45 protein-coding genes and 2 pseudogenes (1 of these 47 running past the window's edge) are annotated in these 57,671 nt (G+C 69.4%); 25 read left to right on the top strand and 22 right to left on the bottom strand.

Annotation, left to right across the window (positions count from 1 at the left end):
• Both ACWEH3_RS10950 and ACWEH3_RS10945 read left to right on the top strand, forming a co-directional pair.
• Positions 1-10,270, top strand: partial view of a type I polyketide synthase gene (locus ACWEH3_RS10950; RefSeq protein ID WP_450018500.1) — the 3' portion only. 569 nt of this gene lie to the left of the window's left edge; the window shows 10,270 of its 10,839 coding nt (coding positions 570-10,839); the start codon falls outside the window, past its left edge; the stop codon is at positions 10,268-10,270.
• Positions 10,271-10,279: 9 nt separating this feature from the next.
• Positions 10,280-10,813: a PaaI family thioesterase gene (locus tag ACWEH3_RS10945; RefSeq protein ID WP_450018502.1), complete on the top strand. Its 534-nt coding sequence runs from the start codon at positions 10,280-10,282 to the stop codon at positions 10,811-10,813.
• 40 nt (positions 10,814-10,853) lie between these two features.
• Here ACWEH3_RS10945 and ACWEH3_RS10940 read toward each other — a convergent pair whose 3' ends face one another.
• Both ACWEH3_RS10940 and ACWEH3_RS10935 read right to left on the bottom strand, forming a co-directional pair.
• Positions 10,854-12,884 carry an FAD-dependent oxidoreductase gene (locus tag ACWEH3_RS10940; protein ID WP_450018504.1) on the bottom strand — a complete coding sequence of 677 codons (2,031 nt, stop codon included), beginning with the start codon at positions 12,882-12,884 and terminating at the stop codon, positions 10,854-10,856.
• A gap of 217 nt (positions 12,885-13,101) precedes the next feature.
• Entirely contained in the window at positions 13,102-14,265 is a 1,164-nt protein-coding gene (locus tag ACWEH3_RS10935; RefSeq protein WP_450018506.1) for an ROK family protein, read from the bottom strand.
• 81 nt (positions 14,266-14,346) lie between these two features.
• Between ACWEH3_RS10935 and ACWEH3_RS10930 the strand changes: the two genes are divergently transcribed.
• Genes ACWEH3_RS10930 through ACWEH3_RS10915 form a run of 4 tightly spaced genes read left to right on the top strand, consistent with a single transcriptional unit; the run spans position 14,347 to position 18,533 of the window.
• A complete protein-coding gene (locus ACWEH3_RS10930; RefSeq protein ID WP_450018508.1) occupies positions 14,347-15,657 on the top strand; it encodes an extracellular solute-binding protein in 1,311 nt (436 codons plus the stop codon).
• A gap of 3 nt (positions 15,658-15,660) precedes the next feature.
• Positions 15,661-16,506, top strand: coding sequence for a carbohydrate ABC transporter permease (locus tag ACWEH3_RS10925; protein WP_450018510.1), 846 nt, complete (start codon positions 15,661-15,663; stop codon positions 16,504-16,506).
• A gap of 55 nt (positions 16,507-16,561) precedes the next feature.
• Positions 16,562-17,431 carry a carbohydrate ABC transporter permease gene (locus ACWEH3_RS10920; RefSeq protein ID WP_450018512.1) on the top strand — a complete coding sequence of 290 codons (870 nt, stop codon included), beginning with the start codon at positions 16,562-16,564 and terminating at the stop codon, positions 17,429-17,431.
• A 13-nt stretch (positions 17,432-17,444) separates the two neighbouring features.
• Entirely contained in the window at positions 17,445-18,533 is a 1,089-nt protein-coding gene (locus ACWEH3_RS10915) for an ABC transporter ATP-binding protein (RefSeq protein ID WP_450018514.1), read from the top strand.
• Positions 18,534-18,627: 94 nt separating this feature from the next.
• Here ACWEH3_RS10915 and ACWEH3_RS10910 read toward each other — a convergent pair whose 3' ends face one another.
• A complete protein-coding gene (locus ACWEH3_RS10910; protein ID WP_450018516.1) occupies positions 18,628-19,443 on the bottom strand; it encodes an NAD(P)H-binding protein in 816 nt (271 codons plus the stop codon).
• Positions 19,444-19,680: 237 nt separating this feature from the next.
• Between ACWEH3_RS10910 and ACWEH3_RS10905 the strand changes: the two genes are divergently transcribed.
• The gene (locus ACWEH3_RS10905) at positions 19,681-20,304 is read left to right on the top strand and encodes a LysE family translocator (RefSeq protein WP_452358306.1); all 624 of its coding nucleotides are present in this window, start codon (positions 19,681-19,683) and stop codon (positions 20,302-20,304) included.
• Position 20,305: 1 nt separating this feature from the next.
• On the opposite strand, the gene ACWEH3_RS10900 is transcribed toward ACWEH3_RS10905, so the two are convergent.
• On the bottom strand, positions 20,306-20,575 hold the full coding sequence (locus tag ACWEH3_RS10900; protein WP_452358305.1) for a hypothetical protein: 270 nt from the start codon (positions 20,573-20,575) through the stop codon (positions 20,306-20,308).
• 296 nt (positions 20,576-20,871) lie between these two features.
• Between ACWEH3_RS10900 and ACWEH3_RS10895 the strand changes: the two genes are divergently transcribed.
• From ACWEH3_RS10895 to ACWEH3_RS10885, 3 genes are all read left to right on the top strand, one after another.
• Entirely contained in the window at positions 20,872-21,894 is a 1,023-nt protein-coding gene (locus tag ACWEH3_RS10895; RefSeq protein ID WP_450018520.1) for an alpha/beta hydrolase, read from the top strand.
• Between the two features lie 49 nt (positions 21,895-21,943).
• Positions 21,944-22,783, top strand: a complete 840-nt coding sequence (locus ACWEH3_RS10890) for an aminoglycoside adenylyltransferase domain-containing protein (protein ID WP_450018522.1) — start codon at positions 21,944-21,946, stop codon at positions 22,781-22,783.
• A gap of 342 nt (positions 22,784-23,125) precedes the next feature.
• On the top strand, positions 23,126-25,183 hold the full coding sequence (locus ACWEH3_RS10885) for a TerD family protein (protein ID WP_452358304.1): 2,058 nt from the start codon (positions 23,126-23,128) through the stop codon (positions 25,181-25,183).
• Between the two features lie 16 nt (positions 25,184-25,199).
• On the opposite strand, the gene ACWEH3_RS10880 is transcribed toward ACWEH3_RS10885, so the two are convergent.
• On the bottom strand, positions 25,200-26,939 hold the full coding sequence (locus ACWEH3_RS10880; RefSeq protein ID WP_450018524.1) for a DUF3556 domain-containing protein: 1,740 nt from the start codon (positions 26,937-26,939) through the stop codon (positions 25,200-25,202).
• Between the two features lie 134 nt (positions 26,940-27,073).
• Between ACWEH3_RS10880 and ACWEH3_RS10875 the strand changes: the two genes are divergently transcribed.
• Positions 27,074-27,772, top strand: a complete 699-nt coding sequence (locus tag ACWEH3_RS10875) for an NUDIX hydrolase (RefSeq protein ID WP_450018526.1) — start codon at positions 27,074-27,076, stop codon at positions 27,770-27,772.
• Here the strand turns inward: ACWEH3_RS10875 and ACWEH3_RS10870 are convergent.
• The 4 genes from ACWEH3_RS10870 to ACWEH3_RS10855 form a co-directional block, all read right to left on the bottom strand.
• Entirely contained in the window at positions 27,744-28,154 is a 411-nt protein-coding gene (locus tag ACWEH3_RS10870; protein ID WP_450018528.1) for a hypothetical protein, read from the bottom strand. The two genes, ACWEH3_RS10875 and ACWEH3_RS10870, sit on opposite strands and share 29 nt — an antisense overlap.
• Positions 28,144-29,481: a radical SAM protein gene (locus ACWEH3_RS10865; RefSeq protein WP_450018530.1), complete on the bottom strand. Its 1,338-nt coding sequence runs from the start codon at positions 29,479-29,481 to the stop codon at positions 28,144-28,146. The genes ACWEH3_RS10870 and ACWEH3_RS10865 overlap by 11 nt, the downstream gene beginning before the upstream one ends.
• On the bottom strand, positions 29,481-29,663 hold the full coding sequence (locus ACWEH3_RS10860) for a hypothetical protein (RefSeq protein ID WP_450018532.1): 183 nt from the start codon (positions 29,661-29,663) through the stop codon (positions 29,481-29,483). Before ACWEH3_RS10860 ends, ACWEH3_RS10865 begins: the two co-directional genes overlap by 1 nt.
• Positions 29,664-29,845: 182 nt before the next feature.
• Positions 29,846-30,316 carry a hypothetical protein gene (locus ACWEH3_RS10855; protein WP_450018534.1) on the bottom strand — a complete coding sequence of 157 codons (471 nt, stop codon included), beginning with the start codon at positions 30,314-30,316 and terminating at the stop codon, positions 29,846-29,848.
• A 133-nt stretch (positions 30,317-30,449) separates the two neighbouring features.
• Here ACWEH3_RS10855 and ACWEH3_RS10850 point away from each other — a divergent pair, with 133 nt between their 5' ends.
• Genes ACWEH3_RS10850 through ACWEH3_RS10825 form a run of 6 tightly spaced genes read left to right on the top strand, consistent with a single transcriptional unit; the run spans position 30,450 to position 35,947 of the window.
• Positions 30,450-31,034, top strand: a complete 585-nt coding sequence (locus tag ACWEH3_RS10850; RefSeq protein WP_450018536.1) for a biotin transporter BioY — start codon at positions 30,450-30,452, stop codon at positions 31,032-31,034.
• Complete coding sequence (locus ACWEH3_RS10845) at positions 31,027-32,148, top strand: class I adenylate-forming enzyme family protein (RefSeq protein WP_450018538.1); 1,122 nt, start codon at positions 31,027-31,029, stop codon at positions 32,146-32,148. The genes ACWEH3_RS10850 and ACWEH3_RS10845 overlap by 8 nt, the downstream gene beginning before the upstream one ends.
• Entirely contained in the window at positions 32,145-33,272 is a 1,128-nt protein-coding gene (locus tag ACWEH3_RS10840; RefSeq protein WP_450018540.1) for a thiolase family protein, read from the top strand. The genes ACWEH3_RS10845 and ACWEH3_RS10840 overlap by 4 nt, the downstream gene beginning before the upstream one ends.
• Positions 33,269-33,949 (top strand): energy-coupling factor ABC transporter ATP-binding protein, encoded by a 681-nt coding sequence (locus ACWEH3_RS10835; protein ID WP_450018542.1) that lies wholly within the window; start codon positions 33,269-33,271, stop codon positions 33,947-33,949. Before ACWEH3_RS10840 ends, ACWEH3_RS10835 begins: the two co-directional genes overlap by 4 nt.
• Complete coding sequence (locus ACWEH3_RS10830) at positions 33,946-34,548, top strand: energy-coupling factor transporter transmembrane component T family protein (protein WP_450018544.1); 603 nt, start codon at positions 33,946-33,948, stop codon at positions 34,546-34,548. The genes ACWEH3_RS10835 and ACWEH3_RS10830 overlap by 4 nt, the downstream gene beginning before the upstream one ends.
• The gene (locus ACWEH3_RS10825) at positions 34,541-35,947 is read left to right on the top strand and encodes an AMP-binding protein (RefSeq protein ID WP_450018546.1); all 1,407 of its coding nucleotides are present in this window, start codon (positions 34,541-34,543) and stop codon (positions 35,945-35,947) included. Before ACWEH3_RS10830 ends, ACWEH3_RS10825 begins: the two co-directional genes overlap by 8 nt.
• Before the next feature lie 119 nt (positions 35,948-36,066).
• Here the strand turns inward: ACWEH3_RS10825 and ACWEH3_RS10820 are convergent, their stop codons facing one another.
• The 3 genes from ACWEH3_RS10820 to ACWEH3_RS10810 all read right to left on the bottom strand — a co-directional run bounded on the left by ACWEH3_RS10820 (position 36,067) and on the right by ACWEH3_RS10810 (position 40,441).
• Positions 36,067-37,338, bottom strand: coding sequence for a DUF5933 domain-containing protein (locus ACWEH3_RS10820; protein WP_450018548.1), 1,272 nt, complete (start codon positions 37,336-37,338; stop codon positions 36,067-36,069).
• Between the two features lie 290 nt (positions 37,339-37,628).
• Positions 37,629-38,999: an amidase gene (locus tag ACWEH3_RS10815; RefSeq protein ID WP_450018550.1), complete on the bottom strand. Its 1,371-nt coding sequence runs from the start codon at positions 38,997-38,999 to the stop codon at positions 37,629-37,631.
• Positions 39,000-39,220: 221 nt separating this feature from the next.
• Positions 39,221-40,441: a PucR family transcriptional regulator gene (locus ACWEH3_RS10810; protein ID WP_450018552.1), complete on the bottom strand. Its 1,221-nt coding sequence runs from the start codon at positions 40,439-40,441 to the stop codon at positions 39,221-39,223.
• Positions 40,442-40,837: 396 nt separating this feature from the next.
• Here ACWEH3_RS10810 and ACWEH3_RS10805 point away from each other — a divergent pair, with 396 nt between their 5' ends.
• Together ACWEH3_RS10805 and ACWEH3_RS10800 are read left to right on the top strand one after the other, a co-directional pair.
• Positions 40,838-41,314: an HAD-IIIC family phosphatase gene (locus tag ACWEH3_RS10805; RefSeq protein ID WP_450018554.1), complete on the top strand. Its 477-nt coding sequence runs from the start codon at positions 40,838-40,840 to the stop codon at positions 41,312-41,314.
• 149 nt (positions 41,315-41,463) lie between these two features.
• Entirely contained in the window at positions 41,464-42,465 is a 1,002-nt protein-coding gene (locus ACWEH3_RS10800) for a helix-turn-helix domain-containing protein (protein ID WP_450018556.1), read from the top strand.
• Here the strand turns inward: ACWEH3_RS10800 and ACWEH3_RS10795 are convergent.
• Positions 42,430-43,308: a sigma-70 family RNA polymerase sigma factor gene (locus ACWEH3_RS10795; RefSeq protein WP_450018558.1), complete on the bottom strand. Its 879-nt coding sequence runs from the start codon at positions 43,306-43,308 to the stop codon at positions 42,430-42,432. The two genes, ACWEH3_RS10800 and ACWEH3_RS10795, sit on opposite strands and share 36 nt — an antisense overlap.
• Before the next feature lie 105 nt (positions 43,309-43,413).
• Between ACWEH3_RS10795 and ACWEH3_RS10790 the strand changes: the two genes are divergently transcribed.
• Positions 43,414-43,761 (top strand): DoxX family protein, encoded by a 348-nt coding sequence (locus tag ACWEH3_RS10790; protein ID WP_450018560.1) that lies wholly within the window; start codon positions 43,414-43,416, stop codon positions 43,759-43,761.
• Between the two features lie 13 nt (positions 43,762-43,774).
• On the opposite strand, the gene ACWEH3_RS10785 is transcribed toward ACWEH3_RS10790, so the two are convergent.
• From ACWEH3_RS10785 to ACWEH3_RS10755, 7 genes and pseudogenes are all read right to left on the bottom strand, one after another.
• Positions 43,775-45,361, bottom strand: a complete 1,587-nt coding sequence (locus ACWEH3_RS10785; protein WP_450018562.1) for a GMC family oxidoreductase — start codon at positions 45,359-45,361, stop codon at positions 43,775-43,777.
• Between the two features lie 105 nt (positions 45,362-45,466).
• The gene (locus ACWEH3_RS10780; RefSeq protein ID WP_450018564.1) at positions 45,467-46,045 is read right to left on the bottom strand and encodes a TetR/AcrR family transcriptional regulator; all 579 of its coding nucleotides are present in this window, start codon (positions 46,043-46,045) and stop codon (positions 45,467-45,469) included.
• A 33-nt stretch (positions 46,046-46,078) separates the two neighbouring features.
• Entirely contained in the window at positions 46,079-47,548 is a 1,470-nt protein-coding gene (locus ACWEH3_RS10775; RefSeq protein WP_450018566.1) for an FAD-dependent oxidoreductase, read from the bottom strand.
• Between the two features lie 14 nt (positions 47,549-47,562).
• Positions 47,563-47,967 (bottom strand): carboxymuconolactone decarboxylase family protein, encoded by a 405-nt coding sequence (locus tag ACWEH3_RS10770; protein WP_450018568.1) that lies wholly within the window; start codon positions 47,965-47,967, stop codon positions 47,563-47,565.
• Positions 47,964-48,843, bottom strand: a pseudogene (locus ACWEH3_RS10765) (NAD(P)-dependent oxidoreductase). Before ACWEH3_RS10765 ends, ACWEH3_RS10770 begins: the two are co-directional and overlap by 4 nt.
• Positions 48,840-49,592: an SDR family oxidoreductase gene (locus ACWEH3_RS10760; RefSeq protein ID WP_450018570.1), complete on the bottom strand. Its 753-nt coding sequence runs from the start codon at positions 49,590-49,592 to the stop codon at positions 48,840-48,842. Before ACWEH3_RS10760 ends, ACWEH3_RS10765 begins: the two are co-directional and overlap by 4 nt.
• Before the next feature lie 33 nt (positions 49,593-49,625).
• Positions 49,626-51,092 carry an aldehyde dehydrogenase gene (locus tag ACWEH3_RS10755; RefSeq protein WP_450018572.1) on the bottom strand — a complete coding sequence of 489 codons (1,467 nt, stop codon included), beginning with the start codon at positions 51,090-51,092 and terminating at the stop codon, positions 49,626-49,628.
• 339 nt (positions 51,093-51,431) lie between these two features.
• Between ACWEH3_RS10755 and ACWEH3_RS10750 the strand changes: the two are divergent.
• The 5 genes and pseudogenes from ACWEH3_RS10750 to ACWEH3_RS10730 all read left to right on the top strand — a co-directional run.
• A pseudogene (locus tag ACWEH3_RS10750) lies at positions 51,432-51,614 on the top strand (cytochrome P450); the annotation flags it as partial.
• Entirely contained in the window at positions 51,614-52,420 is an 807-nt protein-coding gene (locus ACWEH3_RS10745; protein ID WP_450018574.1) for an SDR family oxidoreductase, read from the top strand. The pseudogene ACWEH3_RS10750 and the gene ACWEH3_RS10745, both read left to right, overlap by 1 nt.
• Positions 52,421-52,429: 9 nt before the next feature.
• Positions 52,430-52,627 carry a ferredoxin gene (locus ACWEH3_RS10740; protein WP_450018576.1) on the top strand — a complete coding sequence of 66 codons (198 nt, stop codon included), beginning with the start codon at positions 52,430-52,432 and terminating at the stop codon, positions 52,625-52,627.
• Positions 52,628-52,766: 139 nt separating this feature from the next.
• Positions 52,767-54,359, top strand: coding sequence for a succinic semialdehyde dehydrogenase (locus ACWEH3_RS10735; protein ID WP_450018578.1), 1,593 nt, complete (start codon positions 52,767-52,769; stop codon positions 54,357-54,359).
• A gap of 138 nt (positions 54,360-54,497) precedes the next feature.
• Positions 54,498-54,983: a glutathione peroxidase gene (locus tag ACWEH3_RS10730; RefSeq protein ID WP_450018580.1), complete on the top strand. Its 486-nt coding sequence runs from the start codon at positions 54,498-54,500 to the stop codon at positions 54,981-54,983.
• Positions 54,984-55,127: 144 nt separating this feature from the next.
• Here ACWEH3_RS10730 and ACWEH3_RS10725 read toward each other — a convergent pair whose 3' ends face one another.
• Both ACWEH3_RS10725 and ACWEH3_RS10720 read right to left on the bottom strand, forming a co-directional pair.
• Positions 55,128-56,492, bottom strand: coding sequence for an NtaA/DmoA family FMN-dependent monooxygenase (locus ACWEH3_RS10725; protein ID WP_450018582.1), 1,365 nt, complete (start codon positions 56,490-56,492; stop codon positions 55,128-55,130).
• Positions 56,493-56,511: 19 nt separating this feature from the next.
• Entirely contained in the window at positions 56,512-57,546 is a 1,035-nt protein-coding gene (locus ACWEH3_RS10720) for an LLM class flavin-dependent oxidoreductase (protein WP_450018584.1), read from the bottom strand.
• Positions 57,547-57,671 lie beyond the last annotated feature (125 nt).

Below are 57,671 nucleotides of genomic sequence, written 5' to 3'. Positions count from 1 at the left end.
GATCGCCTACACCCTCGGGCTGGAAGGGCCTGCCGTCTCGATCGATACGGCATGCTCGTCATCGCTGGTCGCCCTGCATCTCGCGTGCCGGGCGCTGCGCAACGGTGACGCCACCCTGGCCCTGGCAGGCGGCGTCACCGTGATGTCGGACCCGTCGCTGCTCATCGCGTTCGCGCGGCAGCGCGCCCTCTCACCCGACGGACGGTGCCGGGCCTTCGCGGCGGCGGCCGACGGGACGGGTTTCTCCGAGGGACTCGGCGTGCTGGTGCTCGAACGGCTCTCCGACGCACGGCGGTTCGGGCACACCGTCCTCGCGGTCGTGCGCGGCAGCGCGATCAACCAGGACGGCGCCAGCAACGGACTGACCGCGCCGAACGGCCGGTCGCAGGAAGCCGTGATCGGGCAGGCGTTGCGCGACGCGGGCCTGGAGCCCGCGGACGTCGACGCGGTGGAGGCGCACGGCACGGGCACGATGCTGGGCGATCCGATCGAAGCCAGGGCACTGATCGCGGCCTACGGCGCCCGGCAGGCCGACGTGCCGCTGCGTCTGGGATCGCTGAAATCCAATATCGGCCACACCTCGGCCGCGGCCGGTGTCGGCGGAGTGATCAAGATGGTGCAGGCCATGCGGCACGAGATGCTGCCGAAGACCCTGCACATCGACGCGCCCACCCCCCATGTGGACTGGTCCGCGGGCACCGTGCGGCTGCTGCGGGACAGCGAGCCGTGGCCCGCCGGTGCCAGGGTCCGGCGCGCGGGCGTGTCGTCGTTCGGCGCCAGCGGCACCAACGCCCACGTCGTCCTCGAGGAAGCGCCCGCCGAGCCCGCCGCGGAAGGGGAGTCCGGGCCCGCTCCCACGGCGGGGATCGGGTCGAATCACGCTGCCCCGCAGGTCATCCCGTTGCTGCTATCGGCCGGTTCCGGTGCGGCGCTGCATGCGCAGGCGGATCGATTACGGCAGTGGATGGCGGACGACCCGGAAACGGACGCCCAGGATATCGCGTACTCGCTGCTCACCTCCCGTGCCCGGCTGGAGTGGCGCGGAGCGGTCGTCGGTCGCGACCGGGACGAACTCCTGGCCGGTCTGACGGCACTCGCCGAGGGTCGTTCCGCGCCCGGTGTGGTCGAGGACCGCGCCGGCTCGGGACGCACGGCGTTCTTGTTCACCGGCCAGGGTGCGCAGCGCGCCGGGATGGGACGGGAACTGTACGCGGCGTTCCCGGTGTTCGCGGCGGAGCTGGACCGAGTCTGTGCCGAATTCGATTCGCTGCTCGGACGTTCGCTGCGGGACCTGCTCCGCGCCGAGGCGGCGGACGGCGACAGCGCGCCGGGACCGCTGGATCGGACCGAGTACACCCAGCCCGCGCTGTTCGCCTACGAGGTGGCGCTGTACCGGCTCGCCGAATCGTTCGGCCTGACACCGGATGTGCTGCTCGGCCATTCCATCGGTGAGCTCGCGGCGGCGTATGTCGCCGGAGTGTGGTCGCTGCCCGACGCGTGTGCGCTGGTGGCAGCGCGCGGACGGTTGATGGGCGCACTGCCCGCAGGCGGCGCGATGCTGGCCGTGGCGGTGCCGGAAGCGGAGGCGTCGGCCGCGCTCGAGAGGTACGCGGGCCGGGTGTCCGTGGCCGCCGTGAACGGGCCCTCTTCCGTGGTGTTGTCCGGTGCCGCCGACGCCGTCGCCGAGGTCGAGCGGCTCTTCGCTGCTCAGGGCCGTCGGACGAACCGGCTGCGCGTGAGCCACGCCTTCCATTCGGCGCGGATGGAACCGATGCTGGCCGAGTTCCGTGCCGTGGCCCGAGGTGTGACCTACCGGCAGCCGACGATCCCGATCGTCTCGAACGTTTCGGGCGCACCGGCCGCTGACGAGCTGACCGATCCGGAGTACTGGGTCCGTCAGGTCCGGGCGGCCGTGCGGTTCGCCCCGGGAGTCCAGGCGCTGGCCGCCGGCGGGGTGCGACGATTCCTGGAGATCGGTCCCGACGCGGTGCTGACCCCGATGACCCGCGAATGCCTGACCGAACAACCCGATATCGAGGCCCGCTGCGCGGTGGTCGCCGCCGCGCGACGCGGCGCGGACGAGGTCGGGCAGTTCACCGCGTTCCTGGCCGCCGCCCACGCCGCGGGCGCCGACGTGGACTGGAGCCCGCTGTTCACCGGTCGGCCGGTGCGCCGAGTTCCGTTGCCCACCTATGCCTTCCAGCGTCAGCGGTACTGGTTGCCGCCGACCGACGGCATCGGTGATGTGGGCCGCGCCGGACTGACGGCGATGGACCACCCGATGCTCGGCGCGGCGCTGGCCCTGGCCGGTACGGACGAGTGGCTGTTCACCGGTCGCCTGTCCACGGCGTCGCAGCCGTGGCTGGCCGATCACACGGTGTTCGGCACGGTGCTGTTGCCCGGGACCGCGTTCGTGGAGTTCGCGTTGGCAGCCGGCGCGCGAGTGGATGCCGGGACGATCGACGAGCTGGTCCTGGAGGCGCCGCTGCGGCTGGACGAGGGGACCGAAGTCGATATCCAGATCAGTGTCGAATCGCCCGACGACGCGGGGCGCAGGCGCTTCGTCATCGCCTCGCGGGCCGTCGGCGACCCGACCGCCGGATCCACGCACGCCCGCGGTGTACTCGCTCCCGACACGGGAAACGCGGCGGTGCCCGCCGATACGGACGAACCGTTCCAGGACGAGGACGCGATCACCGGAGCGGCGCTCTACGACCAACTGGCCGCCCGCGGTCTCGACTACGGACCCGCATTCCAGGGCGTGCGCCGGTTCGTGCGCCGCGGCGACTCCGTCGTGGCCGAGGTGCGGCTCGGCGAGACCGATTCGGACGCTTCGCGCTTCGGCGTGCACCCCGCACTGCTGGATGCCGCGTTGCACGCCGCCGTCGACGTATTGTCCGCTGATTTCGCCGACAACCAGGCGCCGCTTCCGTTCTCGTTCACCGGCGTGCGGTTGTATCGCGGTGGCGCGAGCGCGGCGCGCGCTCTGATCCGGCGGACGGGCTCCGAAGGGGCGCGGGTAGAGCTCCGCGACGATACGGACGCGTTGCTGCTGACGATCGATGCGCTGCGGGCGCGGCCGGTCGACAGCGATGCGGTGCGCAGCGCGTGCTCCGCCGGACCCCACCGTCTCTACGACGTGCGGTGGGCCACGGTGGCTTCCGGCGCCGGGTCCGGCGCGGTGCGGCTGGCGGCGGTCGGCGGACCGTCGGAATCCGCTTTCCAGGAACATTATTCGGATATGGCCGCGCTGGTAGCGGCCGCAGGTACCGACGCCACGGGAGCGAACACCCGAGTGCAGGCCGACGCCGTGGTGTGGTTCGCCGAGTCCGGTCCCGGGCACGCCGACAGCACCGAGGCCGACCGGGTGCGCCGGAGCGTGAACACCGCGCTGGCGGCGGTGCAGTCCTGGTTACGCCTCCCCGAGTCCGGCGACACCCGGCTGGTCGCGGTGACCCGTAACGGCGCCGGACTGCCCGGCGAGGATCCGGATCTGGCGGCCGCGGCGCTCTGGGGCCTGCTGCGCAGCGCGCAGTCGGAGCATCCCGGCCGGATCGTGCTGGTGGACGCCGAGAGTGACGCGGTCATCGGGCCCGAGCTGATCTCGGCGGCCCTCGCGACCGTCGAGCCGCAGCTCGCGGCGCGTGGCGGTGAACTGGTCGCGCCCCGGCTCGCCCGGCGTGACGACGCGCCCGGCACGGCCGTCACCCTGGGCCGAGGCACGGTGCTGATCACCGGCGGGACCGGTGGGTTGGGCGCGCTGGTGGCCCGGCACCTGGTCGCCACCCACGGTGTGCGGGATCTCGTTCTGGTGTCGCGCCGCGGCGAACGGGCCGACGGTGTGCGCGAACTGGTAGCCGAACTGGCCGCACTCGGTGCTCGGTCGCGGGTACTGGCCTGCGACGTCGGCGACCGCGCCGCGGTGCGCGCCCTGCTCGACCAGCTGGCCGACGGTCCGGAGCTGACCGCCGTCGTCCATGCCGCCGGCGTCCTGGACGACGCGACGCTCGACGCACTCACGCCCGACCGGATCGAGCGGGTGTTCGCGCCGAAGGTCGACGCCGCACTACACCTCGACGAACTCACCCGTGACCGGAATCTGTCGGCGTTCGTGCTGTTCTCCTCGATCGCGGCGGTCCTGGGCTCGGCGGGCCAGGGCAACTATGCCGCCGCGAACTCGGTGCTGGACGCGCTGGCCCGGCGGCGCGTCGCGGCGGGTCTGCCCGCGGTCTCGGTGGCCTGGGGCCCGTGGAACCAGAGCGGCGGGATGACCGCCGAACTGGGACGCGCAGGCCTGGACCGTCTGTCCCGCATGGGCTTCCGCCCCTTGGCCGAGTCCGACGGGCTCGCGCTGTTCGACCGGGCGGCGGGCGCGGACATGCCGCTGGTCGCCGCCGTGGACTTCGACACCGCGGCATTGTCCGCGCAGGCCCGCGCGGATCTGCTGCCGCCGCTGCTGCGTTCGCTGGTAGCGGTACCGCGCCGTGCCGAGGGCGGCGGCGATCTGGCCGAGCGGCTCGCGTCGGCGCCACCGGACCGGCACGACGCGATCGTGCTGGATTTCGTGCGCCATCAGGTCGCCGAGGTACTGGGACACGCCACGGGCGAACAGATCGAGGCCGACAAGCCGTTCAGCGAATTGGGCTTCGATTCGCTGGGCGCGGTGGACCTGCGCAACCGCCTCACCAAGGCCACCGGTCTGCGTCTGCCGTCGACGCTGGCCTTCGATCACCCGACGTCCGCGGCGGTCGCCCGGCTGCTGCGTTCCCGGATCGACGGCGCGGGGCGAGGCGTCCGCCCGGCGCGGAAGCGCGCGCGAGCCGACGAACCGATCGCGATCGTCGGCATGGCCTGCCGGTACCCCGGCGAAGTCGCGTCGCCGGACGATCTGTGGAACCTGGTGGCCTCGGGGACCGACGCCATTTCCGAGTTCCCCGCCGATCGCGGCTGGGATCTCGATCGCCTGATCGATCCCGATCCCGAACACACCGGAACCTCCTACGTGAAAGAGGGCGGGTTCTTGACGGACGCGGCCGATTTCGACGCCGGATTCTTCGGCATCGGCCCGCGGGAGGCGAACGCGATGGACCCGCAGCAGCGTTTGCTGCTGGAGGTGTCGTGGGAAGCGCTCGAGCACGCGGGCATCGATCCGACGTCGCTGCGGGGCACCGACACCGGCGTCTACACCGGGGTGATGTACCAGGACTACGAGGTCCTGACCCGCAAGGCCGGACCCGAGGCCGAAGGCTACGTGGGCACCGGCTCGGCGGCCAGCGTGGTCTCCGGACGCATCGCCTATTCGCTCGGTCTGGAAGGCCCCGCGATGACGGTGGATACGGCGTGCTCGTCCTCGCTGGTGGCACTGCACGTGGCCTGTCGGGCGCTGCGACAGGGGGAGAGTTCGCTCGCCCTGGTGGGCGGTGCGACGGTGATGGCCACGCCCACGGTGTTCGTGGAATTCTCCCGCCAGCGCGGACTGGCGCCGGACGGGCGGTGCAAATCGTTCTCGGCCGCCGCCGACGGTGTGGCGTGGGCGGAGGGCGCGGCCGTCCTGGTGCTCGAAAGGCTTTCGGACGCAAGGCGACTCGGCCACAACGTGCTCGCGGTGGTGCGCGGCAGCGCGGTGAACCAGGACGGCGCCAGCAACGGTCTCACCGCGCCGAACGGTCCGTCGCAGGAGCGGGTGATCGCGGCGGCGCTGGCCGATGCCGGGCTCGGGCCGTCGGACGTGGATGCCGTGGAAGCGCACGGCACCGGAACGACACTGGGCGATCCGATCGAGGCACAGGCGTTGCTCGCCACCTACGGCCAGGGCCGCCCGGAAGGTCCGCTGCGTGTCGGTTCGCTCAAATCCAATATCGGCCACACCCAGGCGGCGGCCGGTGTGGGCGGCGTGATCAAAATGGTGCAGGCGCTGCGCCACGAGATGCTGCCGAGAACCCTGCACGCGGAGGAACTCTCACCCCATGTGGACTGGTCGGCCGGATCGGTGCGCGTGCTGGCCGACGCCGAATCGTGGACCCCGGGCAGCCGGATACGACGCGCGGGGGTGTCGTCGTTCGGTATCAGCGGCACGAACGCGCACGTGATCCTCGAGGAGGCGCCCCCGTCCCCGCGTGCTGAGCGACCGGCGGCGGACTCAGGCCCGGTAGCGGGCGGCGTGGTACCGCTGGTGGTCTCCGCGAAATCCGCGGAAGCCCTGCGCGGTCAGGCCGAACGCTTGCGGTCCTGGCTGGCCGACGCGCCGGAGATCGACCTGGGGCGGGTGGCGCGTGCGCTGCTCGACTCGCGCGCGCTGCTGGATCGCCGCGGCGTGGTGGTCGGCCGCGATCGGGAGGAACTGCTCGCCGGGCTGGCCGCGCTGGCGGCGGGAACGACGTCGCCGCACGCGGTCGAGGCACCGGCCGTGCCGGGTACGACAGCCTTCCTCTTCACCGGTGGTGGCGCGCAGCGAGTCGGCATGGGTGCCGGTCTGTACCAGGCGTTTCCGGTGTTCGCGACCGCGCTGGACGAGGTGTGCGCCGAGTTCGACCGGCATCTCGGGGGTTCCCTGCGGGAGGTGATGTTCACCGACGAGGCCGGGGTGCTCGACCGGATGGACTGGATGCAGCCCGCGTTGTTCGCTTTCGAGGTGGCGATGTTCCGGCTGCTCGAGTCGTACGGTCTCGTACCGGACGTGCTCGCGGGTCACTCGCTGGGCGAACTCGTCGCGGCCTATGTGTCCGGGGTCTGGTCGCTGACCGACGCCTGCGTGCTGGTGGCGGCGCGGGGACGGCTGATGGGCGCGGCGCCCGCCGGCGGGGCGATGCTGGCGGCCGCGGTGTCGGAGACGGAAGCGGAGGAACTGCTCGGCGGTCTCGCCGACCGGCTCGCGATCGGGGCGGTGAACGGTCCGGAGTCGGTGGTGTTCTCGGGCTACGCCGATGCCGTCGACGAGATGCGGCGGCGGCTGACCGAGGCGGGACGGAAGAACACCCTGCTGCGGATCTCCCACGCGTCCCATTCGATGCTGATGGAACCCGTCCTCGACGAATTCCGAGCGGTGGCCGAGGGACTGACCTATCGCGAACCCACCGTGCCGATCGTGTCGAACGTATCCGGCGCGCCGGCCGGCGACGAAATGCGCGATCCGGGCTACTGGGTGGCGCAGGTGCGCAGCTGTGTGCGCTTCGCGCCCGGGGTGCGCAGCCTCCTCGACTCCGGGGTGCGGCGTTTCATCGAGATCGGACCGGACGCCGCGCTCACCGCGATGACCGGAGAATGCTTGGCCGAACGTCCGCAGGTGGCGACGAAGTCTCTGGTGGCGGCCTCGTCCCGGCGTTCGGTCGACGAGGTGACCCAGTTCGTCACGCTTCTCGCCCAGTCCTTCGCGGCAGGCGCACCGGTGCGGCTGCGGTCGCTGCTGCCGGGAGCGGACGCACGGGTGGAGCTGCCGACGTACGCGTTCCAGCGCCGCCGGTACTGGGTACGACCGGCTCCCGAAGTCGTGACCGGCTCGTTCGGCCATCCACTGCTGACCAGCGCGGTGCCGGTCGCGGGCAAAGACGAATGGTTGTTCACCGGCCGGTTCTCCGCGCGCACCCAGCCATGGATCGGCGACCACGCGGTGTTCGGCTCGGTATTGCTGCCCGGGACGGCCTTCGCGGAGATGGCGCTCGCCGCGGGCGCGCGGGTGGACGCGGGCGTCGTCGGTGAACTGTTGCTGCAAGCTCCGTTGCCGCTCACCGCGAGCGCCGAGATCGAGCTCCAATTGAGCGTCGGGGCGCGCGACGAGCAAGGGCGGCGCGTATTCGCCGTGCACTCCCGCGCGGCCGATCGGGAGTCCGACGGCACGGACCCGTGGGTGCGGCATGCGAGCGGCGTCCTGACCACCGCCGACGACGACCACGCGCCGGTGTGGAGCGAACCGGTGTGGCCCCCGTCCGGCGCGGAGCCGTCGGACGGGTCGCTCTACGACCGGCTGGCGGAGCGCGGCTTCGACTACGGTCCCGGTTTCCAGGGCGTCACCGCGTTGTGGACGCGCGGCGAGCAGACCGTCGCCGAGGTGTCCCTCGACGAATCCGTGAGCGTCGCGGCGGCTCCGTTCGGCATCCATCCGGCGCTGCTGGACGCATGCCTGCACGCGGCGCTCCCCGAGCTGATCGGCGACCTGCCCGCCGGGCAGGTGCCGTTGCCCTTCTCCTTCACCGGTGTGCGCCTGTGGCGCTCCGGTGTCACCGCGGCGCGCGTTCGCGTCGTCCGGGACGCCGAGGGACAGGTCACGATCGACATCGCGGACGACACCGGCTCGCTCGTCGCGCGCATCGATGCGGTCTCCGCACGTCCGATCGCGGCCGACGCGCTGGGCGCGGCGCAGGCGGGACGCCGTACGGCACCCCTGACCCTGAGCTGGACGCGCGCGCAGCTACCCGCGCTGCGGGCGGTGCCCGACCGTGTGGCGACGATGGGGCATGCGCGAGTATCCGGTGTCGACCGTCACTACCTCGACGCGTCGGAAGTCACCGCAGCCGAACAGGTTCCGGATATCGTCGTCTGGTCGCTCCCGGAGGGACCGGCGGCCACCGCTGACCCGGTCGAGCCCGGGACGGTGCGGGAGACCACCCGCACCGCCTGGGAGCTGCTGCGATCCTGGTTGTCGCTCGAGCGGCTGGCGGACACTCGCCTCGTGGTGGCGACCCGCCGCGCGACGGGCCTGAACGGCGAACCGGTCGATCTGGCCGCCGCCGCCGTCACCGGTTTGGTCCGCAGCGCACAATCGGAACAACCGGGTCGTATCGTGCTGCTGGACCACGACGGAGACCTGGACGCCGCGACGGTGCTCGGCGTGCTCGAATCGGGGCACGCCCAAGTGGCGGTCCGCACGGGCGAGATATACCTCCCACGCTTGGCCTATGGTGACATGCCCGTCGATGAGCCTGAAAAGCTCGGTAGAACAGGCGCTTTCGGCGATGGCACGGTGCTGATCACGGGCGGAACCAGCGGATTGGGCGCGGTGATCGCGCGGCACCTGGTCACCGCACACGGCGTCCGGCATCTGCTGCTGGTGTCGCGGCGCGGCGCGGCGGCCGACGGTGTCGCGGAACTGATCGCCGAGCTGGAACGGCTCGGTGCGCGCACCCGGGTCGCCGCGTGCGACGTGGCCGATCGCGCGGCCTTGGCCACCGTGGTCGAGTCGATCGGGACCGAGCACCCGCTGTCGGCGGTGGTCCATTCCGCGGGCCTGATCGACGACGCCACCATCGAGACGCTGACCGCCCAGCGGATCGATCGCGTACTCGCGCCCAAGGTCGACGGTGCGCTGCACCTGGACGAGCTCACCCGGGGCCACGACCTGGCCGCGTTCGTCGTATTCTCCTCGGCCGCGGCGATTCTCGGTTCGCCCGGACAGGGCAACTACGCGGCCGCGAACGCGTTCCTCGACGGGCTCGCCCAGGCCCGGCGAGCGCAGGGGCTGCCCGCCTTGTCGGTCGCCTGGGGTTTGTGGAACCAGGACACGGGCATGACCGCCGAAATGGACCGGGCCGCGCTGGCGCGGCTGGAGCGTATGGGTCTGCGGATCCTCGGTGACTCCGACGGTACGGCGCTGTTCGACGCCGCGCTCACCACGGATGCGGCCATGGTCGCCTGCGTCGAGTTCGACAAGTCCGCTCTGGCCGCGCAGGCGCGTGCGGGGCTGCTGCCCGAAGTTCTGAGCGGCTTGGTCGCCGGCCGTGCCCGCCGGGTCTCCAGCGCAACCGCCACCGGCGGCCTGCTGGCCGACCTGCTCGCCACCGCGCCGGAGGACGAACGCGACGCGCTGGTGCTCGGATTCGTCCGCGAACACGCCGCGGCGGTGCTCGGATACCAGTCCGCGGCGGCGATCGATCCCGAAACTCCGTTCAACGAGATGGGTTTCGATTCACTCGGCGGTGTCGAGCTGCGCAACCGGCTGTCGGAGGGCACGGGCACGCGACTGCCGTCGACGCTGGTGTTCAACTACCCGACGGTGAGCGCGGTGGCGAAACTGCTGCGGTCGCAATGGGAAGCGACCGCGACCACCTCGGCGATCGATGACCAGATCGCCGCGCTCGCCGCGCTGCTGGCGACCCTGCCGTCGGAGGAGGACAAGGCGCGGCTGGCCGAGCGGATCCGCGCGACGCTGACCGACGCCATCGACGAACCCGCGCCCGAGCCCGCGCCGGTCGCCGATCAGGGCCGCGACGCCGTCGAGGCGGCCGCCACGGCGGACGAACTGTTCGCGCTCATCGACCAGCAGATCAGCGGAAAGTAGAGGAAGACCATGACACCCGACGACGTGTCGGCGATCGAAGTGACCGATGGCGTGCGCTCGCTGCACCTGGAGTGGGACGACCCCGGCATCGCCGTGCTGGGCATGATCCAGCTCACCAGGGACGAACTCGTCGAGCGCATCCGTACCGGCGAACTGCCGCTGCCGCCACTGGCCAAACTACTCAACATCGAGGTCGTCGACGCCGCGCCGGGGCGGATGACGCTGCGCCTCACGCCGGACGAGCGGCACGTGAACTTCCTCGGTGTGGTCGGTGGCGGCGTGGTCGGCACGGTGCTCGACGTCGCGATGTGGGGTGCGGTGCAACTGTCGGTGCAGGACAAGTCCATGCTCACGACGGTGAGCATGACGTCCAATCTGGTGCGCGGGGTTTCGCACACCCAGGGGGCGTTGGAGGCGGTCGCGGAGGCGGTGCACGTCGGCCGGACGACGGCCACCGCCGAGAGCCGTCTCGTCGATGCCGCGGGGAAGGTCTACGCGACCGCGACCGCCACGTTCGTCCGGATGGGCGGCGGCAACGGGTGAATTCCGACGGCCCGGGGACCAGGTCCCCGGGCCGTCGGAATCACAGTTCGGCCGCGAGCTGGGTGCCCTGCTGGATGGCGCGCTTGGCGTCGAGCTCCTTCGCTTCGTCGGCGCCGCCGATGAGATGCACCCGCACGCCACGCGATTCGAGCTGGCCGTGCAGGTCGCGGACCGATTCCTGGCCCGCGCACACCACCACGTTGTCCACTTCGATCACTCGCGGCGCCTGCCGCTGCGGACCGAAGCTGATATGCAGTCCGCGATCGTCGATCCGTTCGTAGTTGACCCCGCCGATCTGCTGGACCCCGCGCGCGTCGAGCGCGGCGCGGTGGATCCAGCCGGTCGTCTTACCCAAGGTCAGTCCGAACGGCCCCGACTTGCGTTGCAGCAAGGTCACTTCCCGGATCGCCCTGGCAGGCCGAGGGGTACGCAACTGGCCGCGAGCGTGGATGTCGTCGGTGACACCCCACTCGTCGCGCCATTCGTCGAGCGCGAGCGGAACTTGGTGGACCGCGGTCAGGAACTCGCCGACGTCGAAACCGATTCCGCCCGCACCGATGACGGCCACCCGGTTGCCTACGGGCTTCTCCTGGCGGATCAGTTCCGGATAGGACAGCACCATGGGGTGATCGATGCCCGGGATCGCGGGAATTCGAGGGCGTACGCCCGTGGCCAGCACCACCTCGTCCCAGCCACCCGCGGCGAGTTGTTCGGCGGTGGCCAGGGCATTCAGATGCACGGTGACGCCGGTGAGTTCGAGTTTGCGCCGGTAATACCGGATCGTCTCGTCGAACTCCTCCTTGCCGGGGATGCGGCGGGCGAGGTCGAATTGTCCGCCGATCCGGTCCTCGGCTTCGAACAGTTCCACCTGGTGCCCGCGCTCGGCCAGGCCGATCGCGGCCGACAACCCGGCGGGACCGGCGCCGACGACGGCGACGCGCTTGGCCCGCCTGGTGGGCAGCAGTTGCAGCAGCGTCTCGTGGCACGCGCGGGGATTCACCAGGCAGGACACGGTCTGCCGGGTGAAGGTGTGGTCCAGGCAGGCCTGGTTGCAGGCGATGCAGGTGTTGATCTCGTCCACCCGCGATCCGGCGGCCTTGTTCACCCATTCCGGATCCGCCAGCAGCGGGCGCGCCAGCGAGATGAGGTCCGCCTCGCCGCGCTCCAGGATCTGCTCGGCGACCTCGGGCATGTTGATCCGGTTCGACGCGCACACCGGAATCGAGACATGTTCCTTGAGCGCCGCGGTGTATCCGACGAACGCGGCCCGTGGCACCGAGGTGACGATCGTCGGCACCCGCGACTCGTGCCAGCCGATATCGGTGTTGATGACGTCGACTCCGGCGGCTTCGAGTTCCTTCGCCAGGTCGATGATCTCGGCGTAGGTCTGCCCGTCCTCGACGAACTCGGCCAGCGACATCCGGAACATGATGAGCAGGTCGTCGCCGACGGCGGCCCTGGTCCGAGCGGCGACCTCGACCGGGAACCGCCGCCGGTTCGCCGCCGATCCGCCCCAGCGATCGGTCCGGGTGTTGGTGCGCGGCGCGAGGAACTGGTTGATCAGAAAGCCTTCGCCGCCCATGATCTCGACGCCGTCGTATCCGGCCAGCCGCGCCAACCGCGCGCAGCGCACGTGATCGGCGATCGTGGTCTCGATCTCCTGCTCGGTGAACGCCCGCGGTTCGAACGCGGTGAGCGGCGACGCCACCGCCGAGGGCGCCAGATTGGTGGGGATGTTCGAATCGCGCCCACCGTGCAGGATCTGCAGCGCGATCTTGCCCCCCGCTTCGTGAACGGCGTCGGTGATCACGCGGTGCCGCTCGGCGTCGGTCTCGTCGAGCATCGCGCACGCGAACGGCCACAGCCATCCGTCGCGGCTGGGGGAGTAGCCGCCGGTGACGATCAGCCCTACGCCGCCGCGTGCGCGTTCGGCGAAGAACGCGGCCAGCCGGTCGATGTGCCAGGCCCGATCTTCCAGCCCGGTGTGCATGGAGCCCATGACAACTCGATTGCGGAGTTTCACCCTCCCCAGCTCGATCGGCGACAGCAAATGCGGAAAGGCGGAACTCATGGGATGAACCTAACGGTAGCTACCCACCTCCGCAATGGCTGGCGTGGCATGCCATCTGCGATGTACGGCCCGATACGGACAACCGGGTGTTTCGGGGGCGACAGCCCGGCAACCTCTGCATCGACCGCCTTCGCCAACACCCCGAACCAAGCGCCGGGCACGGCTTCGCTACCGGCCGTGCCGAGCACATACGTACGCCGGGAAGGCCCGCAACAGATCAGACCTCCTGTCGCGCGGCGACCATCGCGTCCACGGTCGCCGGGGACAACATCTCGTCCGCGACCAGACCCGCCAGCCCCACGAACGCGCCGTTCTCACTCAGCCGCGAGGGGCCGATGTCGAGATCGCGCAACGCGCTCGGGTGTGCGTTCGACTCGACGCCGCGCCGCACCCCCTCGAGAAACGGCGGCAGCACCCCGATCGCCCCGCCGACGCGGACATGGGCCGGATTCACGATCGATACCATCGTCGCGAGCACGGTCCCGACCAGGCGCCCGGCCCGCTCGGTCGAGCGAATCGCCTCGGGGCTGCCGTCGCCGACCAGCCGGACCACGTCGGCCGTCGTGCGGACGCCCAGGTCCCGGGCCAGCGCCTGCCCGCCCGCGCCCGCCGCCACACACCCACGGCGGCCGCAGCTGCAGAGCTGTCGACTGCCCTCGATCCGCAGGTGCCCGATCTCGCCCGCCGAGCCGCTCACGCCACGGTGCACTCGTCCGGAGATCACCACGCCCGCACCGATTCCGGTCCCCACCTTCACGCCGACGAGGGTCGCGGCGGGTCGGTCCAGCGCGCGGAAGTCGCCGAATGCCAGAGCATTCGCGTCGTTCTCCAGCAGCACCGGGACACCGAGCGCGTCGGCGAACGGTTCGCGCAGCGCCGCGCCGTTCCAGTCCGGCATGGTCGGCGGCGCGACGGTCACTCCGCTGTCGTGGTCGATCTGGCCCGGCACCGACAGGCCGATCGCGCACAAGCTCTCCGCTCGCCCGGTCCGCCGCAACAGCTTCCGTCCCGTGTCGAGCAGCATCGGCACGACCTGTGCCGGGCTGTGCCGCAGGGGGAGCCGCCGGTCCTCTCTCGCGAACACCGTCCCGCGCAGGTCGACCACGGCCAGCGTGGCATGGCTCTGTCCGAGATCGGCGACGAGCGCGGTGCTTCCGGTGTCATCGACCTCGAGCATTTCGGCGCGTCGTCCTCCGCTCGATTCCTTGTGCCCCGCGTGGCGGACGAGCCCGAGACCGCGCAGCGCCTCCAGCCGCTCGGTCAGCGTCACCCGCGACAACCCCGCGAGTTCCTGCAGCTCGAGCCGGGTCAGCGGCCCGGTGGCGCGCAGCAGGGCGAGCACATGTCCTGGCGAAGTGGGGCTGGATGGTGTCGCGGGCATATTGACAATATCTCTCAGCGCACTTATGTTAACCAACCTGACAAAAGCTTGAAACACGTTGTGCCCTAGCAGGAGCCATGCATGCCGGTATCCGGTTCGACGCGCAGATCCTTCCTGCGCGCGGTGGGCTCCGGTGCGGCGGCCCTGTCCGCCGCGGCCTGTACCGGATTCGCGACCAGCGGCAACGGCGGCATGATCTTCCTGTCCACCCAGTTCCGTCCCGCCGACGAGGCCGAGCGTTTCCGTACCCTGCTGGCCGCCGCCGCGCCCGGCGTCGGCTACGTGACCATCGAGGAGAGCCCGTTCGCGAGCCAGGTGCGCAGCCAGGTCGACGCGGGCGCGACCAAGATCGGTCTGCTCGGCGGTCTGCACGGCGACCTCGCTCCGCTCGCGGACGGCTACCTGGACGACCTCACCGGTTTGCTCGCCGACTTCGGCGCCCGCGGCTGGTCGGCGGAATACCTGCAACTCGCGAAGGTCGGCACCGACCGCACGTGGTACATCCCATGGGCCACGGCGAGTTACGTCCTCGCCGCGCACGCGGACGCGCTCGAACACCTGCCGCCAGGAGTCGATGCCGCGTCGCTGACCTATGACCAGTTCCTCGACTGGGCCGTCGCCGCGCGCCGCGCCAATGGCAATCGCCCCGTGCTCGGCCTGCCCGCGGGCCCCAAGGGCCTGCTGCACCGGTTCGTCCAGGGCTTCCTGCTGCCCTCGTTCACCGGCGGCCAGATCACCACGTTCCGCTCGAACGAGGCCGTGACGGCGTGGCAGTACTTGCGTGAGTTGTGGGCCAACTGCGTCCAGTCGAGCACGAATTTCGACTTCATGCAGGAGCCGCTCGACAGCGGCGAGGCGCGGATGGCGTGGGACCACGTCGTGCGCCTGGTCCACGCGCCCGAGCGCGACCCGCGCGACTGGCGGATGCTTCCGGCGCCACGGGGCGCACACGGACTCGGCTACATGGCCGTGATCGCCGGGCTCGCGATCCCCAAGGGCAGTACGGATCCCGAACTCGCGCAGCGGACGATCAGCACGCTCACCCGCCCGGAAACCCAACTGCGACTGCTTCGTTCCAACGGCTTCTTCCCTGCGGTCGACACGGCGATCCCCGCCGACCTGCCACCGGCCGTCCAGCTCGAGGCCGACGCGGTGCGCAAGCAGCAGGAGGCGCCCGGCGCCATTCTCTCGTTGCCGCCGGTGGGTCTGGGCCAGCGTGAAGGCGAGGTGAGCAAGGTCTTCAAAGACAGCTTCCGTTCGATCGTGCTCGACGGGGCGGATATCCGCTCCACGCTGGATCAGCAGGCCCGGGTGCTGCAAGGCATCCTCGACGAGCTGAAAGTGCCGTGCTGGGCGCCCGACCCGGCCGCAGAGCTCTGCCGGGTGGGATGAGCCATGATGTCGCGTCTACGCTCCCCGTGGATCCTGCTGCTGCCGTCGATCGTCCTGATGTCGGCCCTGTTCGGCTGGCCGCTCGTGCAGGCCGTGCTCGAGGCGTTCCGTGGCGGCGACGGATTCACCCTCGCCAACTGGGACCGGCTGTTCGACGATCCCTACGTCCTCCCCGCGCTGCGCAACACCCTCCTGCTGATCGCGATCGTCGTGCCGGTCCAACTGGTGCTCGCCGTCGCCATGGCGCTGCTCATGCAGGCCAGGCCGCGATTCGCCGGCGGCCACTTCTACCTGTGGTGCCTGCCGCTGGCGATCTCCGAACTGGCGGCGGGCCTGGTATGGCTGTCCATCTTCGACAACCGCGGCTACCTGAACTCGCTGCTGGTCGGCATCGGGCTCTCCGACGACGGCGTGCAGTGGCTCAGCTACCGGAACGCGGGCACCATGCTGCTCGCCGTGGTGGTCGCCGAGATCTGGCGCGCGACGTCACTGGTATTCGTCATCGTGGTGGCGGGCGTGCAGATGATCCCGCGCGACTACGACGAGGCCGCGCAGGTGTTCGGAGCGAACCTCTGGCAGCGGCTGCGGCATGTGACGCTGCCGCTGCTCGGCCCGAGCTTGCAAGTGGCGCTGATCTTGCGGACCATCCTCGCGCTGCAGGCTTTCGCCGTGGCGCAGGCATTGACCGGCCGGGACTTTCCGCTGCTGGTCGGCGAGACCTACGAGTGGTACGCGAATCTGCAGAATCCCGCGGTCGCCAGCGCTGTCTCGCTGATCGTGCTGGCGATCTCGCTCGCCACCGCGGTGTTCTACCTGCGTGCGGTCCGGCAGCCGGAGCAGGCCCGATGAGTCGCGATCGTGCGGCGGAGGGCCGCGGGCGCACGTGCAGGAGGCGAGGAGCGCGATGAACTCGGCCGAGGCGCCGTCGCGGCGCGTGCTGCCACCCATCGACCGCGCACCCCTGCGCAGGCGCCGCCTGCGCGCGGTGGGGGTGCAGGCGGCCTGCACTGCTGTAAGTCTGTTCATGGCGCTGCCGATCGTGCTCATCGGACTCGCCGCGTTGTCCTCCCGCGCGGCGCTCAACGAGTTCCCGAAGCCACTCATCCCGAAGGAATTCTCCACCGACACCCTGGTGTCGTTCTTCCGCGCCACCGGGACCGTTGCCGCACTGGGCAACTCGGTGCTCGTCGGCCTGTACACGGTGTTCTGGTCGCTGGTGATCGGCGCGCCCACGGGATACGCGCTGGCCCGCCATGCTTTTCGCGGCAAAGACACCTACCAGGTCTTCATTCTCTTCGTGCGAGCGCTGCCGATCGTGGTGCTCTCGGTGCCGCTGGCCACGGTATTCCTGCGGATCGATGTGTACGACACGGTGTTCGCCGTGACATTGGTGCACACCACGCTCGCATTGCCGACCACCGTGCTCATCACGGCGAGCATCTTCGTCGCGGTGCCGCCGGATCTGGAGGAGGCGGCCCGGGTCTTCGGGTGCACTCGATGGCAGGCCGCGCGCCGGGTCGTGGTGCCGCTCGCGCTGCCGGGTCTGGCCGCGTCATCGATCTTCACATTCGTCCTGTCGTGGAACGAGATCCTCGGCGCGACGATCGTGACGCTCGGGCACCGCACGCTGCCCGCGCAGGTGCTCACGGCGCTGGGTGAGGCGTCGACCGCGTACCGCTTCGCCGGTGGCTTCGCGCTGATCATCCCGGCGCTGGTGTTCATCTTCGTGATGCGGCGCTACCTGGTGAACATGTGGGGGACGACGCTCAGATGACAGGGGTTCGCTGATGGCCGAGGTGATTGTCCGGGATCTGGTGAAGACCTATCCCGGCGGCACGGCGCGTGCTACCGACGAGGTCTCGCTGGAGATCGCCGACGGCGAGTTCATGGTGCTGTTGGGGCCTTCCGGCTGCGGCAAGACGACCTTGCTGCGCATGATCGCCGGGTTGGAGCTGCCGGACTCGGGGCAGATCGTGATCGGCGGCAAGGACGTCACCTACCTCGAACCTCGGCGGCGCAACCTGTCGATGGTCTTCCAGTCCTACGCGGTCTTCCCCAACAAGAAGGTCGCCGACAATATCGGCTTCGGCCTGCGCGTGCACGGTGTGCCGGCCGAGGAGATCCGGCGCAAAGTCGCCTGGGCCGCCGATCTGCTGCAACTCACCCCGTACCTGGACCGCTACCCGGCGCGGCTGTCCGGCGGGCAGCGCCAGCGTGTCGCGGTGGCGCGGGCCATCGTGATGGACGCCGACGTGCTGCTCATGGACGAGCCGCTGTCCAACCTGGACGCGCTGCTGCGGCTGTCGTTCCGGGCCGAGCTGAAACGACTCGTCGCGGAACTCGGCACCACGACCGTCTACGTCACCCACGACCAGGTCGAGGCGCTGTCGCTGGGCAACCGTGTCGCCGTGATGCGGGACGGATCGATCGTCCAGTGCGGCCCACCGACCGAGGTCTACGACGACCCGGCGACGGAATTCGTCGGCGGTTTCCTCGGCAGCCCGCCGATGAACTTCCTCACCGGCGTGGTCTCCGCGGCGCAGGACGGACCGCGCATCGACCTGGGCGGGCAATCGCTCGCCGTGCCCGCGGCGCTGTCGTCGTTCGAGGGTGGCACCCTCCGGCTCGGTATCCGCCCCGAGGCCATCGTGGTGCGCGAAGGCCCCGCGGACGCGACCGTGCGCGGTGAACTCGAAGTGCTGGAGCCACTCGGCTCCTCGACCCTGCTCACCACCCGCGTCGGCGGTCAGACCGTGAAAGTCCAAGCGCCGCCGAGCTTTCGTGCCGCCGAGGGCGACCCCTCCGATCTGTACCTGCCAGCCGAAGCGTGCCGTTGGTACGACCCGGAAACCGGAATGCTGCTGAACCTCGACTGATCCGCCACGGGGCGAATGCGGCACGGAGCCGTCGCGCCCGGTCGCGGCACGCCCCTCCCAGTACCTTCGCTCGGGGGTGATCCTGCGCGGATGATCACCGGAAGGCGTCCGCGTGGGCCGTGGCCCACTGACCGAACGTCCGTGGCGCGCGGCCGATGACCTCTTCTACCGTCGGTCGGACAATGGATTCGTCGATGGCTCCGTTCACGTAGAAGTCGAAGAAGGCGTCCACGTACTCGACGGGGGTGGTGCGGAGCATGTCGGCGCGGGCCTCGTCGTCGCCGAGGCCCTGACAGATGAGATCGCGGCCGATGGCCTCGGCCAGGATGGCGACCTGCTCGGCGGGTGTGAGCGGCTCCGGCCCCGTAGGCCAGAGGATTTCGCCGTGATGACTGTTGTCCCGCAGTACGGTGGCGGCTACCGCGCCGATGTCCTGCGGATCCAGAGCGGCCGTGCGCACCTCGGGGAACGGAGCGCGAATCACGTCTCCTTCGCGCAGTTGGGGGAGCCAGCGCAGGGCGTTGGAGGCGAAGGCGCAGGGGCGCAGAATGGTCCATGCCGCAGCGTATTCGGTGACTTCCTGCTCGGAGGCCATCATATAGCGGGTGACGGCATTGGATGTGTCGCCGGTGCCCGCGGAAACACCCGACAGTTGCACGATGTGTTCGACGCCCGCCTTCGCGGCCGCCTGCGCGACCGCTGGATAACCGGGCAGCAGGAACAACGCACGTACCCCGTCGAAACTGAGGGTCTCTGGAGACGTGAGGTCGCCCGCCACGGCTTCCGCTTCCGGGGGTACGACCGCACGCCGCGGATCGCGCACCAGCGCGCGCACCGGCTCGCCCGCTGCGGCCAGGGCTTGCACAACCTCAGCGCCGACATTGCCGGTCGCTCCTGTCACGAGAATCATTGCGCTGATCCTTCCAGTTCCCAACGGTTTTCGCGGGACCGTTGCAGATACCTGCAACGCACTGTGCGACCTTTGCCCTCGATCCGGCGGACGTTGTCCCTTGTCGCGGCGGATCCTGCCTGACGTCGCCGGGCTCGACCGCTGCGTGACGAGGTCGTTTCTCCTAGGCTGCCCGGGGAGGTTGCTGTCGAGGAGCCGGGGAGACTTGGGATGGATGTTGGTCTTGTGTGGGGTTTCGTGGGTGCGGTGCTGCTGGCCTATGTGATTCCTGGTCCGGATTGGCTTCTGGTCTTGCGACATGCCTCGCGCTCGCGGGCCGCGGGCATCTGCGCGGCGGTGGGCGTTCAATGCGGCTTGATCGTGCATATGGCGGCTGCCGCGGCCGGGCTGTCGGCGATATTGGCGACCAGCGCCGAGGCGTTCACAGTGGTGAAACTGGCTGGCGGGGTATATCTCGTCGTCCTGGGCGTGCGCGCATTGCGCGATGGGTACCGCGGCTGGCGTCACTGGGACGTCGCGCGGGCCTCCAGTGTGTCGCCACCGGCATCCGTAGCGGGGCGACAGGTCTTCGCCCAGGCGTTCACCGCGAACGTATTGAATCCCAAAGCGGCGCTGTTCTTCGTCGCGGTGCTGCCGCAGTTCCTCGTCCCGGCGAACCCGGTAACACCACAAGTCCTGCTACTCGGTGTACTCGACATAGCCATCGGTTTCGCTTGGTGGATGCTATTCGTCGGCACCGCAACGCGCCTTCACGCTGTCCTGCGACGCAGACGAGCACAGATCGCCGTCGACAGCTTCGCCGGGGTCGCGCTGACCGGCTTCGGCGGCGCGCTCGCCTTCACCGACCGAGTGCGGGTGTGACCTACCGCGCAGCTGTGTCGCGAACATGGCCGCGGCTCGGTGAACGGCGTCGGGATCGTCGTGAGTGCGGCCACAGCGCAACCCGGCGGGTGTCTTCGAAGGCCGCGCTCATACAGGCCGCCACCCATAGTTGCAAATGGGGTCGAACCCGTTGTAGGGCAACGGGCTTCGTGACGACGACCGCACCTCGGCGTGCGCGCTGTTGACGGGCCTCCCGGTAGATACGGCGGTCCTGGGCATTGCCTGCGACGGCCACCGCGATGTAGGTCATGGTCGTGCGCCCGCGTTCGAGTGGGACAGAGGAACTCATGAATCCGCGACGAATGTATCGCGTCCCTACGGAGACCTGACCTCTTCGTGAGGTGTCCAGACCCATCGGACGAGGGAAGTGCATCGCCCTGTCGAGTTCTAGCGTTGACGAAGTCTCCGCGCCCGTCGAGCAGCTGCGACGGCGCCGGTGGACGAACGCCACGGTCCGGTCTCGGAGAAAGACGAACGATGAAACGAAGTTCCGACGTCGACGCAGGTCTCCCGGCCACGCCTGTCGCCGATTCGGGCAGCGTGCGGATGAGAATCGAAATAGTCCGTCGCTGTTCGGGGCACGCGCTCATCGTGCTCATGGCGGTGTTCGCCGTGACCTCGGGAGTGGTCGCGGCATCGCCGCCCGCGAGCGCCGATGCCGCGTCGATCACCGGCTCCTGGCCGGAGGACGATCGGACGGTGCAGGTGCGGGTGCATTCCGCGGCGATGGGGCAGGAGATCATGGTGAAGGTGCTGCGCCCGGCGGACCGTTCGGTGCCGCGGCCGACGTTGTATCTGTTGAACGGTGGCGGCGGTGGTCAGGACAGCGCGACCTGGCAGAAGAACACCGACGTGCTGCGCTTTCTCGCCGAGAAAGACGTGAACGTCGTGCAGCCGGTGGGCGGGCGTTGGAGCTATTACACCGATTGGCGTGCGCCGGACCCGAAACTCGGTGTGTACAAGTGGAAGACCTTCCTCACCGAAGAGTTGCCACCGCTGATCGATGCCGAGTTCGGCACCACCGGGGTGAATGCCGTCGCGGGCTTGTCCACCTCCGGGACCTCGGTGCTCCAGCTGCCGATCGCGAAACCCGGTCTGTATCAGGCGGTTGCGGCCTACAGCGGTTGCGCGCAGATCAGCGACCCGATCGGCCGCGAGTTCGTGAAACTCGCCGTGGAGAGCTGGGGCGGCGGCGACACCGAGAACATGTACGGCCCACCCGACGACCCGATGTGGGCGGCCAACGACCCGTACCTACACGCCGACCAACTGCGCGGCATACGGCTGTTCCTGTCCACGGGAACCGGAGTGCCTGGCATGTACGACGTCTACAACGGCGCCTACGCCCAGCCAGGGCCACGCGGTTACCTCAACCAACTGGTCCTGGGCGGTGTGATCGAGGCCGCGGTGAACTGGTGCACGCACAACATGCGCGACCGCCTCGACTCCCTCGGCATCCCCGCCACCTACGACTTCCAGCCCACCGGAACCCATTCGTGGGGGTATTGGCAGGAAGCGCTGAAGAATTCGTGGCCCGTGTTGGCCGACGGACTGGGGCTGCCGCGCTGAGCCGGGGGGACGGGAACCGCACACGCGACTTTGGCGGATACTGGCCCGCATGACCCACGCCCTGGTGGATTCCCACCTCCTTCCGGCTGAGTTGCGCCCCTACCTCGAAGCTCTCGTGCGTCGCGCCCGCGCCGTCTGCGGATGTCATCTGGTGAGTGTCTTCGCTGTCGGATCGGTCGCGCTCGGGGACTATCGGCACGGGCGCAGCGACGTCGACGTGGTAGTCGTCGTCGCCCCCTCGCTTCCCGCGCAGGCATTGCGCGAACTGGCCGATTCGCTCGAGCACCCCGCACTGCCGTGCCCAGCGGCCGGATTGGAATTAGTGGTCTACAGTGCGAATTTCGTGGCCGAACCGTCCGCCGCGGCCGGCTATCTCATGGATCTCAATACCGGTCCGATGTTGCCGAACCGCGTCAGCTTCGATCCGGCCGACTCCTCGGCCTTCTGGTACGTCATCGATCGTTCCATCGCGCACCAGACCGGGCGTTTGCTGCACGGGACGCCCGTGCGGCAGGCCATCGCGCCACCGTCGCGGCGCGACGTCCACGCGGCACTCTTGGCCTCGGTTCGCGAACATGCGGGGGGAGCGGGGCATCTGGGCGACAACCGCGTGCTGAACGGCTGTCGAGCGGCAGCGTTCTGTCGCACGGGTCGCTGGTCGGCCAAACGCGAGGCCGCGCAAATGATCGCGACATCCGAGGAAGAATTCGCCCCTCTCATCGAAACAGCGCTGCGCAGCATCCAGTACCCGCGTTCGGATGCACTTCCGCTGTCCACCAATGACATCCGAGCATTTCTGGCTTGGGTAAGGAACCGCGTCGACGATGCTGCGACCAGGTCGGCGTTCGGTGATCGCCTGGGGGATGGAAGCTCGGCGGACGAGTTGTAGTAGGCCAACGATCTGTCGCCGATAGCGATCCGTTCAGCAAAGAGGCGTCCAGCAGGATGTGGTCATGGTTATATGCGCATCTTGGCATGGATTCTTTTAGATCCGCCGACCGTCGGGCCCAAGTGGCTCCTCTCCGAGCAGGGAAGAGGCAGAACAGTGGCTGATGCGGTGGTCGAAGTCGCGGTCGACACTGAGTTTCCTTCCGGCTGTAACAGCGGAATCGTTCCACTCGAATAGCAGTGCGTCGCAGCCGTGTTGCGTGTGACTTGGCGGCCGGGATCTGAACCGGCTGAATGTGGGTTTGCTGCTACCGCGCGTTTTGGATCGTGGAAGGGTGAAGCTTTGATGTCGTCGATTCTGGCCAAAGGGCAGAACGTGTCACTGCCGGACGATGTGGTCCGCGTTGATGTCGTGATCGGGTGGACCGAGGCGGAGATCGAAGTCGACGCGTCGGCGCTGTTGCTGCGTGCGGACGGAAAGGTCGGCTCCGACGGCGATTTCGTTTTCTATAATCAGCCGGAATCGCCCGACGGATCGGTGCGCTTCTTGGGAACGAGCGCGACCGAGGAGGGGGCGCAGGCCAGGATCGCGATCGACTTGTCGACGGTTCCGGACACCGTTTACACAGTGGCGCTCGCGGGCAGCATCGGTACGGGCACCTTCGGACAGCTCGGCAAACTCGCGTTCCGGGTCGTGGACGGCGCAGGACAATCTCTCGCCGAGTACGTCACCGCCGATGCCACGAGTGAGTCGGCGTTCGTGTTCGGCGAGGTGTACCGCCGTGGTGGTGAGTGGAAGGTCCGGGCGGTGGGCCAAGGCTGGGAATCCGGTCTGGCCGGGCTGGCGATGGACTTCGGTGTCGAAGTGGACGACGATGCGGAACAGGATCGGGCCGACGGTCCACTCGATGACGTATCGGACGCATCGGTGCAAGAACCACAGCCGGCCTTCCCGGCGGACGGGGGCCCGTCCGGTGCCGGCGCGCCGCAGGGGAAGCCCGGACGTCCCGCCCGAGCGGATACTCAAGCAACGCGGACCAAGGGGGTGCGCACTGCGAAACGGGTTGCGAAAAGAGCTAGGCCGATGGAGTTCAAGCTCGCCGAACACGAGGCATGGCAACCGGCTCCGTTGTTCTCGGTCTCCGGGGTCGGGGTCGGAGAGGAGCAGGAACGGCGTGCCACGTCGGCGCTGATCGCGACGATGCAGGCCGTGCGTCCGTTCGCGCGGTCGCTGTGTGCACGAATTGGTGCCCCGGCGGGTGCCTTCGAGGGGTACGTCGAGGTGCGATACCAACGGGGAGAGTCGACCGTTATTCCGGACGCGGTGCTCAAAGTCGTTCGTGGAGGGCGGGTCTGGACCGGATTGCTGGAGGTGAAAACCGGCAACGGCAAGCTGAGGCGAGAACAGCTCGAGAGCTACCTCGAAGTAGCACGCAAGAACAAGTACGACGTGGTGGTCAGCTTGTCGAACGACGTGCCTGCCGGGCCTGGCGAGCTTCCCGTGCAGGTCGATCGTCGCAAGCTCGCAAAGGTGGCGCTGCGGCACCTGTCGTGGGCGGAGGTGATGCACGAAGCGCGAATGCTTCTGTCGCACGGCGGGATCGAGGATGACCTGCAGAACTGGATCTTGAGCGAGTTCCTGCGCTATCTCGGCCATCCCCGGTCCGGTGCCCACGAGTTCGTCGACATGGGCCGACACTGGGTTGCGGTCCGTGACGCGGTGGCGGCCGGTACGCTTCGAGCCGGCGACCAGAAGGTTCTCACTGTCGCTGACGCTTGGATGTCGCTGTCGAGGCATCTCGCACTGCGACTGACCGCGGAACTCGGGGTCGAGGTGAAGCACATCTTGCCTCGTCGGCACCGGGCCGATCCGGCAGCACGCAATGTGGCCGTCGCGGAGCGATTGGCGGGCGAGGGGACGTTCGAGGCTGTCTTGCGGATTCCCGACACAGCCGGTGATCTGATGGTAATAGCGGATTTGCGCACCAATAGGATTCGCTGCCGTACCACGCTCGACGCTCCGAGCGAGGGAACCGCTAATCGTCGGTTGTCGTGGTTGCTCAGGCAACTCCAGGAAGCTCCAGGTGACGTGCAGGTCGAAGCGGTGTTCTCGGTGCGTGGCAACGAAGCATGCGAGCACCTCGACACAGTGCGGGGTAATCCGAAGGTGCTGACCGACGGGCGTGCGGGTGAAATCGTGTCCTTCTCGCTGGAGAAGTCTTTTCCTATGGGCAACAGGCGGTCCGGGTCAGGTACCGCTGCGACGTTCATCGCCAGCGTGACAGCGGCGACCGACGCCTTCTACGGATCGGTAGTGCAGCCGTTGCGCGGATGGGTGCCGCCTGCCCCCAAACAACCGGAACCGTCCGACGCCGACGGCGTGGCACCTGTGGACGCCTGAGTCGTGTCACATCGAATCACGGTTCCAGCGCGCTCGCGGTGTAGTGCACCCGCACCGGGACGTCGTCGGCCCAGGGCTGGCGGGTCACCATGTCGGCGACGCGCACTTCGCCGCGTTCGAACTCGCCCGTGGCCGCGTCGACGAGGCGGTATCGCTGGGTCTGCCGGTGGATCGGCTGGGCGTCGAGGAGGACGACGCGGACTTCGCCGGGTTCGAAGTGGCAGCGGCGGTGCATCGCGGCGATGAGTTGTTCGTTGTGCATGTGGCCGTCGCCGAAGTTCCAGCCGACGGCGGTGCTGCAGATGCGTTCGCCGTCGGTGATGGTGTACTCGTCTTCGTGGCCGGGTGGCATGGCGCGGTGGACGAGCGTGAACAACGCGCGGCCGTGGGTGTTCATGGCCCGGAAGGCGTACCCGAGGTACATCGGGACCTGCGCGCGATCCTTGCCGTAGAACCGCTCCAGCTGAGCCTGCGGCATGCCGGCTATCGCGACGACGCCGGTGCCGATCTTCGTGGCGGCCGAGGGTTTGACGCACCACATGGTGGTGTCCCAGTTCCCGGCGTAGTAACGCATGCCCGGTAAGAAGGAGATCTTGCGCGGGAACAGATTCCCGGCGATCACGATGCCTGCGATCACGACGAAGAGCACCGCCACGGGCACGGGGTTGCGCACACTGCTCGGACCGAGATCGGCGTGGGCGACGAACAACGTGGCGACGCCGAAGATCATGAAGACGTTCCACTCCAGCGGGACGCCCATGGGAATGGCGGTGAGGATCGCCAGGTGGAAACACACCATCGCGATCGCCGCGATCGTCGTCGGCCAACCGCCGTGGGAGAAGAACAGCACCAGCGGAACGCACATCTCGACGACCGTGCCGCCGTGGGCGAAGACCCGGGACAACCGTCCCGGCCGCAGATCGTCCGGGAAGCGTTCGAAGAATGCGCGCTTGAGCGGCTTCGGCCGGAACACCGGACTGTTGGACATCATCGTGGACACCACGAAAGGGAAGTGCTTGTTGAGTTTCGAGGTGGCCGCGCCCATCCAGATCACGACGAAGACGACCTTCGCGGCGACGATCGAATCGGCTCCGGGGAGAAGGAAGACGACCGTGAGGGTGGCATACACCTCGCCCCGGGCGGCCAGGAAGATCACTTTGTCCCGCAGCCCGAGTACCGCCAGCAGCCCGAGGATCACCGCCACCTGCCAGTGCGGCAGCAAACCGACGGTGGTGTCCAGCTCCGGTATCGGTCCGGTCCCGTCGGACAGCAACGCGACCGCTGTCGTCGCCAGCAGCGCCGCGTACAGCGCGACGTCCACCGGCGTGCGGTTGTCGCCCTTGGTGAGTGGTATCCGCCCCGGCCACGGTGGCAGCCGAATCGTATTGGGGCGCAACCAATACAGGATCGAACCGAAGGGCGGGAAGTACCGGTTGTTCAGCGGGCCGAACCCGCACCCGAGGCCGACCACTTCGAACAGCAGCGTGTACAGCACGACCTTCTGGAACACGATCGGCTCCGACCACCAGGCGCCGACGTCGGTGAACCCGTCGATACCGTTGGTGGTCAGCGCGATCGACCAGCCACCGAGCACGTAGAGGCAGATCTTGCCGACGTAGAACAGGTGCAGCACCGCCGGAGTCCCGAAGCCGACCTCGGCCCAGTGCCGGGCCATGGGACGGATGCGCTCGGCGCGCGTGCCCTTGCTCCATTCCGCCATATCGACCACCGGCAGGTCGGGCTCGAGAAATCCCATCAAGCACGCTCCGATCGCGAACGCCCGGGGCGCGGTCCCGGCCCCGAGGTTCCCGATACGGTGACAGGTGAGGCAGTTGCTGTCAACGACTTCCTTTGTCGCGCTCGTCGATGGGGAAGGGCAAGATCGAAGCCATGGAGCCGACCCCGACAGCGCCGCTACCGAGGAGCATCGACGAATTCCGTGTGCTCGCGCATTCCCGCTTGGCCGCATTCCCACGCATCGAGGTCGCCGACCCGCCCGGTGTGCGCCGCGCGGCGGTGGTGCTGTGCGTGGTCGAGGAGCCCGGCGGGCCGCTGTCGGTGATCGTCATCAAGCGGGCCTACCGTGGCCGCAACGCCGGACAATGGGGCCTGCCCGGCGGCCGGCTGGACGAAGGTGAGACCACCGAACAAGCCGCCTTGCGCGAACTGCGCGAGGAACTCGGCCTGGACGCGCGGCCGAGTGATCTGCTCGGCGCACTCGACGACTTCCCGGCGGCCTCCGGTTTCACGATCACGCCCCTCGTTCTGGCGCTGAACGACGCGACCCGGTTACGCCCGAATCCGGATGAGGTCTACTCGGTGCATCTGGTGGATCTGGCCCGGGTGGCCGCCGAGGACACCCCGCGCTGGGTCCGGGCCGAGGACGCGGTACGGCAAGCGGAACTGCGCGACGACACCGCGCCGGCGGGCGAAGCGGGCCTGTTGCAGATGCGGCTCGGCCCGAAGATGACCGTTCACGCACCCACCGGCGCGCTGCTGTGGCAATTCCGCGAAGTGGTCCTGCTCGGCACGGACCCTGATGCGGCCAGAGTCGCCCACTTCACCCAGCCGGATTGGACCCATCGCTAGTTCTCGACGGCGTGACCGTCCAGCCGCGTCGAGGACTCACCGCCTCCGGGGCGATTCCTCGACCAGGTCCGAGGCCCGCCGTGCCGAGTAACGCGTGCATGTGAGCCTGCGACCACCCGCGGATCCGTAGCGGCGGTTCGTCGCGTTCGGTGCAGATCGCCGTCCCGTCGGCACAGACCTGGGCGGGCAGCCCACGCCGCGCGAGTCGATGCGCGTCCACCCAGGTGAAGACGCAGGTACCCGAGTCGCCCAGCCGGGTGCGAATGCGGGTCAGCAGGGCCGCGTGGTCGCGCACATAGCCGAGGAGTTCGCCGACCGCGGCGATGAACGGGTAGTGGGCGTCGGCGTCGTCGAGGAACTCCGCGGGGTGTTCAGGTGACACTGACGATCGAGAGCAAGCGATCCCGGATCAGCGTTCGATTGATCTCGCAGCGCACGTCCGGTCCGTTTTCCAGCTCGCCGTTCTGTGAGTTGTACCAGCGTGTCTGGCAGTCGCCCGCGCACTGCCACTTCGCGAAGCAATTCCTGCACTTCGGAATCTTGTTGACATCGTGCAAACGCAGCTTCGCTATGCGGTTGCCGTCCACGTCGAACGTCCGCGTTTCTCGGTTGTACCGTCCGTAGTAGGCGTGCGGCGCGCGTTTGTCGTCGTCGTACATTATTTCGTAGCAACTCGAAATATGGCCGTCGGAGGTCAGTGCGAAATTCGGATCGGTGACGCCGCAGAACGTTCTCCGGACATGGGGAAAGGTGGCCAGCGCGCCCGACACCACGATCGTCCTGCCGTACTCGTCGGCGATCTCCTGGGCCGCGTAATAGCCGCGTACGAATTCCCGCGCTTCGGGTTCGCCGAAGACCGCCGAGCGGCCACGGCCGGTGCCGAGCACCGGTCCCAGATGGAAACGTGGCAGGTCGAATGTCGAGCAGAGGTAGCGGGCGATCTCCGGCATCTTGCCGACGGCGGCTCGGCTGATCGTGGACTTGATCATCAGATCCGGGACGCGCCCGGTGAACAACTCGATGACCTCGCGCACCCGGGAATACGACGTGCCGCCGCGCACCGTCGGACGCTGGAGATCATGGATCGCCGCCGGACCGTCGTGGGACACCTGCACGCTGTCCATGTTGTCGGCGATCCACTGCGCCTTGGCGTCACTGATCAGCCCGTTGGTGACCATGCTCGCGTCGACGCGCAGATCGCCCGCTTCGTTGCGCGCGTACTCCCGGCCCCAGTCGACCACCGTGCGGATCAGGTCGAAGTCGAGCGTCGGTTCGCCGCCGCCGTGGAAGTCGAGATAGGCGGTGCCCGCGCCGCGCGCCGCCGCGTTGTCGATCACGAATTTCGCCGCGTCCAGCGCCATCCGGCGGTTGTACAGGTCGACCGGATGATCACCGGCGTCGGCGTAGCAATAGGTGCAGCGGAGATTGCAGGCGGCGGTGACCATGTAGACCACCCCGGTCGGCGCGAACGATTCGTCCCACGTGCCCACGGGGGCGGGACTCGGCGTGTCGGCGGGCACGATGAGCCCGAGCCCGTGCAGGTACCGCAAGGTGTCGCGGCTCGCCGAACTCTGCCCCGAGCGGAGCTCGGCGGCCGTCTGCGGTGCGAGGCGGCTGATGACGCCCTCGAACGGTGCGTAGAGCAGGTGGCCGTCGCCGACATCGATGACGAACACCTCCTCGGCGATCTTGAACCGGCCGTCGGACATCAGAACACCTTGCATTCCCCGACGCACTGCGCGCATGTGCGATTGTCCTGAACGGTGGGTGCGCCGATCCACACCGTGTGCGCGGGCTCTTCGCCGGGTGCGCAGCAGAATTCCGCCGAGTCGAACAGGAGATTCAATGTGACGCGGTCGGATTCGATATCACCGAGCAGAGTTTCGGACATGATCGCGCTCCCGTTCAGAATTCGATTCGTGGAATACGAGAAAACAGTACCGAGTCGGTTGCGGCCGCGTCGTCGATCGCCTGGACGGCCTGCCTCGGAAATGGCGTGTCGCCCGCGTGTCCGGAAAATTCATTCGGCCGGATGCCGTTCGTTCGCCCGACTGCCGATCGGCGCCGGATATGTTATTGCGGGTACTGGGTGATGGCCCACCCCGAGCCGGTCCTGCGGGCGGAAAGTCGGCGCGTGGGTTCCACGAATTCGACGACCAGTTCGTCGGTGTCCGACAACGTCACACCCTGCCGGCCGTTGCCGAAGGTCGCGCCGGTGAGGCCTTGCACGCAGTCCACGAGATGGCCGTCGGCCCGGATATGGACCCGGAGTGCGGGATTTCCCAGCCACAAGTCGTGGTTCTGCACCAAAGTGGCCGCCAGCGAGCCGGTTCGGTCCACGCGGGCGTAGCGCTCGCCGTGGAAATTGTAGGCGGGGCGGGCCAGTACAGCGGCCAGTGTCCGGTGCTCGACCCGACCGGAGCGCTCCCCTCGAGCCGCGGCATGTGCCGCCGCAGGACGACGTCGGGGATCTCGAGCTGCCTGCGGGTGGGTGTCGGTGCGGACGTGGCGGATTCGTGGCTGCGGGCCCGGCTTCCCGGTCATCGGATGAGTCTGGCCGCGCGGGCACGAAAAATCTGTCCGACGATCGGAGGACAGATCACACCGAGCTCGGTGCGCGCCGCCGTACTCGGTTTGCTACCTTGAACGTCGTTCAAGTTCTAGGCGGAGGGTTGTCGTGGAAGGTGTCGAGAACTCTCGGGAGCCGAGGGCCGGTGTTTCCGCGCGGGATATGGCGCAGATCGCCGTCTTCGCGGCGCTGATCGCGGCGCTGGGCCTGCCGGGCGCCATCACGGTCGGGTTCAGCGGTGTGCCGATCACGGTGCAGACCCTCGGCGTGATCCTGGCCGGTGCGGTGCTCGGGGCGCGCAAGGGAACGGCGGCGGTTCTGGTTTTCCTGGCGCTCACGATGATCGGCCTGCCGCTGCTGTCCGGCGGCCGTACCGGTCTGACGGCGCTGGCCGGCCCCAGCGCCGGGTACCTGATCGGCTGGATCCCCGCGGCGTTGTTCATCGGGCTGGGTACCGCCCGCATCCTGCCGAAATACCCGATTGCGCTCGGTCTGTTGATCAACGCCGTCGGCGGTCTGCTGATCATCTATTTGTTCGGCACCGTGGGCCTGCTGCTGCGCACCGATCTCGGCGTGCGGGCCGCCGTCACCACCAACTTCGCGTTCATTCCCGGCGACCTGCTCAAAGTCGTCGTCGCGACCGTGGTGGCCAAGGGAGTGCACCGCGCCTATCCCGGTGTGATCCGTGCCTAGTCCCGAACTCGGCGGCGCGGCCGATGCGCCTGCCGTCGACTTCGGTGGCCGCCGCTTCACCTACCGCGAACTCGACCGTGCGATCGAGCGGTGGATCGACCACAACCCGGACGAGAACCTCTACGACGCCTCGGCCCTGCCGGTTCCGGACGCGCTGATCCGCGTCTGCGCCGCGGCCCGGCGCGGCATCCCGGTCTTCGTCGAGAATCCCGCCGCGCGCCCGCACCGTACCGGCATCCCGTCTGCGGCGTTCCTGCTGGTGGCGACGTCCGGCTCGACCGGCCGTCCCCGGCCGCTGGCGCGCACGGCAGCCTCCTGGTACGACAGCTTCCCCGCGTTCACCGCGATCACCGGTGTTGGGGCGTCCGACCGCGTACTGATCACCGGTCCGTTGCACGCGACCATGCATCTGTTCGGTGCGTTACACGCGTTGTGGCGCGGCGCGTGCGTCACCGACGACCGGTCGCGAGCCACCGTGGTGCACGCGGTGCCCGCCGTACTGCGTGAGGTGGTGGCTGCCTGCCCGCGCCTGCGCACCGCCATCGTCGCGGGCATCGCGCTCGACGACGGTGCGCTGGCGGCGGCCGGCGGCGTGCAGGTCGTCGAGTACTACGGGTCTTCGGAGGTCTCGCTGGTGGCGGCGCGCCGTGTTCCCGAGCCGATGCGGCTGCTCGACGGGGTCGAGGCCGAAGTGCGCGACGGCCTGCTCTACGTCCGATCGCCCTACCGCGTGCTCGGCGCGCCCGATTGGTTCGGCGTCGGTGACCTCGCCGAACTGGGCGACGACCGTGAGTTGACCGTGCTGGGCCGGGGCGACTGCGCGATCAACGTCGGCGGCACCGTGGTGGTCGCCGAAGAGGTGGAGCGCGTTCTCGAAGCGCTCGACGGCATCGCCGCGGTGGCGGTGGTCGGCTCGCCGCACGCGGTGTTCGGGGAAACCGTCACGGCCGCGGTGCAGTTGGACGGACGCGCCGGGCTCGACGAGGTGCGGTCGCGAGCACGCCGCGTGCTGGCGAAGGAGGCGATGCCGCGCCGGTGGGTGCCGCTGCCCGCGTTGCCGCGCACCGCCGCCGGGAAGGTGGCCAGGGGCGAACTGAAAGACTTGCTGGCATGAGCCCGGTTCCCGTCCTGGTAGCGCCGCGCCGCACGCCGATCGGCAACGCGGGCCACGGATTGTCCGATCTGACCACCACCGACCTGGCCGCTCCCGTGCTGCGCGAGGTGCTGACATCGCTGCGCGGCGCCGGCGTCGACGCCGACGTGGACGACGTGGTTCTCGGCAACTGCCTCGGGCCCGGCGGTGATCCCGCCCGGGTCGCCGCCTTGCGTGCTGGGCTGGGCGTGCATGTTCCGGGCGTCACCGTCGATCGGCAGTGCGGTTCGGGCCTCGACGCGGTGATGCAGGCGGCGTTGCGGGTGCGCGGCGGCGCGGACGAACTTCTCCTGGCCGGCGGGGTCGAATCGGCCAGCACCGCCCCGTGGCGCTTCTGGCCGCCCGTGGCGGACGCCGAGCCGGTGCGATACACCCGCGCCCCCTTCGCGCCACCGGGCTTTCCCGATCCGGACATGGGTGCGGCCGCCGACGATCTCGCGCGAGCGCGCGGCATCAGCCGGGAGCGGCAGGACGCCTACGCGGCCCGCTCGCACACGCTCGCCGCGGCCGCCGACTTCACCGCGGAGATCGTGCCGGTCGGCGGCGTGCACCGGGACGAACGCATCCGGGCGGGGATGACCGCGGCCCGGCTCGCGCGCCTGCGTCCCAGCTTCGGCGTCGACGGCACCGCCACCGCGGGCAATTCCTGCGGCATCTCCGACGGGGCGGCGGCCATGGCGGTTACCACCGAGGCGATGGCCGCCGGGCTGCCCGCTCTGCGGATCCTCGGCTGCGCGGTCGCCGGATCGGACCCGGCGTATCCGGGCCTCGGTCCGGTACCCGCGATCCGAAAACTGCTGCGTCGCACCGGTTTCGGCGTAGCGGACCTCGGCGTCGTCGAGATCACCGAAGCGTTCGCGTCAGTGGTCCTGGCGGTCGCCGACGAACTGGGCCTGGACGAGTCCACGATCTGCCCGCAGGGCGGCGCCATCGCGATGGGGCACCCGTGGGGAGCGTCCGGGGCCGTCCTGCTGGTGCGCCTGGCGAGTCAGATGCTGCGTGCGGACGGCCCGGCGCTCGGTCTCGCGGCTTGCGCCATCGGCGGCGGGCAGGGGATCGCGGTCCTGGTGGAGCGAATGTCGTGAGTGAGATCGTCTTCGACTCGGTGAGTCACCGCTTCGGCGAGCGAAAGGTGCTGCGCGACATCGATCTGCGGATCACCGAGCGCCGCGTGGGCGTCATCGGGTCGAACGGTTCCGGCAAGTCGACGCTGGCGCGCATGATCAACGGCCTGCTGACCCCGAGTTCCGGCACGGTCACGGTGGACGGTGTCGACGCGGCCCGCAAGGGCGCGCAGGTGCGACGGAAGGTGGGGTTCGTCTTCACCGATCCCGACACCCAGATCGTCATGCCCACGGTCGCCGAGGATCTCGCCTTCTCACTGCGGCGGACCGGGCTGAGCAAGCGGGAGATCGCGGCGCGCGTGCGGGAGATCCTGGAACGGTTCGGGCTCGCCGGTCACGCCGAGCACCCCGCCCACTTGTTGTCCGGCGGCCAGAAACAGCTGCTCGCCCTCGGCGCGGTCCTGATCCGGCGACCGGAGGTGATCGTCGCCGACGAGCCGACCACGCTGCTGGACCTGCGCAACGCCAGGGTCGTCGCCGACGCGCTGGACGCGGTGGATCAGCAGGTGATCGTCGTGACGCATCAGCTGTCGCTGCTGGAGAGCTTCGAACGCGTCATCGTGATCGACGACGGGGCGGTGGTGTTCGACGGAACGCCCGGCGACGCCCTCGCGGCATACCGGGCGTCGGTCGAATGATCGGCCTGTACCGTCCGGGCGATTCGCCACTGCACCGGATACCCGCCGGGGTGAAGCTGGTGCTGCTGCTGGCGTCGATCGTGGCGACCACGGTGTTCGTGCGCACTCCACCGCAGGTGCTGGCCGCCGGGGCGGTAGTGGCGGGATTGTTCGCGGTAGCCGGGATTCCGTGGCGGGTCGCTGTGGCCCAACTGCGTCCGCTGGTGTGGATGCTGTTGATCATCGCGGTTTTCCAGGTGCTGATCACCTCGCCCGCGCGGGCCGCGGTGGTGTGCGGCTTGCTGGTGGTCTCGGTGGCGCTCGCGGCGCTGTTCACCCTCACCACCCGGGTGAGCGACCTGCTCGACGCCGTGACCCGGTGGCTCGGACCGCTGCGGCGGGTGGGTGTCGATCCCGAGCGGATCGGCCTGCTGCTGGCGTTGGCCATCCGGTGTGTCCCGCTGCTGGCGGGGATCGTGCACGACGTGGCCGAGGCCCGGCGCGCTCGCGGCCTGGAATGGTCGATGACGGCGCTGGTCACGCCGGTGCTGGTGCGCGCGCTGCGGACGGCCGACGCGATGGGCGATGCCCTCGCTGCCAGGGGAGTGGACGATGACTGAACTGCTCGCCGCGCGGATCGCTCGGCAGGCCGCGGCGAATCCCGCGGCGAGCGCCGTGGTCTCGGGACGCGAGGCGGTCGACTACGAGCGGTTCTGGTCGAAGGTCCTGCGCACCGCCGCCGGGCTCGAGGGCATGCGCCGGGTGGCCGTGCTGCCCACGTCCGATGTCGAATCCCTGGTGACGGTGACCGCGGCCATGCACGCCGGGGTGAGCGTCGTCCTGCTGCACCGCCATCTGCTGCCCGATCAGTTCGGCCGTATCCTCGCGCTGGCCGAGCCGGGAGCCGTCGTCGCGGCGCCGCACCAGCACCGGCGGCTGCGGCGGCTGGGATTCGACGGCGTCGTACGGACCGCCGCCGCCTTGGCATCCGATGCTCCGGCGGCCGGAGCGCGACCGGACGCGGAACTGCTGGTGGGCATCACCTCCGGCACCACCGGTGAGCCGAAGCTCTTCGTGCGCGACCAGCGGTCGTGGGCCGCCACGCTGGATCGCTCCGATGCCACCTTCGACATCGGCGCCGGAGACCGGGTCTCGGTGCCCGGCGTGCTGGACCACACGCATTTCCTCTACGGCGCGTTGCACGCCTTGACTCGCGGCGCGACGGTGGACCTGCGGCCGGTGGTCGACGCACTGAACGACGGTGCGACCCAGCTGTATTCGGTGCCGACGATCGCGTGGGACGTGGTGCGGGCGGGAATCGGCCAGGTCGGCGGCGTCCGGGAGGTGTTGTCCTCGGCGGCCCGGTGGCCGCGCGCGGGACGGCGAGCGCTGCGGGAGGTCCTGCCGAACGCCTCGCTCGTGCACTTCTACGGTGCGTCCGAGCTGAGTTTCGTGTCCTTCGACCGTGGGCTCGGCAGTGCCGACGAGAAGTCGGCGGGCGAACTGTTCTCCGGTGTCGAGGCGTGCGTCCGCGACGGCCTGGTGTACGTGCGCAGCGACATGCTCTTCGACGGCTACCTCACCGCGGACGGCGTGGCAGGCGGTCCCGTCGACGGCTGGATGACGGTGCGCGACCGGGGCGAGGTGATCGGCAACCGCCTGCGGCTGTTCGGCCGGGACAACGAGATGTTGATCCGGGCGGGCCTCAACGTGGAACCCGCCGCCGTCGAAGCGGCGCTCACGGCGATACCGGGTGTCGCCGAGGCCGCCTGCATCGGCGTACCCGACGCGCGCATGGGGGAAGCGCCCGCGGCGGCGATCGTGCTCGGCGCGGGCGCACCGGAAGCCGACGAGATCTGGCGGCGGCTGCGCGCGACCTTGCCGAGTCCGAGTATGCCGGTACGGATTCTGGTCGTGGACCGGCTGCCGCGTACGCCGCGGGGCAAGCTCGATCGGGCGGAGTTGGCTGCCACGTTGGCCGCTCATCGCCGTGGCGGCCGCTCCGAAACCGATCGCTGACCAGGGAAAGCCTTAGGGCGTCGCGACCGGCGCCCGGCCCCGTCAGGCCCGTCGGCACTGGGTCACGGACGCGCAACCCTGTCGGGCTCTACGCGAGGTACCCCGCACCGGGCGAATGATCAGCGCGGCGGCTGATGCACCGCCGGGGCCGGGCTGCTCGCTTCGGCCGACGATGTACCGAACCACGTCATGTAGAACAGGATCGCCAGCGCACCGAGCGCGCCGAGGAGCACGATGCCGGACGGTAGGGGGTGCGTTGCCATCGGCACGGCGAAGAAGCGGATGCACAGCAGCACGCCGGCGCAGACGCCGACACCCATGGCCACGATCCGGACGCGCTGGTGGTCCCAGCCCCGATCCGGGTCGCGCAGCGCGGATTCCACCGTCAGGCACAACGCCGCGCCCACGACCAGGTCGATGCCGTAGTGCGCGCCCAGGCCGAGCGTCGCGACAAGCGTGCACACCAGCCAGAACGCCCCGCCCCAGCGCAACCACAGCGGGCCGCGCCGGGAGTGGATGAACAGCGACAGCGCCCAGGCGGTGTGCAGCGACGGCATGCAGTTGCGCGGCGTGATGCCGTCGAAGCGCAGCGCGTCGATCGAGGACGGCACGGCCGGAACGACATTCGGCCAGACGTCGGCGATCTCGAAGCCGAGCCCCTGCGGTCCGTAGGCGAGCACCGGCCCCACCACCGGGAAGACGACGTACCAGATCGGCCCGACGAGGCCGAGGGTCAGGAACGTGCGCACCAGGTAGTGCCGTGGCCACGCGCTGGTCGTCACGCCGCGTAACTGCCAGGCCGCGACCAGGACCGCCGCCAGCGGAAGCTCGAAGTACACCCAGCGCACCACACCCGTCGCCACCGGTCCCGCCACCTCGAGCGCGTGCCCGACCAGCCAGGACGGGCTGCCGAGGGCGCGATCGGCGACTTGCACATACGGATCGAGGACTGTCGGGCAGGCCCACGCGGTGATGTCCAGCCAGATCTCACTGATCTTCGTCGCCGCGATCAGCAGCGCGCCGAAGGCGATGGTGCGCAACGCCGTGCGGCGTCGTTGTCCGTCCCACCGCACGAACGCGAGCACCGCCAGTGCGGTGAGCACGATGGTCGGGCCGTTGCCGACCGTGAACGGACGCCCCTCGGCCGTCCTGATCAGGACGAACGCCAGGTCGATGCCGATCGCCGCGGCGACGGCGCCCAAGCGTGCGCGCGCCGTGATCCCGACCACGGCCAGCAGGAATCCCGCCCACGGTGTGGTCGCCGATTTCGGCGTTCCGGCGTAATCCCGCAGCAGGCTGGTCAGCGGGCCCAGCGCCCCGATGTGCGCGGCCATGAGTTCGCCGCCGATCAACGCGACCACGATGGCCGCGACAGCGCACCACACGACCATCGGCCGGAACCGACGCTCTCGGAGCTCTTCGATACCCACACGCTCGCCCGGTGGGGTCAAGCTCCCTCGCACGTCGTTCACAAGCACCGGAACATCGTAAACACGACATTAACGGCGTATGTACGCGGCGATGCCCGCGCGCTGGCGAGAGCGCGCCGCTCGCTGCCGGATCGATCGAATCCCGCTGGTGTCGAAAGGTTTTCGCGTGATCGTCGAGCGGCTCCTCGAGGAGGAGGAGTCCTTCGTGGACGTGGCGGCGCCGACTCGCGCCGCTCGGCGGTGACGGTCGGCTAGGAAATTGCCGGGTCACCGAGTGGAGCGTGCCGCTGCCACGGGCGGATCCGCTCCAGCTGCGCGGCGACCGCGAGCAACGTGGATTCGCCGCCGGGCGACGCGGCGAGCTGCACGCCGATGGGCAGTCCGGTGTCGGACTGCCCGGCGGGGACAGAGATCGCCGGGTAGCGGACGGTATTGAACGGCGGGGTGAAGGGAACGAAGCGGGACACGTCGAGCATTGTTCGCAGAAACCCTTCGCCGGCGAAGGTCCCGACCGGCACCGGCGGGGTCGCCAGCGTAGGCGTGAGCAGGAGATCGTGCTCGGCGAACCACGCGGCGAATCGTTCGGACTGCCGCTGCGCGGGCGCGTCGGGCACGCGCTGCACCCGGCTGATCATCCGTCCGGCCCGGGCCACCTTGCGGGTCAGCGGTTCCAAGAGGTCCGCGCCGAGGTCCCTGGCGTCCTCGGCGACGCCGGCGAAATAGCGCGCCAGGAAGGCGAACGCGTCCTGCGGCCGCCACGGCGGCGCCACCTCGATAACGGTGTGGCCCGCGTCGCGCAGCCCTTCGGCCGCCGCCAGCATCGTCGTTCGCACCTGCGGGTCGACGGACGCTGCGACCACCGGTGGACGCATGGTCATCCCGATTCGCAGCGGCCGCGCGGGCGCGGGCGGTGCGAGATAGCGGTCGTCGGCCGCGAGCACTGCGAAAAGCAGGGCCGCGTCGGACACCGTGGTCGCCAGCGGTCCGAACGTCGACATGCCGAGCCAATTGGAGCCGAGTTCGGGCGGGCGGGGTATCACGCCGTCACCAGGCTTCAAGCCCACGAGCCCGCAGCACGACGACGGAATGCGGATCGAACCGCCACCGTCGGAACCGACCGCGAGCGCGGCCATTCCGGCGGCGACCGCCGCGGCGCCGCCACCGGTGGACCCGCCGGGAGTATGCGTGAGAAGCCACGGGTTGCGGGTGAGGCCGTGCGCGGCGCTCTCGGTGACCGGCCACTGACACAGCTCGGGCACATTGGTCTTGCCGATCAGCAGCGCACCCGCCGCGCGCAGCCTGCGTACCAGCTCGCTGTCGGACTCGGCCGCGGTCTGCCGCGCCGCGCGCGATCCGTGTCCGGTCACGCATCCGGCGAGGTCGAGATTGTCCTTCACCGCCACTGGAACTCCGGCCAGCGGGAGGTCGGCGAGATCGCCGCGGGTGGCCAACGCACGGGCCTCGTGGCGGACCTGCTCGTGGCGCACGATCCGGAAGGCGTTGACCCGCGTGTCCATTGCCGCGATGCGGGCCAAGTGCTCGTCGGCCACCTCGAGCGGTGACACCGTCCGGCTCCGGACCCCCGCCGCGATGTCGCCCGCTGACGCGCCCACCCATGTCATCGCAACCTCCTGGTAACTCTGGTTGCGACGACCTGGGCTGTACCGCCGCCGGCCTTCGTAACTCGTGGCTCACGGTAATCGTCGATCCGTGACACCACAACGACCAGCGCCTTGTCGTTCCCGCGCATGGGAACGGGCGGCCGGGCGAGTGATTCACGCGGGGGGCGTCGCGGTCCGCCGCCAACCGCGGACGGCGACGAACTCGTGAACGTGTCGAGCGATCAGGTCGTGCGATACGTGCGGGCGACGAGTGCCGAGCGCAGATACCACAGACCCGACGGCTGGGACGGATCGAATCCGGTGAGCTGTCCGATCCGTTTGAGCCGGTAGTCGACGGTGTTGGTGTGCACGTGCAGCACGCGTGCCGTGCGCTGCCGGTTGAGGTTGTTGGCGATGTGCCGTTGCAGCGTCTCCAGCAGTTCCGGGTGCGCGTCCAGCGGATCCAGCAGCGAGCCGAGGTACTCGCGGCCGGGCCCCGGTCTGGTCAGCTGATATTCCAGCGCCAGCTCGTCGAAGCGGTAGAGCCCGGCCACCGCTTGCAACCGCTGCACCATGTCGAGCAGTTCGTGCGCCTGGTCCGCGGCGGTGGGAATCTTCTCGGGGGTGGCCTCGACCATGGTCGCGGTGACGCCCACCTGCGCGGCGTGCGACAGCTGGGTGACCAGGGTGTCGAGCTGCTCGTTGTTCAAGTGGCCCGACGGGATGAGCACCGTGCCGCCGTCCACGCTCAGCAGCGACAGCGCGGCCTCGCCGCAGCGCGTGGCCAGCTCGGCCTGGACCCGCCGCAGTTTCCTGCGGGCGACGACCTTGCCGTCGACCATCGGATTGCGTTCCTCGCGGTGCGGCGGAATCGCCACGGCCAGAACGGCGTACGAGGAGGCGATGGCGATGCCGCATTCGCGCGCCATGGTGGAGGTGCTGTGCCCGCCGAGCAACGCGGAGGTCAGCGTGTGCACGGCGGTGTGGTGCTCGCTGACCACCGCGCGCAGCTCGCGAACGTAGGCCATGGAGACCGCCGAGTTGATCATGTCGAGCATCTCGACGACCATCTTGGCGCCGTCGACGAGGTCGTCGTAGTCCTTCATCGTCGCGTCGGACACCACCAGCTCCAGGCCCATCTTGAAGCCTTCGTGGATCGAGTGGTGGATGGTGTCGATCGGTACTCCCTCCCGCGCCCATCCCGCGGCGGCGTCACCGAGCCGCTGGAGTTTCTCCGGGAGGTCCTTTCCGTCGAGCATGCTCACCGCCAGCTCCAGGCAGACCCGGGTGATGGTGGTGACGTCGCCCGCGATGGCGTCACCCGGTAGGGTTCCGCACGGGATGACGTTCTCGACGAAGTGGCCGACCATCTGACGCGATAGCCCGCGAACGTCCTTCAGCGGCGACGACATCGGCTTTCCCGACAGGGTCAGGCTCGGCCGGGCCGAACTGTCGACGGACATTGGCGACTCCCTTCCGCCCACGATTGCTGTGCAGCGCATTCACACTAATCTGTTGATCTCTTTCGCGGACCCGATCGACGGGTTCTGTGAGAGCGGGTGAGACCGTTCGACAGGGAGTTGTGAGCGGTCACAGCAGCTGGACATGCGACCGATGTCCGATGGCCGCCAGGCCATTTCCGGCTCGGCCCACCGGCTCGCCGCCGGGTGCCGAGGGCAGCCGGTTCGGTCGTTGCCGCGAGGCGCGGCCGACATGCCGGTAGGATCACCCGCGCCGGTCATGGCCATGTAACCAGGGTCTCGTCCGGCACGTGTCGTGTCCTGGATGGTGTGCAGTGCCCATCTGTCGCGCACGCCACGGCGGAAAGGCAGTGATGACGCAACGATAGGGGCAGGGCGATGACACCGGCTCTGAGATGTCTTGTCTGGGAAGTGGACAACACCTTGTGGGACGGTGCCGTGTGCGACGCGACCGTCGGCGCCTTGCGGCCCGCCGCGCTGCGCACCCTGCGCGTGCTCAGCGAACGCGGGATCTGGCACGCCGTGGCCAGCCGCGGCGAGCGTGAGTGGACGCTGGACAAGCTGTACCGGCACGGCGTCTACGAGATGTTCTCGGCCGTCGAGATCGGTTGGGGCCCGAAATCTTCGGCGATCATCCGAATCGCGCGCACGCTCGGCCTCGGACTCGACACCATCGGCTTCATCGACCACGAGCCGGTGGAGCGCGCCGAGGTGGCGCGTGCGCTTCCTGCCGTGCGGTGTTATGCCGCCCGGAACGCCGACGTCCTGCCGGTGCTGCCCGATTTCCGGCCCGTCTTGCGCACCGGGCCCGCGCCGACGCCGCCGCTCGGATTCGCCCGCGTGCCCGTGCGCTGAGTGCGTACGCGCGGCGCGCCGATGGAATCCGGCGGCCGAGCCGTCCGCTACGGCTGGGACTTCCCAGCGTCGCGAGGTTCGCGCGGCAGCCGTATCGGTCTGGCTGGTAATACGATATGCGGTGGATCCAGCGGCGATAGGTTCTCACCATGAAGTGCTACGGCGTGACCGCCAACGACGCTCAATCGTGGACCGCGATCGCCAACGGTTTCGTTCCGATGGACTACCGGTACGGCGATCCCGAACGGTGGTACTCGGGCATGACGGTGCAGGAATCGGCCGCCTACCGGTTGTTGCGCTGGGAACAGCGCGGAACGAGTACCTCCTATCGCACCCGGACCAACATCCGCCGCGGTCCGTGCGACGACTTCTATTGGGTGGTCATCCCCGAGCGGGGCGTGTACTCGGTGACCTATCGCGGCGAGGAGACGCGGGCGCGGGCGGATCAGGCCGCGGTGACCGCACTCGACGACCTGTGCCAGATCCATATCCCGCTCTTGTCCGCCTTCGCCATGCAGCTGCCCCGGGCCGAACTCGATCATCGCGCGGGACCGCTCGCCGAACGCGGTATGACGATCGACCTGAACTCCGGACTGGGCAGGATCACCCAGGCCATGATCCGCAGCACCCACGCCGAGCAGTCGAATCTCTCCGACCACGAGTTCAACGCGGTCTGCGACCGGATCGCCGAATTGCTGAGCCTGATCTCGCTCGGCGAAACCCATCCGCAGCGCGGTCATCACGCTCAGGTCGTCGCGCAGATCCGGCAGTACGTGCGCGCCAACGTCGGCCGGGACGACGTCCGCCTGCCCGCGGTGGCGCACGCGCTGGGCTGGTCGCCCCGGCAATTGCGTTCGGTGCTGCAGCAGGTCGGCACCACCTATCGCGACGTGCGGCGGGAGGAGGCCTTGCGCGCCGCGCGCGATCTGCTGGACGATCCCACCCGGGAGGATCCCATCCGCGAGTTGGCGATTCGCGCCGGATTCACCCCGGCGTGGTTCTCCGCGGCGTTCAAGGCCCGTTTCGGCGAGACGCCGCGAGAATTCCGGCGGCGCCGAGCCGCGGAGCGCGCCGAGCCGGATGCGGCCGGTGCGCTGAAACGGGGCGGATCGAAATCATCGGGGCAACAGGCTGATCGAGAGCCCGCGTAGCCGGGACGGATCGGCGGTCACTCGGTATCCGGCCACCCGGGCGCCGTGCACCGTGACGGTGAGCGCCAGCAGCAGCCTGCCGCGCGGGGCGACGACGATACCCGGGTGACCTTCGACCAGCGCGAGCGCCGCCACCCGCGAACGTTTCTGCAACAGTACGGTTTCCGCGGCGACCGAACCCGCGCCGCGCACGGTCGTGGCTACTCCGGCGGGAAGTGCGGCGGCGTCGGCCGTCCGGACCACGTCGGGCGCCAGGACGGCCAGCAGTCCGTCGAGATCGCCGCTGCGCGCCGCGCGCAGGAACGCCTCGACGACATGCCGCTGCGCGGCGAGCTGCGGGCCCGCCGTGACATCCACGCCCCGCACGCGCTGCCTGGCTCGGCTGGCCAGCTTCTTGGCGGTCGGCGTGGTGCGGCAGACGATCGGCCCGATCTCGTCGAACGGCACCGCGAACAGGTCGTGCAGGACGAACGCGACCCGCTCGTCGGGGCCGAGCCGGCCCAGCACCACCAGCAACGCCCGGCCGACCGACTCGATCAGGACCGCCTCGCGCTCCGGCTCGTTCTCCTCGGCGCCGCTGTCGAGCCGCGGCGGGTGGTCGAGCGGTTCCTCGCGCCGCGCCGCCCTGCCACGCAGCATGTCCAGGCAGATCCGGGACACGACGGTGGTGAGCCAGCCCGGGAGGTTGCGCACGTCCTCGACGTCGTGGCCGGCCAGCCGCAGCCAGGTCTCCTGCACCGCGTCGTCGGCCTCGCTCGGTGAGCCGAGCATGCGGTAGGCGACCGCGTGCAGATGGTCGCGCTGCACCTCGAATTCCCGCGCCAAGCCGTCTTCGGTGGGCATCGGTCACCTTTCCGCTCCGTGGTCCGTCATCGGGATGACGGATTCGACAGCTCAAAGGTGACCGGCGTCCGGACCGGGCGCGGCACCTGAGGAAAGGGTATTGCCATGGACATCGCCTACGTCGTCGCCACAGTGCTCGCGGGCGCGGCCGCCTTGCTCGCGGCCGGGATCGATGTGGTCCGCGCCGAGTGGGTGCGGACGAACATGCGCGCCTATGGAATCCCGGATTCGTGGCTGACGCCCCTGGCCGTGGTCAAGGCGCTCGGCGGGGCCGGCCTGCTGGCCGGTCCGGCGTTTCCGCCGATCGGTGCGGCCGCGGCGGCCGGGCTGGTGCTCTACTTCGTGGGCGCGGTGCTGACCGTGGTCCGAGCGCGGCACTACACACACATCGGATACCCACTGCCGTATCTCCTGCTGGCCGCCGCATCGCTCGGACTGTTCGTCGCGTCGTAGGCGAGAGGACCCCCTACCCGGCGAGGATGAACGAGGCCGCCTGCTCGCCGATGAACACCGCCGGTGCGTGCGTGTGCCCGCGGATGATGAGCGGCATCACCGAGGCGTCGGCCACCCGAAGCCCTTGTACGCCACGCACTTCCAGCAGGGGGGTGACGACGCTGGCGGTGTCGGTGCCCATGCGGCAGGTGCCCACCGGGTGGTAGAGCGTGTGCGCGTAGGAGTTGAGGGTCAGCTCGAGCACGGCTTCCGTTTCCGCCGGCGCCTGCGGCGGGTAGATCAGCGGGCCGAGGACCGCCTTCATCGACGGCTCCGCGGCGATGGCGGCGCACACGCGCAGCCCGGCCATGATGGCGGCGCGATCCGCGCCCGCGGTGTCGGACAGGTAGCGCGGATCGATCAGGGGCTTGACGGAGGGGTCCGCGTCGGACAAGGCGATCCGTCCTCGGCTCTGCGGGCGCAGCAGCACCGCCGCCAGGATCACGCCGTGCTCGGTCGGGTCCTGCAGCCCCTCGTAGTAGAACGGCGCGGGCGCGAAGACCAGCTCCAGATCGGGGAACTCCAGATCCGTCCTACTGCGGATGAACCCGTACGCCTCGCCGACGTTGGAGGTGAGCATGCCGCGATGCCGGATGAAGTAGTCCAGCAGTTGGCGCGGCTTCTCCGCGTCGAACAGCGAATCCCCCGCGACGCCGTAGCCGATGCCCGCGACCAGGTGGTCCTGCAGATTCGCGCCCACCTCCGGCGCGTGGTGACGCACCTCGATGCCGTGGCGGGCGAGTTCGTCGCGGTCGCCGATACCGGAGAGCATCAGCAGCTGCGGGCTGTTGATCGCGCCGCCGCACAGCACGACCTCGCGCCGCGCGGTGACCGTGTGCGTGACACCGCCCTGGCGGTACTCGACGCCGACGGCGCGCGTGCCGTCGAACAGCACCCGGGTGGCGAGCGCTTCGCTGCGGATCGTGAGGTTCGGACGACGCAGGGCGGGCCGCAGATAAGCGTCCGCGGTACTCCACCGGCGGCCGCCGCGCTGGGTGACCATGGTCTCGGTGAACCCGTCCGGCTGCGGCCGGTTGGGCGGCTCCACCTGGTAGCCCGCCTCCTGGACCGCGGCCAGGTAGGCGGCGGTGAGGCCGCGCGGGCTGCGCTGGCGGGAGACGTGCAGCGGACCGTCGGTGCCCTCGTCGGGATACTGGGCGTTCTCCACGCGTTCGATGCGCCGGAACTGTTCGACGGCCGCCGCGAAGCCCCACTCCGCACCCGCCAGCAGCGCCCACTCGTCGTAGTCGGCGCGGAAGCCGCGCACCCACATCATGGCGTTCATCGACGAGGAACCGCCGAACATCTTGCCGCGCGGCCAGTAGATCTCGCGGTTCTTCAGCTCCGGTTGCGGCTGCGTGAGGTAGTCCCAGTCCACCTCGGAGCGGAACAGTTTCGCGAACCCGGCGGGTATGTGCGCGAATTTGTTCTTGTCCGGCGGGCCCGCCTCCAGCAGCGCCACCGTGGTGCCCGGATCGGCGCTGAGCCGATTGGCCACCACCGCGCCCGCCGATCCCGAACCGACGACGACGTAGTCCGCGGAAAGCTCACCAGATTGCACTTTTCCCACTCCGATCTGCACCGACTACGGCAAAGATACGAGCAAGCAGGCGTCGTGCGGCCCGGTTTCGGGTAACCGGCTCGAAGTCGTCCGGCATTGTCCGCGCTACCGCAGGATCAACAGCGCGGAGGTCTCGATCCGGTCGGCGATCTCGGAGTACGACCCGTAGCCCATGCCCGCGCGCACCAGCGCGCCCGCGTAGAGCAATTCCAGCGACTCGACCACGTCCGGGTCCGGGTCCGGACCGAGGGCGCGGATGATGCGCTTGCGGATCTCGGCGCCGATGCGTCCGCGCAGATGCTCGACGTCGGGATCACGGCCCAGCAGCGCGCTGGTGACCGCGCCGGAGAGCTCCTGCTCGTCGGCCACCAGCATCGCGATGTTCCGCAGTTCGGCGACCACCCGGACGGTCGGGTCCGGGTCCTCGCTGACCGGCGACGGCGACGCGACCAGCCGCCGCCAGAAGATCTCGGCGACCAGATGCTCCTTCGACGAGAAGTAGGTGTACGCCGTGGCCGTCCCGACCCCGGCAGCCGCGGCGACCATTCGGATGGTCATGCCCGCGAACCCTTCCCGCGCGAGCACTTCCACCGCCGAGCGGGTCAGCTTGTCGACGGTGTCGGCCTGTTTGCCGGAGAGCCTGCGGCGAGTCGCCTCGAGAATGACGGAATCGGGTTCGGACATGTGTCTGGATCCTACTAGGCGGATCGGAACGGTTCAGTTCTTGGCCGCCGCGATACCGGCCCGGCGTCCGTAGAAGCTGCCGTCGCCCAGCGACGCGCCGCTGACGTAACCGCCCGCGCACAGGCCGGAGGTGCACCGGCCCGCCGCGAACAGCCCCTGGATCGGCTCCCCGGAGACGTGCAGCACCCGGGAATCGAGGTCGGTACGCAGTCCGCCGAGGGTGAAACCGGCCGTGCAACCGCGCATGTCGAACGCCGCCACCGATCCACGCAGCGGGCGCAGCCATTCCGGCTTCTTGCCCAGCAACGGGTCCTCGCCGTTGGCGGCGTGCAGGTTGTAGCACTCCACCGTGGCCTGCAACGCCTGGCCGGGCAGCCCCATCTCGGCTTCCAGCTCGGCGATGGTTTCCGCCACCCAGGTCGGGGGCCTGCGGAAGAACGGCGTCGAGGTCTCGGTGGTCAGCGCCTCCTCGTAGGACGCCTCGTCGATCACCAGGTACGCCTGGTTGTCCTGCTGGATCAGCGTCGCCTGGCCGATCCGGCCGGGGTAGGTGTCCTCCTGGATGTAGCGCTGTCCGCGCCCGTTGACCAGGATGCCGCGCGCCAGCAACTGCGGGTCACCGAAGAAGGCCACCTCGGTCGCGTCCATGTGCGCCAGCTGCGCGCCGAGCGCCTGCGCCAGCCGGATGCCGATGCCGTCGTGTTCCTCGATCGCCGCGGCGGGCCTGCCGATCAGTCGCGGCGCGTAGCCTTCGATCATCTCCTGGTGATAGGCGAAACTGCCGGTGGCCAGCACGACGCCACGTTCGGCGCGGATGGCGACCGGCTTGCCGTAGCGGCGGGCGAGCACGCCGACCACGCGATCGTCGTCGTCGACGATCAGCCGCGCGATCCGCATGTCGTACTCCGCCCGCACGCCCAGTGCTTCCGCGGTGTCGGCCAGCGGTTTCATGAGCATCCAGCCGCCGCCCTTCTCCCCGGTGCGCTTGTCGTCCATCTGCGGAACATGGCCGCGGGGAGCGGGTTTCGCGATCGCGTTGAAGGGCGCGGCGTTCTCGCCGCCGGAGTACATCAGCCCCTCGTCGTGCGGCGGCTCCCACCCCGGCTCGCCCCAGAACGCCTCGCGGAACGGCACGCCGCAGGACACCAGCCAGTTGAAGTGCTCGACGCTGCCGCGGGTGTAGTCGGCGATCTTCGCCTTGTCCACGCCGGGCCCCAGCGCCGCGAGCAGGAAGGTCTCCATGTTCTCGGGGGTGTCTTCGAAACCGAGGGCCTGTTGCAGCGGTGTGCCGCCGCCGAGGTAGATGAATCCGCCCGCCAGGGCGGCGGCGCCACCCCAGCCGCCGGTGCGCTCCAGGACCAGCACGTCCGCGCCGGCGCGGGCGGCCTCGATGGCGGCGCAGACGCCCGCGATGCCGTATCCGGCGATGACGACGTCGGCGCGATGGTCCCAGTTCTCGACTCGGCTGGCGCGCAGGGGGCGGATGGTGGTGGCGTCGGACATGGTCAACGGATCCTTCACTGCTCGGCGGGCGCGGACTGCGCGCGGGCGGCCTTCTTCTGCTGCGCCACAATCGTGCCCACCAGGATGTCGAGTTTGGTGCCGTTCGGCCAACCTACGTAGTGACACAGGAACACCGCGATCTCGTGCAGCTGGTCTTCGGTGAGTTCGCCGTTGCGCACCGCGGCCCCGATCTGGATGCCGGCGGTGTCGATCGCGCCCTGCGCCGCCAGCGCGCCGAGCAGCAGCAGCCTGCGGTCGCGGATGGTGAGCCCGGGCCGCGACCAGATGTCGGCGAAGAGGTGGTCGGCGGTGACGGCGAAGTGGGCGCCGGGGTATTCCTGGAATTCCGTGCCGTAGACCTCGGCCATCTTGGCCAGTCCGCGCTGCCGCGCGGAGTCGCCGGAACCGTTGTCGCTCATGAGGATTGCCTTTCCGATGCGGAGGTGCCCGCCCCGACGCCGAGGCCGTGGCCGAGCCGGTCGAGTGCGAGTTCGGCCAGCGGCAGCGCGGTGCCGAGCCGTTCGCCCAACTCCAGGGCGAGACCGAGGTCCTTCTCGCCGAGGTCACGCACGTGCCGCAGGATCGGCAACCAGAAGTCGCCGTCCTGGATCGGGGCGGTTGTGTCGCGCAGCATGATGGCGCCGGGCCCCCCGGTGACCGCGTCGGAGTGGCGCACCACCTTGCCGAGCGCGGTGAGGTCGAGACCGGCCGCCTCGGCCAGCCGTTGCGCCTCGGTGGCCGCGGTGAAGGAGACGAAGTGCAACAGGTTGCGCGCCAATTTCATGCGCGTGCCCGCGCCGACCGGCCCGGCGTGCACGATCAGGTCGGCGAAGCAGCCGAACGGTTCGCGCACCTGCTCGAACGCCGCCGCGCTGCCGCCGACCATGACCGCGAGCGCGCCGCGGGTCGCGCCGGGCGCGCCGCCGCTGATCGGCGCGTCCACCAGTTCGACGCCGCGCTCGCCGCAGACAGCGCCGAGTTCCTCGGCGGTGCGGTCGCTGATCGTGGAGTGCACGGCGACCACGGTGCCCGATGCGGCGGTCCGCAGCAGGCCCTCCGGTCCGGTGATCACCTCGCGTACCTGGGCGTCGTTCACCACGGTGATCGAGATGACGGTGGCCTGTCGGGCCAGCTCGGCCGCCGAGGCGACGGGAATTCGCTCCGGCCGCGAGGAACGGCTCGACCGCCTCGGGGCGCGTATCGCACACGGTCAGTCCGCCCGGCCATTCCAGTAGGCGCTCGGCCATCGGCGCGCCCATGTTGCCGAGGCCGAGGAATCCGATGCGGGGGCTCATGATCGCACGATTTGTCCGCCGTCGACGTTGAAGATCTGCCCGGTGACCCAGCTCGCCTCGTCCGACAGCAGGTACAGGCAGGCGCCGACGAGATCCTGCGGAGTGCCCATCCGCTTGAGCGGCAGGCGTTTGACGATGTCGTCGACGATCACGTCCGGGGTGACCGACTTGGTGGCGTCGGTATCGATCGGACCCGGCGCGATGGCGTTGACGCGGATGTTCGATCCGCCCAGCTCGAAGGCCAATTGCTGGGTCAGGCCGTTGACGCCGGTTTTGGCCAGCCCGTAGAAGCTGGAATACAGCCACGCGGCGGTGGAGGACTGGTTGACGATCGATCCGCTGCGGCGTTCGGCCATGTGCGGCCAGACGGCGCGGGTCATGACGAGCGCGCCGTCCATGTTCACGCTCATGAACTTCTTGTAGTAGTCCCACGGCACGGTCAGCAGCAGGTTCAGCTTCATCTCGCCGTAGATGGCGGCGTTGTTCACCAGATGGTCGATGGCGCCGAATTCGGCGACGGTGAAATCGGCTAGCGCGGTGGCGGATTCGGGATCGGACACGTCGAGGAGTCCGAACACCGCGGTGCCGCCGTCGGCGACGATCTTCTCGACCACCGCCGCGCCGCCTTCGGCGTTCTTGTCGGCGACGACGACGTTCGCGCCTTCGGCGGCCAGCGCCTGCGCGTAGGCGGCGCCGATGCCCTGCGCGGCGCCGGTGACGATGGCGGATCTTCCCGTGAAACGGGCCATGGAGTTCAGCTCCTCTGTGTTGTCCCGCGGCGGTCAGGCCGCGCTGGCGATGACTTTCGTCTCGAGGTACTCCTCGAAACCGGCGATGCCCATCTCGCGGCCGAGGCCGGATTGCTTGTAGCCGCCGAACGGGACGTCGGCGGAGTACCAGATGCCGCCGTTGACGCTCAGCGTCCCGGTGCGCACGCCTTCGGTGACGCGCCGGACGCGTTCGGGGTCGTTGCCCCACACCGAACCGGACAGGCCGTAGGGGGAGTCGTTGGCGATGCGGACGGCGTCCTCGTCTCCGTCGTGCGGGATGATCACCAGCACCGGGCCGAAGATCTCCTCGCGGGCGACGGTCGAGCTGTTGGGGACGTCCGCGATCAACGTCGGTTCGACGAAATAGCCGCGCTCCCGGTCCGGCCGCCCGCCGCCCACCACGATCCGGCCGCCTTCGGCGCGCGCGATGTCGAGGTAGCGTTCCACCCTGGCGCGCTGCCGCTCGGAGATCAGCGGCCCGCAGACCGTGCGCGGGTCGGCGGGATCGCCCGGCTCGATCCCGCCGAGCGTGGCCGCGGCCGCCTGGACCGCTCGGTCGTAGGCGGCGCGTGGCACCAGCAGCCGGGTGGACAGCGCACACCCCTGTCCCGCATGCACGCACACCGAGAACGCCGCCACCGAGCAGGCCGCCGTGATGTCGGCGTCGTCGAGCACGATGAACGCCGACTTGCCGCCCAGTTCGAGGAACGCCTTCTTCAATGTCGTCGCGGCGCCGGTCATGACGGCGCGGCCGGTGGCAGTCGACCCGGTGAAGCTGATCATGTCGACGCGCGGATCCGCGGTGAGCCGGGCGCCGAGCGTGTGGTCGGCGGAGGTCACGATGTTCACCACACCGGCCGGGATGTCGGTCTCCTCGGCGATGATGGCGCCGACCGCCGCCGCGCACCACGGGGTGTCCGGAGCGGGTTTGAGCACGACGGTGTTCCCCGCGGCGAGCGCCGGGCCGAGTTTGGCGAAGTTGATCTGATGCGGGAAGTTCCAGGGCGTGATCGCCCCGACCACACCGATCGGTTCGCGGCGCAGTACTCGGCGCGTCTCGATGCCCATCGGCGCGGCCACGCCCAGATCGGTTTCCCAGGCATAGCTTTCGGGGAGCCCGGCGGCGTAACCGAGGTCGGCGACCGGGCCTTCCAGTTGCGGGCCGCTCGTGAGCATCCGCGGTGCGCCGACCTCGGCGATCGTGATCTCGCGCAGTTCTTCGACATGGGATTCCACCGCGGTGCGCAACTGCGCGAGACAGCGCGCCCGGAAGGCGTGATCGCGCGACCAGTCCGTCTCGTCGAACGCGGTGCGCGCGGCGTCGACGGCCGCGTCGAGGTCGGCCGCGTTCGCGTCGGCGGCGAGGCCGAGGACCTCCTCGGTCGCGGGGTTCACCGTCGCGAAGACACCGTCGGCGCCCTCGACCAGCTTGCCGCCGATCAGCAGGCGGGACCCGTCGGCGGGCAGAAGGCTGCTCATGGATTACTCCGATACTGTCTGGACACGTGTACGGAATATAGTCTTGGAACGTGAACGGTGGCAATAACAGGTTCTAACTCTGCCATTCTCGCCGAGATCCGGGTGTCAGGTGGTCCGGCTTGTCTCGACTCTCGCCGGTGTTTCGCTCCCAAGCGGAGAGGTGAGCTCTGATCGGATGATTGTCGAGATAGAGTACGCGGTGGTAGTGTCCAGACACATGTCCAGCTATCTGTCTTCATTCGGGCTGCCATGCGGTGCCGCGTTGCGGAACGTGTTATCGGTTTGGGAGTGTGGGCGATGACGGCTGCGGTGGAGCCACTGGTGTTCGATCCGTATGACTTCGGTGCGGGTATGCATTTCTGTCTGGGGGCGCACCTGGCCCGTTTGGAAGCGACCGTCGCGCTGACCGAGTTCGCGTCCCGAGTGCGGTCCTACGACGTCCTCGAGTCCGGTATCGCCCGTATTCATTCGTCCAATGTGCGTGGCTTCGCGCACCTACCCATCACCGTGGAGAGCCGATAATGCCAAGATTCGCACCCCATCCGGAGCGCAGGCCCGCGCTCGTCGCCGGCGCCTCCTCCGGGATCGGCGCGGCCACCGCCGTCGCCCTGGCCGAACTCGGCCACCCGGTCGCGCTCGGCGCGCGTCGCGTCGAGCAGTGCGCCGAACTGGCGGACAAGATCCGGGCCGACGGCGGTGCGGCGTTCGCCCATCGGTTGGACGTCACCGCGCCGGATTCGGTGGAGGAATTCGTGCGTGCCGCCGAAGAAGCGCTCGGCCCCACCGAGATCCTGGTCTCCAGTGCGGGCGACATCGAGTTCGGGCAGGCGTACGCGATGGATCCGGAACGATTCGTGCGCCAGGTGCAGGTCCATCTGGTCGGTGCGCAGCGTCTCGTGCACCGGGTGCTGCCCGGCATGCTGCGCAGGCAGCGCGGCGACGTCGTGCTGATCAGTTCGGATTGTGCCTCCGAGCCGCGTCCGCGCACGGGCGCCTACAGCGCAGCCAAGGCGGGACTGGAAGCGATGGCCGCGCAGATGCGTATGGAGCTCGAGGGCAGCGGCGTCCGCCTGTCCCAGGTGCGCCCCGGACCGACCTTGACCGGCATGGGCATGGACTCCACGCCCGAGATCGTCGGCCCGGTGCTGGCGGACTGGAAAGCGTGGGGGTTCGCCAGGCATCCGTACATGTTGCGCGCGAGCGACTTGGCCGCCGCGGTGGTCGCGGTGGTATCCACCCCGCGCGGCTCGCACTTGGTGCTGGTCGAAGTGCAACCCGAGGCGCCGATACGTCCCCTCCCGGACGACGCGGGACCGAACGAACAGTAAGGAGTCACGATGCGAGTGCTCGCCGATCTGGATCTGTGTCAGGGGCATGCCGTGTGCCAGGACGAGGCGCCGGAGGCGTTCCACGTTCCCAAGCGCGGCAAAGTCGAGATTCTCGACGCCGCCGCGGACCCGCGGGCCCGCGGTGACGTACAGCGCGCGGTCCGCTACTGCCCGACCCAAGCGCTGTCGATCGTCACGGACGAATGAGCGGAATTCGTCCCTCGCGGCAGGTAGGCAGGGCGCGGCCGGGCGAATACGATGAATCCAAAATCGGAACGTGTTCTAATTCAGTCGCGCGGTCCGGCCCGGCACCTGCGGCGATGCCCGACGTCATGGAGAAGATCCGATGAGCACAGCACACACCGACAAGGCCGAGAGCACCTTGCCCGCCAGGTTCACCGGGGAACTGCTCGCCCGGCTGACCGGCCTGGTCGCCGCCGACGGTGGCGCGGCGCCATATGAGATGACCGAGGTCTATACCGGCGCGCCGGTCGGTGCGCTTCCGCAGTCATCCCCGCAGGACGTGCTGACGGCGTGCGCCGCCGCCCGGGCGGCGCAGACGGAGTGGGCCGCACTGCCGCTGCGCCGGCGGCTTCGGGTGTTCGAGCGGCTGCACGAGCTGATCCTCGGCGAGGTGGAGACCATCGCCGACCTCATCCAGATCGGGTGCGGCAAGACCCGTCGCATGGCCGTCGAGGAATCCTGCGATGTGCCCATGGTGATCAGCCATTACCTCAAGACCGCGCGCCGGGTGCTGCGGCCGAAGCGGCGCGGCGGCGCGATGCCGCTGATCACCTCCTCGATCGAGCAGCACCGGCCCAAAGGTCTCGTCGCCGTGATCGCGCCGTGGAACTTCCCCTTCGCCATCGCCCTGTCCGACGCCATGCCCGCGCTGATGGCAGGCAACGGCGTGGTCCTGAAGCCGGACAACAAGACCGCGCTGTGCGTGCTCTTCGGCGTCGAACTGCTGCATCGCGCCGGGCTGCCCCGCGGCCTGGTCCAGGTGGTGTGCGGTGAAGGGCCCGACATCGGGCCGACCCTGATCGACAGCGTCGACTTCGTCATGTTCACCGGCTCGACCGCCACCGGCCGGATCGTCGGCGAGCAGGCCGGTCGCAACCTCATCGGATGCAGCCTGGAACTGGGCGGCAAGAACCCGATGATCGTGCTCGCCGACGCGAACCTGGACGAGGTGGTTCCCGGAGCGGTGTTCGCCGCGTTCGCCAACTCGGGGCAGGCGTGCATGCACATCGAACGGATCTACGTGCACCGGTCCCTCCACGAGGAATTCCTGCGCCGGTTGGTCGCCGCGGCGGCGGAATTGAACGGAAAGATCGGCGGGGCGTACGACTACACGCCGGAGTTCGGTTCGCTGGTCTCCCCGCAGCATCTGGAACGGGTCGCCGCGCACGTCGACGACGCGCGGGCCAAAGGCGCCACCGTGCACGTCGGCGGGCAAGCGCGCCCGGATGTCGGTCCCGCTTTCTACGAGGCCACCGTGCTGACCGGCGTGACACCCGAGATGACCCACGCGACGCTGGAGACCTTCGGCCCGGTCGTCACCGTGTACCCGTTCGACGACGAGCAGGAAGCGGTGCGCCTGGCCAACGCCACCGACTACGGTCTCAACGCCAGCGTGTGGACCCGGGATGCGGCACACGGCGAGCGGATCGCCGCACAGCTGCAAGCGGGCAACATCAACATCAACGACGGCTTCGTCGCGACCTACGCCGCCAAAGGCACGCCGTCGGGTGGAGTGAAGCAGTCCGGAGTCGGCACCCGGCACGGTGACCAGGGCCTGTTGAAGTACACCGATACGGTGAACGTCGGCGTGCTGAAGAAGCAGGTGCTCGCCGCGCGGGCCGGTCAGCCTTACGACAAGCAGCTGAAGATGACCCTGATGTCGCTGCGGCTGATGCGCCGGACCAGGTTGCGCTGAAAGCTCGTAGGCCGATGCGCCCGCGGCGGTCGGAAACCCGGGAAAGCTCGTAGGCCGATGCGCCCGCGGCGGTCGGAAACCCGGTGATCCGGTAGCGTGGCCGTCGGGGTGGATCTACGGAATCGAGAACGGATACCTATGAGCCTTCGAGAAGTCCCGCTACGCACGCTGTCCGGCGAGTCGACGACCTTGGCCGACTTGGTCGGCGACCGCGCCGTGCTGCTGGTGAACGTGGCCTCGAAATGCGGGCTGACACCGCAGTACTCCGGCCTGGTCGAACTGCACGAGTCCTACGGCCCGCGCGGTTTCAGCGTGGTCGGCGTGCCGTGCAACCAGTTCATGGGTCAGGAGCCCGGCACCGCGGAGGAGATCCAGCAGTTCTGTTCCACCACCTACGGCGTCGACTTCCCCTTGCTGGAGAAGACCGACGTCAACGGAGATGAGCGCCACGCCCTCTACCAGACCCTGGCCGACACCCCCGACGCCGAAGGCAACGCCGGCGACATCCAGTGGAACTTCGAGAAGTTCCTGATCGACCGCGACGGCAAGGTAGCGGGCCGCTTCCGGCCCCGGACCACCCCCGACGCACCAGAATTGGTCGCCGCCATCGAATCCGTGCTCTGACCGAACGTGAAACCGGAGCCGCCGTCCATCCGGGACGGCGGCTCCGGTCGTATCCCTTCACGAATGGCGCATCGCTGCGGCGAATCGCGAGTAGACCTCTCGATGGTGTGCCACTCGACAACTTCGGGCTCGGCTGTCGTGCGGTCAGGAGCGGCGGGTGAGGGGTTCGCGTAGGCCGAGGTGGGCGCGGAGGGTGGTTCCGGTGTATTCCGTGCGGTAGACGCCGCGGTCTTGGAGTTCGGGGACGAGCCAGTTCACGATTTCGTCGAGGCCGGTCGGGACCAGGTAGGGGGAGATGTTGAAGCCGTCGGTCGCGCCGTGGCGGACCCAGCGGGCCAGTTCGTCCGCGACCTGGGTGGGGGTGCCCGCGAAGCCGGAACGTTCGGTGGAGGCGATCACGACTTCGCGCAGGGAGAGGTTTTCCGCCTCTGCCCTGGCTCGCCATTCGCGTGCGATGGCGATCGGGTCCTGTCCGGAACGCGGTGCGCCTCGGGTCTCCGAGATCGGGCGGGGCTGCGGATCGTCCGCGGGCAGAGGGCCGTCGGGGTCGAGGCCCGACAGGTCGCGGCCCCAGATCTGGCCGGCCAGCGACAGCGCGGTCTGGCCGGTGTACTGGCCGCTCTTCACCCAGCGCACTTTCTCCTCGACCTCGGATTCCTTCTCCGCCAGGATGATCTGCGTGCCGGGCAGGATCCGGATGTCGTCCTCGGGGCGGCCCGCCGCGCGCAGGCGTGCGCGGATGTCGTTCGCGAAGGCCAGCGCGTCGTCGAAATGCGTTCCGTGCCTGGAGAAGATGACATCGGCGTGCGCAGCGGCGAAATCGCGCCCGGTGGGTGAATCACCCGCCTGGAAGATCACCGGATGCCCTTGCGCGCTGCGCGGCAGCGTGGGGGTGATCGTCACGTCGAAGTGCGGGCCGGTCCGCACCACCGGATGGATCGCCTCGGCACGCGCCCACGACGGGCTCTGCTGCGAGGTCGCGATCGCGCCGTCGTCCCAGGCGTCCCAGATCGCCCGCACCGTGGCGACGAACTCCCCGGCGCGCTCGTAACGCAGCGCGTGGTCCAGGAATCCGCCGCGCCGGAAGTTCGCGCCGGTCCAGGCGTTGTCCGTGGTGACCGCGTTCCAGCCCGCCCGGCCGCCGGACAGCAGGTCCAGGCCGCCGAGTTTGCGCGCCAGGTCGGCGGGCTCGTTGTAGGTGGTGTTCTGGGTGGCCACCAGGCCGATGTGCCGGGTGACGCCCGCCAGCGCGGCGAGCTGGGTGATCGCGTCGGGGCGGCCCGCGATGTCCAGTTCCAGGATCGCGCCGTCCTGCTCGCGCAGGCGCAGGCCCTCACCGAGGAAGAACGCGTCGAACAAGCCGCGCTCGGCGGTCTGCGCGACCCGGCGGAAGGTTTCGAAGTCGATCTGCGAGCCGCTGGACGGGTCGGACCAGATGGTGGTGTGATTCACGCCCTGGAAGAAGACGCCGAAATGGACCTGGGCGTCGGGCCGCGGGAAGTCGGTCACGGAAACGATCTCCTGACGATCAGCGGGTGGTCGCGTAGCGGTTGGCGGGACGGTTCAGGCCGAGGTTGGCGCGCAACGTCGAACCGGGAATGGGACGGCGGGCGACCCCGGTGCGCAACAGCGCGGGCACGACTTCGCGCGCGAGCACGGGGAGGTCCTCATCGATCACGGCGAGGTGCAGCCGCACTCCGTCCAGATGCGCGCTGAGCTCGGTCAGCAGAGCGGTCAATTCTCCGGCCGAGCCGGAGAACGCCAGGCGGCCGGGCGAACCGGAGACTTCGCCGAAGCGTCGCGCGGCGGGCGTGCCCGGAATGTCCAACGTGACTTCGATTTCTGCGAATGCCAGCGCATCCTCGGCCGAACCCGCCGCCACGGCCGCCGCGACGGAATCGGCGGCGACGAACCGGACGTCGACCTCACCTTCGGCGCCGAACACCACGGGCCGGCCCTGTGGCGGCCGCGGCACGATCGCCGGTCCTTTCACCGAGAAGGTCTCGCCTTCGAAGTCGATGTAGTGCAGCTTGCTGCGGTCCAGGAAACGGCCACCGGCGTAGTCGCGGATCACCGCGTCGTCCTCCCATGAGTCCCACAGGCGGCGGGCCACTTCGATCGAATCCCGTTGCTCGCGAGCCAGATCGGCATCTGCTGTCACCGGTTGACGTCCCCAGGTGGCGGCGGCGCGCGGATCGTCGACGCGCTCGGCGATCCATCCGGCCCGTCCCCGCGAGGCGTAGTCCAGCGACGCCACCTGCGATGCCGTGTGGAACGGTTCGGCGTAGGTGGTGGCCACGGTAGGAACCAGACCGATCGTGCTGGTCGTTGCCGCGACGAAGGAGGCCCGCGTCACCGCGTCGATGCGACCGGGAATCTCCTGCCCCGGCAGGATCGAGTCGGCGAACGTGGCCAGGGTGAACCCGGCGTTCTCGGCGGCGGCCACCCGCCTGTGCACGGTATCCGCGGTGAGCAGGCGGTCCGGTGCGTGTGCCGCCCGCCGCCACGCCTCGGGGCGGAACCCCTCTCCGTCGAGTTCTACACCGAGCGCGAAAACGCCCATCCCGCACCTTCTTTCATCCCGCGAACGATGACGCGACGACCGGTGGCCCGAGCCGGGGCCCCTGCCGCGCGGGGCCCCCCCCGGCCCCCCCCATCCCGCAAAAGCCGCAGGGGGGGCCCCTACCG

Source organism: Nocardia sp. NPDC004718, from assembly GCF_053601535.1.
This window is presented reverse-complemented; position numbering and strand designations above follow the sequence as displayed.

What these genes read in the sequence shown, in the direction of transcription:
- ACWEH3_RS10855 (WP_450018534.1), bottom strand. Translation starts at nt 30,316, where the DNA reads ATGACCGGGAAGCCGGGCCCGCAGCCACGAATCCGCCACGTCCGCACC.
- ACWEH3_RS10930 (WP_450018508.1), top strand. Translation starts at nt 14,347, where the DNA reads ATGCCGGTATCCGGTTCGACGCGCAGATCCTTCCTGCGCGCGGTGGGC.
- ACWEH3_RS10815 (WP_450018550.1), bottom strand. Translation starts at nt 38,999, where the DNA reads ATGACATGGGTGGGCGCGTCAGCGGGCGACATCGCGGCGGGGGTCCGG.
- ACWEH3_RS10840 (WP_450018540.1), top strand. Translation starts at nt 32,145, where the DNA reads ATGAGCCCGGTTCCCGTCCTGGTAGCGCCGCGCCGCACGCCGATCGGC.
- ACWEH3_RS10910 (WP_450018516.1), bottom strand. Translation starts at nt 19,443, where the DNA reads ATGATTCTCGTGACAGGAGCGACCGGCAATGTCGGCGCTGAGGTTGTG.
- ACWEH3_RS10760 (WP_450018570.1), bottom strand. Translation starts at nt 49,592, where the DNA reads ATGGCCCGTTTCACGGGAAGATCCGCCATCGTCACCGGCGCCGCGCAG.
- ACWEH3_RS10745 (WP_450018574.1), top strand. Translation starts at nt 51,614, where the DNA reads ATGCCAAGATTCGCACCCCATCCGGAGCGCAGGCCCGCGCTCGTCGCC.
- ACWEH3_RS10860 (WP_450018532.1), bottom strand. Translation starts at nt 29,663, where the DNA reads ATGTCCGAAACTCTGCTCGGTGATATCGAATCCGACCGCGTCACATTG.
- ACWEH3_RS10915 (WP_450018514.1), top strand. Translation starts at nt 17,445, where the DNA reads ATGGCCGAGGTGATTGTCCGGGATCTGGTGAAGACCTATCCCGGCGGC.
- ACWEH3_RS10795 (WP_450018558.1), bottom strand. Translation starts at nt 43,308, where the DNA reads ATGCCCACCGAAGACGGCTTGGCGCGGGAATTCGAGGTGCAGCGCGAC.
- ACWEH3_RS10730 (WP_450018580.1), top strand. Translation starts at nt 54,498, where the DNA reads ATGAGCCTTCGAGAAGTCCCGCTACGCACGCTGTCCGGCGAGTCGACG.
- ACWEH3_RS10720 (WP_450018584.1), bottom strand. Translation starts at nt 57,546, where the DNA reads ATGGGCGTTTTCGCGCTCGGTGTAGAACTCGACGGAGAGGGGTTCCGC.
- ACWEH3_RS10945 (WP_450018502.1), top strand. Translation starts at nt 10,280, where the DNA reads ATGACACCCGACGACGTGTCGGCGATCGAAGTGACCGATGGCGTGCGC.
- ACWEH3_RS10940 (WP_450018504.1), bottom strand. Translation starts at nt 12,884, where the DNA reads ATGAGTTCCGCCTTTCCGCATTTGCTGTCGCCGATCGAGCTGGGGAGG.
- ACWEH3_RS10820 (WP_450018548.1), bottom strand. Translation starts at nt 37,338, where the DNA reads ATGGTCGTGTGGTGCGCTGTCGCGGCCATCGTGGTCGCGTTGATCGGC.
- ACWEH3_RS10890 (WP_450018522.1), top strand. Translation starts at nt 21,944, where the DNA reads ATGACCCACGCCCTGGTGGATTCCCACCTCCTTCCGGCTGAGTTGCGC.
- ACWEH3_RS10935 (WP_450018506.1), bottom strand. Translation starts at nt 14,265, where the DNA reads ATGCCCGCGACACCATCCAGCCCCACTTCGCCAGGACATGTGCTCGCC.
- ACWEH3_RS10865 (WP_450018530.1), bottom strand. Translation starts at nt 29,481, where the DNA reads ATGTCCGACGGCCGGTTCAAGATCGCCGAGGAGGTGTTCGTCATCGAT.
- ACWEH3_RS10880 (WP_450018524.1), bottom strand. Translation starts at nt 26,939, where the DNA reads ATGGGATTTCTCGAGCCCGACCTGCCGGTGGTCGATATGGCGGAATGG.
- ACWEH3_RS10900 (WP_452358305.1), bottom strand. Translation starts at nt 20,575, where the DNA reads ATGACCTACATCGCGGTGGCCGTCGCAGGCAATGCCCAGGACCGCCGT.
- ACWEH3_RS10790 (WP_450018560.1), top strand. Translation starts at nt 43,414, where the DNA reads ATGGACATCGCCTACGTCGTCGCCACAGTGCTCGCGGGCGCGGCCGCC.
- ACWEH3_RS10770 (WP_450018568.1), bottom strand. Translation starts at nt 47,967, where the DNA reads ATGAGCGACAACGGTTCCGGCGACTCCGCGCGGCAGCGCGGACTGGCC.
- ACWEH3_RS10825 (WP_450018546.1), top strand. Translation starts at nt 34,541, where the DNA reads ATGACTGAACTGCTCGCCGCGCGGATCGCTCGGCAGGCCGCGGCGAAT.
- ACWEH3_RS10735 (WP_450018578.1), top strand. Translation starts at nt 52,767, where the DNA reads ATGAGCACAGCACACACCGACAAGGCCGAGAGCACCTTGCCCGCCAGG.
- ACWEH3_RS10780 (WP_450018564.1), bottom strand. Translation starts at nt 46,045, where the DNA reads ATGTCCGAACCCGATTCCGTCATTCTCGAGGCGACTCGCCGCAGGCTC.
- ACWEH3_RS10895 (WP_450018520.1), top strand. Translation starts at nt 20,872, where the DNA reads ATGAGAATCGAAATAGTCCGTCGCTGTTCGGGGCACGCGCTCATCGTG.
- ACWEH3_RS10920 (WP_450018512.1), top strand. Translation starts at nt 16,562, where the DNA reads ATGAACTCGGCCGAGGCGCCGTCGCGGCGCGTGCTGCCACCCATCGAC.
- ACWEH3_RS10925 (WP_450018510.1), top strand. Translation starts at nt 15,661, where the DNA reads ATGATGTCGCGTCTACGCTCCCCGTGGATCCTGCTGCTGCCGTCGATC.
- ACWEH3_RS10810 (WP_450018552.1), bottom strand. Translation starts at nt 40,441, where the DNA reads ATGTCCGTCGACAGTTCGGCCCGGCCGAGCCTGACCCTGTCGGGAAAG.
- ACWEH3_RS10775 (WP_450018566.1), bottom strand. Translation starts at nt 47,548, where the DNA reads ATGTCCGACGCCACCACCATCCGCCCCCTGCGCGCCAGCCGAGTCGAG.
- ACWEH3_RS10800 (WP_450018556.1), top strand. Translation starts at nt 41,464, where the DNA reads ATGAAGTGCTACGGCGTGACCGCCAACGACGCTCAATCGTGGACCGCG.
- ACWEH3_RS10805 (WP_450018554.1), top strand. Translation starts at nt 40,838, where the DNA reads ATGACACCGGCTCTGAGATGTCTTGTCTGGGAAGTGGACAACACCTTG.
- ACWEH3_RS10875 (WP_450018526.1), top strand. Translation starts at nt 27,074, where the DNA reads ATGGAGCCGACCCCGACAGCGCCGCTACCGAGGAGCATCGACGAATTC.
- ACWEH3_RS10740 (WP_450018576.1), top strand. Translation starts at nt 52,430, where the DNA reads ATGCGAGTGCTCGCCGATCTGGATCTGTGTCAGGGGCATGCCGTGTGC.
- ACWEH3_RS10755 (WP_450018572.1), bottom strand. Translation starts at nt 51,092, where the DNA reads ATGAGCAGCCTTCTGCCCGCCGACGGGTCCCGCCTGCTGATCGGCGGC.
- ACWEH3_RS10830 (WP_450018544.1), top strand. Translation starts at nt 33,946, where the DNA reads ATGATCGGCCTGTACCGTCCGGGCGATTCGCCACTGCACCGGATACCC.